This window comes from Streptomyces sp. NPDC097619 (assembly GCF_040302735.1).
Classification (GTDB): Bacteria; Actinomycetota; Actinomycetes; order Streptomycetales; family Streptomycetaceae; genus Streptomyces.
The window spans coordinates 1-54763 of record NZ_JBEOSD010000008.1; the positions used below are offsets into that span (position 1 = coordinate 1).

The following is a 54763-nucleotide window of genomic DNA, read 5'->3' on the forward strand; positions in this document are numbered from 1 at the left end:
GGTACGGGGAAGGCCCCCGGCGCGTGCGCGCCGGGGGCCTTCCTCAGGCACTCGGATCCGGGGCGACCCCGGACCGGGTCAGTGGCTGTGGCCGTGACCGTGGCCGTGACCGCCGTTGTCCTCCTCCTCGGCCGGCTTCTCGACGACCAGGGTCTCGGTCGTGAGCAGCAGCGAGGCGATGGAGGCGGCGTTCTCCAGGGCGGAGCGGGTGACCTTGACCGGGTCGATGACGCCGGCCTTGACCAGGTCGCCGTACTCGCCGGTGGCGGCGTTGAAGCCCTGGCCCTTGTCGAGCTCGGCGACCTTCGAGGTGATGACGTAACCCTCCAGGCCGGCGTTCTCGGCGATCCAGCGCAGCGGCTCGACCACGGCGCGGCGGACGACCGCGACACCGGTGGCCTCGTCGCCGTCCTTGCCGAGGTTGCCCTCCAGGACCTTGGCGGCGTGGACCAGAGCGGAGCCACCACCGGAGACGATGCCCTCCTCGACCGCGGCGCGGGTCGCGGAGATGGCGTCCTCCAGACGGTGCTTCTTCTCCTTCAGCTCCACCTCGGTGGCGGCGCCGACCTTGATCACGCACACGCCGCCGGCGAGCTTCGCGAGGCGCTCCTGGAGCTTCTCGCGGTCCCAGTCGGAGTCCGTGGCCTCGATCTCGGCCTTGATCTGGTTCACGCGGCCGAGGACGTCCTCGGAGTTGCCCGCGCCGTCCACGATCGTGGTGTCGTCCTTGGAGACGGTCACGCGGCGGGCGGAGCCCAGCACGTCCAGACCGGCCTGGTCGAGCTTGAGGCCGACCTCCTCGGCGATGACGGTGGCACCGGTGAGGGTGGCCATGTCCTGGAGCATCGCCTTGCGGCGGTCACCGAAGCCGGGGGCCTTGACGGCCACGGCGTTGAAGGTGCCACGGATCTTGTTGACCACCAGGGTGGAGAGCGCCTCGCCCTCGACGTCCTCGGCGATGATCAGCAGCGGCTTCGAGCCACCCGCCTGGATGACCTTCTCCAGCAGCGGCAGGAGGTCCTGGATGGAGGAGATCTTGCCCTGGTTGATCAGGATGTACGGGTCGTCGAGGACGGCCTCCATACGCTCCTGGTCCGAGACCATGTACGGCGAGAGGTAGCCCTTGTCGAAGGCCATGCCCTCGGTGAACTCGAGCTCCAGGCCGAAGGTGTTCGACTCCTCGACGGTGATGACGCCGTCCTTGCCGACCTTGTCCATCGCCTCGGCGATGAGCTCGCCGACCTGCTGGTCCTGCGCGGAGAGCGCGGCCACGGCGGCGATGTCGGACTTGTCCTCGATCGGGCGGGCCGTGGCGAGGAGGTCCTCGGAGACGGCCTTGACCGCGGCGTCGATGCCCTTCTTCAGGGAGGCCGGGGAAGCGCCGGCGGCGACGTTGCGCAGGCCCTCGCGGACCAGCGCCTGGGCCAGGACGGTCGCGGTGGTGGTGCCGTCACCCGCGATGTCGTTGGTCTTGGTCGCCACCTCCTTGACGAGCTGGGCGCCCAGGTTCTCGTACGGGTCGTCGAGCTCGACCTCGCGGGCGATCGTGACACCGTCGTTGGTGATGGTGGGGGCGCCGAACTTCTTGTCGATGACGACGTTGCGGCCCTTGGGGCCGATCGTCACCTTGACCGTGTCGGCAAGCTTGTTGACGCCGCGCTCGAGGGCGCGACGGGCGTCCTCGTCGAACTTCAGGATCTTCGCCATGGGAGCGGTTCAGCCCTCTCGAAAAATCTCGGTTTTCAACGAACCGCGCCCCTCGCCGCCCGGCAATCAGCGGGGTGACCAGGGGCGCAGCTCAAAGCAGTCTCTGCTTGGGGTGAATTACTTCTCGACGATCGCGAGCACGTCGCGAGCCGAGAGGACGAGGTACTCCTCGCCGCTGTACTTCACCTCGGTGCCGCCGTACTTGGAGTACAGCACGATGTCGCCGACGTTGACGTCCAGCGGGAGACGCTGGCCGTCCTCGAAGCGACCCGGGCCCACGGCGAGGACGACGCCCTCCTGGGGCTTCTCCTTCGCGGTGTCCGGGATGACCAGGCCGGAGGCCGTGGTCTGCTCGGCGTCGAGCGGCTGGACCACGATGCGGTCCTCAAGCGGCTTGATGGCAACCTTGGAGCTGGCGGTCGTCACGATCCGACCTCCCCCTTCGGAGATCTCACGGGGTTAACTGTCTGAGGTGGCGACCAGGTGGATCCGTCGTCGCGGGTGCCGGACCTGCCCGTCGCTGTGTTGGCACTCACCTGGGGCGAGTGCCAGGCCCGAGACTATTCCGGCGATTAGCACTCGGTCAAGCGGAGTGCCAATCCGGACCGCACGCGCCCCACCGGAACCGCCCCGGAACCCGCCCCCACGACCGCCCCCGCACCCACCACCGGGCCTTTGCCTACCCCCGCCCACGTGCGGATACGCGGGCGGCCCGACCCTCCGGGGGGCCCCGTTCGGGCGATTCAGCCGGTATGTCAGGGTTGGGGCGTGCGGATTCTGGTGGTCGAGGACGAGACGGGTGTGGCCGAGTCGCTGCGGCGCGGTCTCGGTGCCGAGGGGCACTGGGTCGAGACGGCGGCCGACGGGCACCGCGGACTGGAGCTCGCGCTCGGCGGCGGCCCGTACGACCTGGTGGTGCTGGACCTGATGTTGCCCGGCCCGGACGGGCTGGAGATCTGCGCCCGGATGCGGGCCCACGGGGACACCACTCCGGTGCTGATGCTGACCGCCCGGGACGGCGAACGGGACGAGGCCGCGGGCCTGGACCACGGGGCCGACGACTACCTGGCGAAGCCGTTCTCCTTCCTGGTGCTGGCGGCCCGGGTGCGCGCCCTGGGGCGCCGGGCCGGGATCACCGCGCCCGCCCCGCTCCAGGCCGGGGACCTCGTCCTGGACCCGGAGGGCCGGCGCTGCGCCCGCGGCGGCCGGGAGGTGGAGCTGACCGCCCGCGAGGTCGCCGTACTGGCCTGCCTGATGGAGAGCCCGGGGCGGGCCGTCCCCAAGCAGCGGATCCTCGACGAGGTGTGGGACTCCCCCGTCGCCGTGGACCCGAACATCGTCGAGGTCTACGTCTCCTCGCTGCGCAAGAAGATCGACGCGCCCTTCGGCCGCCGCTCCCTGCGCACCGTGCACGGCACCGGCTACCGGATCGCCCCGGACGGCGGCTGAGGGGTGCGCGGGAGGCGGGACCCCGGCCCGGAACCGGAGCGGGGACGGGAACGGGGAGCGGATCGGGGGCGGCAGGGGCGGGATCCGGCCGGCGACGGGCGGGGTTCCCCGCCCCCGTCCGCGCCCCGGTCCGCGCCCCGGCCCGCGTCGCGATCCGCCTCCCGGTCCGCGCCCCGCGCCGGGCGGCGGTCCGCCCGGCGGTCGGTCCGGGCCCGGGCCGCGGTGGCCGCCGCCCTGGCCATGACCGCGGTGCTGACCGCCGGGGGCCTGTGGCTGTACGCCCTGCTGCGGGCCAACATCCTCGACGACACCACGGGCCGCACCGAGCTGGCCGCCCGCAAGACCTCGGCCCAGGTGGACACCGGGGCCCTGCGCGGTCCGGAGCTGCCCGCCCCCGAGGGCGGGGTGGACCTGGTGCTCGTCCTGGGACCGCACGGCCGGGTGCTGGCCTCCGGCGGGAACCTCTCGGCGGCGGCCGGGTTCACGGAGCTGCGTCCCGAGCCGGGGGCGGATTCCGGCCACCGGGTGCTGCCGCCGGTCCGGCCGGGCGGGGAGCGCCGGGCGGTGGTGGTGGTCGCGGCGCGCGCGCCCGGCGGCCCCGCGCCGGCGGAGCGGTACGTGTACGCGATGACGGTGCTCGGGGACGCCGACGGGGCCACGCGCGCGGTGGGGCTGGGGCTGCTCGCCGGGGCCCCGCCGCTGATCGCCTTCGCCGCGGCCCTGGCCTGGGCGGTGACCGGGCACGCCCTGCGGCCCGTCACCGCGATCCGGGCGGGGCTGGCGGCGGTGCCGACGGAGGGGCTGGACCGCCGGGTGCCGGACCCGGGCGGTTCGGACGAGGTGGCGCGGCTGGCCCGGACCGTGAACGCCACCCTGGACCGGTTGGAGGAGGCGGACGCCCGGCAGCGGCAGTTCACCGCGGACGCCTCGCACGAGCTGCGCAGTCCGCTGGCCGCGGTGCGGGCCCGCCTGGAGGTGGCCCTCCGGGACGGGGACCGGGATCCGGACCGGGAGTCGGTGGCGGCGGCGCTCGCCGACACCGAGCGGCTCCAGCGGATCGCGGCGGACCTGCTCCTCCTGGCCCGGTTCGACGCCGGTCCGGCGGCCGGGCCGGGGCCGCGGCGGGAGCCGGTGGACCTGGCGCTGCTGGCGGCGGAGGACGCGGCCCGGCGCCCGGGGCCGCGGGTGCCGGTGCGGGTGGAGGCGGCGGCCCCGGTCCCGGCCCACGGGGACCCGGCCCAGTTGGAGCGGCTCGTGGCGAACCTGGTCGACAACGCACTGCGGCACGCCCGTACCGGGGTGGTGGTGTCGGCCCGGGGCGGGGTCGGGGAGGCCGTACTGGAGGTCTCCGACGACGGGCCGGGCATTCCGGAGGCGGACCGGGAGCGGGTCTTCGAACGGTTCGTGCGGTTGGACGCGGACCGGGGCCGGGCCCGGGGCGGCACCGGGCTGGGCCTGGCCATCGCCCGGGAGACGGCCCGCGCGCACGGGGGCACCCTGACGGCGGAGGGGGCGCCGGGCGGCGGGGCCCGGTTCCTGCTGCGGATCCCCGCGGGCACCGCGGGGCCTGCGGGCCGGGCCGGTCGTTCCTGAGGGCGGTTTCAGGACCTTCAGGGTTCGTTCAGGACCGGGCGCGCAGCATCGGCCCATGAGCGCGCACCGCAGGAGAGACCACCGCCGGCGCCGTCCGCGCCGGGCCGTCCGGGCGCTGGCGCTGACCGCCGCCCTGTCGACCGCGGGTCTCGGGGGCGCGGCCTGGTGGCTGTACCGGGACCTGGCCGGGACGGTGGGCAGCTCGCGGGCGCTGGAAGGGGCCGGGAAGAGCGCGGGCGGGGACACGAACATCCTGCTGATCGGGCTGGACAGCCGGAAGGACCAGCAGGGCCGGGACCTTCCGCCGGAGGTCCTCGACAAGCTGCACGCCGGGAGCTCGGACATCGGCGGGTACAACGCCAACACCCTGATCCTGCTGCACGTGCCCGCGGACGGCGGCCGGGCCCGGGCCTTCTCGATCCCGCGGGACGACTTCGTGGCGATCCCCGGCCACGGCAAGGACAAGATCAAGAAGGCGTACGGGCTGGCGAAGGCGGCCAAGGAGGCCGAGCTGTCCGGGACGGGGGTCACGGACCGGGCCCGGTTGGAGCGGGAGGGCCGGGAGGCCGGGCGGCGGGCCCAGATCGAGACGGTGCGCGCCTTCCTCGGGGTGCCGGTGGACCATTTCGCGGAGTTGAACCTGGCCGGCTTCTTCCACCTGGCGGACGCCCTGGGCGGGGTGCCGGTCTGCCTGAAGCACCCGGTGAAGGACCGCTACTCGGGCGCCGACTTCCCGGCGGGCCCGCAGACCCTGGACGGGCGGCAGTCGCTGGCCTTCGTGCGGCAGCGGCACGGGCTGCCGCTGGGGGACCTGGACCGGACCCGTCGGCAGCAGGCCTTCCTGGCGGGGGCCACCCGGAAGCTGGACTCGGCGGGGACCTTCACGGATCCGGTGCGGTTGCTCAAGCTGGTGGACACGGCGAAGCGGGACGTGGTGACCGACGAGGGCTGGGACCTGCTGTCGTTCGTGCGGCAGGCGAAGGCCCTGTCGGGGGGCCGGGTGGAGTTCACCACGCTGCCCGTGGAGCGGTTCGGAAGGAACCACGGCGAGGACATAAACGTCGTAGACGATATGAAGATAAAGCGCCTCATTGCCGAGCAGATCGGTCCCCGGGCCGCTGCGAGCCCGGGTGCGCCGGGCTCCTCCTCCCCCGCCCCGTCGGCCTCACTGCCGCCCTCGTCCGCCCCCACGGGCGGGGTGGGCGGGAGCGGTATCGACGGCGGCGGCGTCCCGTGCGTGGACTGACCCTGACGCCCCGGACCACCGCCGGGGCCCGCCGTCGGACCGAGGCGCTGCTGCTGGCCTTCGTGGTGGCGATCACGGTGGCCGGGCACGCGAGCGTGGGGCTGGCGATGCGGGACGCGCTGCCGCCGGACCTGACCGGGTTCACGATCAGCATGACCCTGCTGGCGCTGGTGGGGCACCTGGGCGTGCGCCGCTTCGCGGCCTACGCGGACCCGCTGATCCTGCCGCTGGCGCTGCTGCTGTCGGGGATCGGGCTGGTGCTGCTGGCCCGGCTGGACCAGACGTACACGGCGCTGTTCAAGAGCGCGCAGGCGAACGCCCCCGGCCAGCTGATGTGGACCGTGATCGGCGTGGCGATCTGCCTGGGGGTGGTGGCCCTGTTGCGGGACCACCGGCACCTCCAGCGGTACATCTACCTGACGATGGCGGTGGCCCTGCTGCTGCTGATCGCGCCCGCCTTCTTCGGCGCGGACCAGTACGGCGCGAAGCGGTGGATCATCATCGCGGGGCAGTCCCTCCAGCCCGGCGAGTTCGTGAAGATCATGATCTCGGTGTTCTTCGCGGGCTACCTCGTGGTGCACCGGGACTCGCTGGCCCTGACCGGCCGGAAGGTGCTCGGCGTGCGGCTGCCGCCGGGCCGCCAGCTGGGGCCGATCGTCACGGTCTGGGTGATCTCCCTGCTGGTGCTGGTCTTCGAACGGGACCTGGGCACCTCGCTGATCTTCTTCGGCGTCTTCGTGGTGATGCTCTACGTGGCCACCGAGCGGACCAGCTGGATCGTGACCGGTCTGCTGATGGCCGCGGTCGGAGCCTTCGCCGTCGGTTCGACGGAGCCGCACGTGAAGGGTCGGGTCGCGGCCTGGCTCAACCCGATGGCCATCTTCCTGCCGCCCGAGCAGCGGCCCCCGGGCATCGTCTCGGAGCAGTCGGCGCAGGCGCTGTTCAGCTTCGGCACGGGCGGGATCACCGGCACCGGCCTGGGGCAGGGTCATCCCGAGCTGATCGGCTTCGCGGCCCGCTCGGACTTCATCCTCACCACGGTGGGCGAGGAGCTGGGGCTGGCCGGGGTGATGGCCGTCCTGATGATCTACGCGCTGTTGGTGCAGCGCGGCCTGCGGATGGCGCTGGGCGCCCGGGACCCCTTCGGCAAGCTCCTGGCGGTGGGCCTGGCCTCGGCGCTGGCCCTCCAGGTCTTCGTGGTCGCGGGCGGGGTGACGGGGCTGATCCCGCTCACCGGCAAGGCGCTGCCCTTCCTGGCGAAGGGCGGGTCCTCCCTGGTGGCCAACTGGATCATGATCGCCCTGCTGTTGCGGATCAGCGACAGCGCGGAGCGTCAACGGGAGGCGGACGCCCGGGCCCCGGATCCGGACTCGGAACCGGGCCGCGATCCGGAGCGCGATCCGGCCCCCGCGGCCTGAGGCCCGCGGGGGCGGGGTCGGCGGGGGGGGGCGGGGTCGGCGGCCGGCGGGCTCGCGGCCGGCCCCGGCGCCCGGACTCAGATGTGGTCTTCGAGGCGCCCTATGCGGAAGCCCTGTTCCTGGATGCTGTTGAGCATGTTCGCGGTCATCCGGGTCAGGGTGGCCCCCTTGAGCTCGGCCCGGCCCCGGAAGTGCGCCAGCACGATGTCGCCGGGGCGCAGCCCGTCGCCCTCGGCGTAGCGCATGTCGTTGATCTGCATGGACGCCTTCCACAGGACCACCGAGGAGATCCCGCACTCGGCGGCCGCGCGGAGGGTGTCGTCGTTGTGGTTGCCGTAGGGCGGGCGGAAGAGCCTCGGGCGTTCCCCGAATCGTTTCGCCAGCCGCTCCTGCTGACCGCATATCTCCGCCTTCTGGGCCGCGTGGGAGAGGGTCCGCAGATTCGGGTGGGTCAGCGAGTGGTTCTGCACGGTGCTGCCGTTGCCGAGGTCGCGCAGTTCCCGGAAGTACGGGTAGCCGGGGGCGGCCACGCTGTCCGTGAGGAACATGCTGATCGGCAGTTTCAGGTCGGCCGCCATCCGCAGGAAGTCCGGGTCCCGTTCGGCGCCGTCGTCGAAGGTGAGGAACACGGTCTTCTCGCCGGGCGGCAGGGGTATCCGGTCCACCACCGGGGCCCGGCCCGGGGCCGCCGCGGGCAGCACCGCCCGGTGCGCGGGCCTCGGGGCGAACTCCAGGGGCTTCTTCACCCCCCACCGCACGTGGGCGGCGGGGGCGCCCGCCGCCGGGTGCGCGGAGGCGGAGGCGGCGGGGGGCGCGACGGGGGTCGCCGCACCCCCGGTGACCTCGGCGGTGGCCTTGCGGCCGAGCCGCTCGATGGGGTCCACGCTCTGCGCGCAGCCCGTCAGGCCGAGCGTGAGCGCGAGCGCGCCGGCTGCCAGCGTCCCGGCCGTCAGCCGGCGCGCGCTGTTCACAAGTAGTCCTCCAGGCGGGCCACGGCGTATCCCTTGGCCGTGACGGTCTTCATGACCTGACGGATCATGTCAGGCATGCTGCCCTTCCAGTCCTCACGGCCCCGGAAGTGGCTGAGGATGATGTCCCCGGGGTGCAGGTCGCGGTCCCATTCGCGCCAGTCCATGCGGTCGGGGAAGACCTCGGCGTTCCACAGGGGGACGGACTTCACGCCGCAGGACTTCGCCGCCCGCAGGGTGTCCTCGTTGTAGTTGCCGTACGGGGGCCGGAAGACGGTCGGACGCTTGCCGAACTGCTTCTGGATGGTGTCCTGCATCCCGCAGATCTCCTGGCGCTGCTTCTCGTAGGAGAGGGCGGGCAGGTAGCGGTGGTTCAGGGTGTGGTTGTTCAGGGTGACGCCGGCGTCCTGCATCTTCTTGAAGTACGGGTAGTCGTGCCGTACCAGGTAGTCGCTGAGGAAGGCCGTGTACGGGATCTGCAGCTCCTGCATCATGCGCAGGAACTCCGGGTCCTTCTCGGCTCCGTCGTCGATGGTCAGGAAGACCACCTTGTCCTTGGTGGGGACGGTGGTGAACACCGGGGGCAGCCCCTCGTGGTCGGCTACCTCGAAGCCGTCGCGGGTCTCGATCTCCGGCTTCTCCTTCGGGGCCGCGGGGGCCGCGAGGGGGGTCTGCGCCAGGCCCCAGCGCTTGGCCGCGGCCGCCCGCAGGGCCCGGGTCCTCTCGGCCCGCTCGGCCGCGGTCCCCGCCGCCGGGGCGCCGAGGGCCTGGGCGGCCTTCTCCTTCGCGGCCTTCTCCTGCTCCCGCGCGGTGTCCGCGCCGCCCGAGCCACAGGCCGTACCGAGGGCGGCGACGAGCACCGCGACCAGCGCCACCCCGAACCGGCCGCGGGCCCTGCGCACCGCGCCCATGAGGGTCTTTTGTTCCTTTTGTCCGACTAGCTGCATGGCGCCGCATCCTGTCACCGGAATCGGCCCGGACCCGCGCGACACCCGGGCGGGTCCGCGCGCGGGCGCCGCGCTTCCACCGACTGGCCGACAATGATCCGGTGAACGAGCTCCCCCGCCACCCCGGAACCCCCTCCCCCGCACCCGGCACCCCCGGCCCCGCGGACCCCGACCCGGTGGCCGCCTTCGCCGCCCTGCGCACCGAGGAGGGCCGCGCCCTGCTGGCGGAGCTGCGCGACCACGACCCGGCCCGCGAGCTGGCCACGGCCACCCGGCTGCGACGCTCGCACCCGGCCGAGCTGGTCTCGGCGGCCCTGGGGCAGGCCCGGCTGCGGCAGCGGGCGGCGGCGAAGTTCGGCGCCGAGGACGCCTACCGGATGTACTTCACGCCCAACGGCGTCGAGCAGTCCACCCGGGCCTCCGTGGCCGAGCACCGGGCCCGGCGGCTGGCCGGGCTGGGCGTGCGCTCGCTGGCGGACCTGTGCTGCGGGATCGGCGGGGACGCCCTGGCACTGGCCCGCGCCGGGATCCGCGTCCTCGCCGTGGACCGAGACCCCCTGACGGCCGCCGTGGCCCGCGCGAACGCCGAGGAGCTGGGGCTCGCCGACCTGATCGAGGTCCGCGAGGCGGACGTCACCGAGGTGGACACCGGCGGGTACGACGCCGTGTTCGTGGACCCCGCCCGGCGCGGCGGCCGGGGCCGGATCTTCGACCCCGAGGCGTACTCCCCGCCGCTGTCCTGGGCGGTCGGCGCGGCCGGCGGCGCCCGGTTCGGCGCGGTGAAGGTGGCCCCCGGCATCCCCCACGAGGCGGTGCCCGACGAGGCCGAGGCCGAGTGGATCTCGGACCGGGGGGACGTGAAGGAGGCCGTGCTGTGGTTCGGCACCGCACCCGGCACGGTCCGCGCCACCCTGCTCCCGCGGGGGGACTCCCTCGCCACCGCCGACCCGCTGCCGGACCCGGAGCCCGGACCGGTGGGCCGCTGGCTGTACGAACCGGACGGCGCGGTGATCCGCGCCCACCTGGTCGCCGAGGCCGCCGCGGAGCTGGACGGCCGGCTGATCGACCCGACCATCGCCTACGTGACCGCGGACGAGCTGCGCCCGAGCCGGTACGCCACCGCCTACGAGATCACCGACGTGCTGCCGTTCAACCTCAAGAAGCTGAAGGCGCTGCTGCGGGAGCGTCAGGTGGGGGTGCTGACGGTCAAGAAGCGCGGCTCGGCGATCGAGCCGGAGGAGTTGCGCCGCAAGGTGAAGCCCCAGGGCCCGAACGCGGCCACCGTCATCCTCACCAGGGTCGCCGGAGCCCCTTCGATGCTGCTCGCCCGCCCTGCGCCGGCACCCCGGGACTGATCCCGGCCTCGGGCCCGACCGGGGCGGGGACGAACTCCACCACGGGCACGGCTTCCGGGGCGGGTACGGACTCCACCGCGGCCACGGACGGGGGCGCGGGGAGGGCGCGGCGGACCCAGCGGTGGTGGGCGGCGGCCCGGCCGATGCCCAGCAGTCCGGTGATCCACAGGATGAGCCCGAGGCCCATGGCGTAGACGACCTCGGCGGGCGTGTCCACGCCGGAGCGGGCGGCGGCGGCCACCCCGAAGGTGACCCACAGCCCGAGGGCGGCAAGCAGCGCGGAGGAGCCCAGCCAGCCCAGCAGGGCGCGGGGGGTGCGCAGTCGGGCGTCCGCCTCCGGGTCCCGTCCGGCCTCCGCCCAGGCGCACAGCAGTCGGCGCACGTCCCGGTCCCGGCGGGCCGCGGCCGCCGCCCAGAAGCCCGCGGGGACCAGGATCCCGGAGCCGAGGCCGGTGAACACCACGCCCACCAGGAACTCCCCGCGGTCGCCCTGCTCGAAGGACATCAGGGCGATGCCGAGGAAGGACCAGCCCAGGGCGAAGACCACGGCGAGCAGCCACAGGAGCAGCAGGCGGGTGATCCCGAGCCCGCTGCGGACGAGGTCGCCCAGGGCCGCGGCCCGGGCGGCCCTGAGTCCGACCGGGTCCTCCCAGGCGCGGGCCTCCGCGGACGGCGGAGGCGGCGGCAGGTCACGGCGAGACATGCGCATGACCATAGCGGCCCCCCGCCGGGATCCCGGGGACGCGCCGGGGACGATTGCCCGGATCGACCCGTATTGCCCGGCGTGGGGCGGGTGTTCGGGCCCGTCCCGAGGACCGGCCGGTGGGCGGCGGCCCGTCCGGGACGGCCGCCCGGCCGGGCCGGAACGCGGTCGGCCCCGCGGACCTCGGGCGGCCGGGTCAGCTCACCCCGGCCGACTCGAAGCGCCAGCGGTGCACGGGCCGGGTGATCAGGTCGGCCGCGGGCTCCGGGAGTTCGGGCAGCTCGGCGGTGAGCGCCTCGGCGGTCCACCAGGTCATGACCAGGACGCGGTCCTGGGGGGCGCGGAAGATCTCCCGGCGGTCCGGATCGGCGGCCAGCTCCTGGGCCCGGGCCCATTCGAGGAGTTCGCCGCCGCGGCCGTCCGCGGCCCGGGCCTCCCACATCAACACGACCGTGGTGCTCATGAGTACAGGTTGTCCTTGCTCAGCTCGTGCACGTGGTCGTGGTCGTGCGCGTGGCCGTGTCCGTGGCCGTGCGCATGACCGTGATCGTGGCCGTCGCCGTGCTCGTGGGAGGTGCCGGGGACGTGCGGGTCGGTCACGGGCAGCGAGGAGTCCGCCGACAGGTCCCAGTCCGACGGGGGCCGGTTCCGGGCCACCATCTCCGCGCCGAGGGCGGCGACCATGGCGCCGTTGTCGGTGCAGAGCTTCGGCCGCGGCACCCGCAGGGTGATCCCGGCGGCGTCGCAGCGCTCCTGGGCGAGGGCGCGCAGCCGGGAGTTGGCGGCGACCCCGCCGCCGATCATCAGGTGGTCGACGCCCTCGTCCTTGCAGGCGCGGACGGCCTTGCGGGTCAGCACGTCCACCACGGCCTCCTGGAAGGAGGCGGCGACGTCGCGGACCGGCACCTCCTCGCCCGCCTTCCGCTTGGCCTCGATCCAGCGGGCCACGGCCGTCTTCAGACCGGAGAAGGAGAAGTCGTAGGCGGCGTCGCGGGGCCCGGTCAGGCCGCGCGGGAAGGCGATGGCCTCCGGGTCGCCCTCCTTGGCGAGCCGGTCGATGACCGGTCCGCCGGGGAAGCCCAGGTCGAGGGTCCGGGCGATCTTGTCGAAGGCCTCGCCGGCGGCGTCGTCGATGGTGGCGCCGAGCGGGCGGACGTCACTGGTGATGTCCGGGGCCAGCAGTAGCGAGGAGTGCCCGCCGGAGACGAGCAGGGCCATGGTCGGCTCGGGCAGCGGGCCGTGCTCCAGCTGGTCCACGCAGATGTGCGAGGCGAGGTGGTTCACCCCGTAGAGCGGCTTGCCGAGGGCGTACGCGTACGCCTTGGCCGCCGAGGTGCCCACCAGCAGGGCACCGGCGAGGCCCGGACCGGCCGTGACGGCGATGCCGTCCAGGTCCTTGGCGCTGACCCCGGCTTCCTTCAGGGCCCGCTCGATGGTGGGGACCATCGCCTCCAGGTGGGCGCGGGAGGCCACCTCGGGGACGACCCCGCCGAACCGGGCGTGCTCCTCGACGCTGGAGGCGACCGCGTCCGCCAGCAGGGTGGTGCCGCGGACGACGCCGACACCGGTCTCGTCGCAGGAGGTCTCGATGCCGAGGACGAGGGGTTCGTCAGCCATGGTTCTCACTTCTCACGGGGCTGGTGGCGGACCCGAGGGAGCCCGCCGGATCGGCGAGGCGCATCACGAGCGCGTCGACGTTGCCGGGCTGGTAGTAGCCGCGCCGGAAGCCGATCGGCTCGAAGCCGAACCGCTCGTACAGCTTCTGGGCGCGGGTGTTGTCGACCCGCACCTCCAGCAGCACCTCGGCGCATTCGAAGGCGGTGGCGGCCCGCAGCAGTTCGGTGAGGAGCCGGGCGCCGAGCCCGCTCCCCCACTGGTCGCGGGCCGCGGCGATGGTCTGCACGTCCGCGAGGTCACCGGCGGCGGCCAGCCCGGCGTAGCCGACGAGCCGGCCGTCCGGGGCCTCCGCCACCAGGTAGCGGCGGGTGGCGGCGGGGCCGCGGGAGTGGGCGAGTTCGGACCAGAACATGCCCGCGGACCAGGCGTCCTCGGGGAACAGTTCGTGCTCCAGCTCCAGCACCGGCGGGATGTCCCACCAGCGCATCTCGCGCAGGACCACGTCCGGGGCGGTCACTGGGGGGTGACCACCTTGTAGTTCTTGGGCACCTGGGCGTCGGGGCGGCGCAGGTACAGCGGCAGCGGGGGCAGGAACTCCCCGCCGTCGCGGAGCCGTTCGGCGGCCAGGGCGGCCAGGGCGGCGGCCGACTGGTGCTCGGGACCGCGGGCGTCCGGGAACACCTCGGGGTAGAGCAGCGCGCCGGCGCCGACCGCGGGCAGCCCGGCGACCTCCTCGGCGATCTCGGCGGGACGGTCCACGGCGGGGCCGGAGACCCGGGTGCGCGGGTCCTCGTACCGGGCCCAGTAGACCTCCTTGCGGCGGGCGTCGGTGGCCACGACGAAGGGCCCCTCGATCCCGGCCTCCCCCGCGGCGTGGGCGAGGCCGTCCAGGGTGCACACCCCGTGGACCGGCGCGCCGGTGACGGAGGCGAAGGCGGCGGCGGTGACCAGACCGACCCGCAGGCCCGTGTACGGGCCGGGGCCGACGCCGACCACGATGCCGGTGACGGCGTCGATCTTCACCCCGGCCTCGGAGAGGACCCGGTCGACGGAGGGCAGCAGGAGTTCCCCGTGCCGGCGGGCGTCGACCTGGTCCGCCCGGGCGAGGACCTTCTCCCCGTCGTGGAGGGCGACGGTGACGGCGGGCGTGGCGGTATCTACAGCGAGCAAGAGCACGCGAACAGCCTACGTCTCCGGGGGCGCGGGCACCGGCGGGCCCGTCGGGCCGCACCCCGGCTGCTACCGTCGGCCCCTGGGGCTCCAGGGGCCCCGCGAGGGCGACGCGAGAGGCGGAGGAACAGGTGGCACGCAGCAGCTCGGGAATCGTGGCCGGGCTCACGGCCGCGGCCGTGGCGGTGGTGGGCTTCCTCGCCTACCAGGCTTCGGCGAGCGCCCCCGAACGGCCGGCGAAGTCCCCCGGCCAGGCCGTCCCCAGCGCCCCCGCCGTCCCGCCGGGCAAGAAGCCCTCGCTGGAGATCCCGGCCGTCTCAGGCGCCGGTGTACGGGTCGTCTACTCCGTCGGCGCCAAGCAGGTGTGGCTCGTCGGCGAGGGCGAGAAGAAGCTGCGGACCTTCGCGGTCGTCCCCAGCACCGTCAGCCCCACCCCCGGCACCTACCTGGTGGGCTCCCGCTCCGGGAAGATCACCGGCTCAGACGGGGTCCCCATCGAACACGTGGTCCGGTTCGCGAGCGTCAACGGGGTGACCATCGGATTCAGCGCGCGGGTGGACGGATCGCTGCCGCAGCCGGACCCGCGGAAGAAGACCGGCGGCATCCGGATGACGCGGGCCGACGGCGATGCGCTGTGGACCTTCGCCACCATCAACTCGAAGATCGTCGTGGTCCCCTGACCCCAGCCGCTGCGCGGGGCCGGCCTCGACGATGCGCTCAAACGCCGCGCGGGCTGGGATGGGTTTCTGCCCGTCGCCGGGCGCGGCTCAAGGATGCGCTCAAACGCCGCGCGGGCTGGATGTGGCCTGGGGTCGTGAGCCGGCGCGGCTCAAGGACGCGCTCAAACGCCGCGCGGGCTGGGATGGGCTTCTGCCCGTCGCCAGGCGCGGCTCAAGGATGCGCTCAAACGCCGCGCGGGCTGGGATGGGTCGGGGTGGTCGTTCGGCGTCACGTCGGACGACCACCTCGGCCACCATCCAGCCCCGCCGGCGATTGAGGCGCACCGGGCGCGGAGCGGCCGGGTCACAGGGGAGACGGGCCGCACCCGAACAGCCGACCTCAGCCCAAACCAGCCCCGCCGGCGATTGAGGCGCACCGGGCGCGGAGCGGCCGGGTATGGCCCCGCCCCACCGGGACGTCAGGCCGCTTCGGGGTGCCGCCCCGCCTCCCGGGGTTCCGGTTCGGGGCGGGCGGGCGGGGTGGAGACGGCGGTGGCGGCCGCGCACGAGGCGAGCAGGGCCTGCATCGAGAACCCCCCGGCGCCCCCGCCCCTCCTCGGCCCGGCCGCGCACTCGGTGGTCCGGGGCGGGACCGGGCGCCGTTCCGCCGCGCGCTCAGGTACCGGTACCGACATGGCTGCCTCCTTGGTCCGGGGCGTCGTACGCAGGCAAGTTAGGTAGACCTAACCAGCTCTCGTTACCATGTCACCACGCGCCGCACCACCGGCGCAACAGCTTGCCGACAGTTCGTCGGAACGTCTTCCCCCGTGCGCCGCCCGGCACCCCCGCGGAACCACCCGCCCGGCCCCGGCACGCCGGAGGGGGCCGCTCCGGCATCCGGCCGGCGCGACCCCCTCGTCGCCCCCTCCGGGACGACCTCCGCGATCCGTCGCGGACCCGCTACGCGCGCGGGGCGAACCCCTCCGCCAGCGTCGCGGCGAGTTCCGTTTCCGCCCAACGGGCGCCGGTGCCGCGGACCGTGACCGTACGGACGTCGTCCAGCACCTCCTCGTGGCCGACCGCGCGGGCGATGACCACGTGCAGCCGGTCGTCGGACAGCTCCTCCACCTTGCCGTCGCCCCACTCCACGACGACCACGGACTCGGGCAGCGAGACGTCGAGGTCCAGGTCCTCCATCTCGTCGAGGCCACCGCCCAGCCGGTACGCGTCCACGTGCACCAGCGCCGGGCCGCCCACCAGCGAGGGGTGCACCCGGGAGATCACGAAGGTCGGGGAGGTGACGGCGCCGCGCACGCCCAGGCCCTCGCCGAGGCCACGGGTCAGCGTGGTCTTCCCGGCGCCCAGTTCGCCGGTGAGCAGGACCAGATCGCCCGGCCGCAGCAGCGTCGCGAGCCGGCGGCCCAGCTCCTGCATGTCCTGCGGGGAGCCGATGGTGATCTGCGCGGCGGCCTCGGCTTGTCCGGCGGGCGCTGCCTGTCCGGCGGGCTCGGGCCGCGCGCCCGGGGCGGTGTCCCCGGCGGTCCCGGCGGTGTCCTCAGGGTGCCTGGTGTGCGGTGCTTCCATACGCGCCAACGTTAGCCGCTGCCGGGCCCGCCCCGGCCCGCTCCAACAGGGCCGCCAGCCGCTCCGTGACCTCCTCGGGGCGCTCCAGCATCAGCAGGTGCCCGGTGTCCGGGAGCACCGCCAGGTCCGTGCCGGGCAGCTCGGCTGCGATGGCCTCGCCGTGCGCGGCGGGGGTGATCAGGTCCTTCTCCCCGGCCATGACCAGGCTGGGCAGCCCCGCGAACACGGCGAGTTCGGCGGTCTTGTCGTGCGGCTCGAAGGCCGGGTAGAACTCGGCGACCACGTCGATCGGCGTGGCCTCGATGAGGCGTTCGGCGAAGCGCGCCACGCCCGGGTCCACGTCCTTGGTACCGAAGGAGTACCTCTTCACCGCGCCCGCGAACAGGTCGGCGGTGGCCCGGCGGCCCCGCTCCACGAGGTCCACCTCGGAGCCCAGCGCCCGCAGCACCCCCGGCAGCACCCGCCGGACCAGCCCCATCCCGGCCGCCGGCAGCCCGTACGTCACCTCGCCGAGCCGACCGCTGGAGGTGCCCACGAAGGCCACCCCGACCACCCGGTCCCGGACCAGCTCGGGGAACTGCGCCCCCAGCGCCATGATCGTCATCCCGCCCATCGAGTGCCCCACCAGCACCAGCGGGCCCTCGGGGGCGGCCCGGTCGATGACCGCCTTCAGGTCCCGGCCCAGCTGGTCGATGGTCAGGGACTCCCCCGCCGCCTGCGCGGCCCCGCGGGCCGAGCGGCCGTGGCTGCGCTGGTCCCAGTACACGGCGCGCACCACCCCGCGCAGCGCGGCCCGCTGGAAGTGCCAGGCGTCCTGGCTCAGGCAGTAGCCGTGGCAGAAGACCACGGTGAGCGGGGCCCGTGCCGCGGTCTCCGCGGCCGCCGGACGGCCGCGTCGGAAGCGGCGCTTGCGGGGCGGGCGTCCCGCGGCGGGGTCCACGGCCTCGCCGGACCCCACGGTCCCGGCCCCGGCCCCGGTTCCGACGGCCGCGCTCCCGTCCTCCTCCCCGGCGACCGGTGTCGCGCCCGAGGCCCCGCCCGGGGCGCCCGGCCCCGTCTCCTCGGTCTCGTAGTACAGCTCGGTGCCGTCCTCGGCGAGGACCGTGCCCGGGGTGCCGCGCAGGGAGCCGTAGTCCCCGGCCGCGTCCAGCACCAGCCGGGCCTTCATCCGCACGCCGCGGCCCACCGTCAGCCGCTCCACCGCCACGCCCGCGGCCGCCCCGGCGGCTATCACGCCGATCGCCGCGCCGGCCAGTCCGGCCTTGCGCCAGTTGTCGCTCACGACACCTCACTCCTCGGTTCCGACCGGACCGGACAGCGTCACGTGCAGGGTCAAGCGTCCAGGTTCGGGTGGCGGGCGTCACGCAATCAACGCCGGGTGTTCAAGGTCCGGCATCCGCTCCCGTGCGGAACCGCCCGACCAGCGGTGATGCCCGTCACATGTTCAAGTCGCGGCGAGCCGGTCCCCTCCGGGCCCGGTGCCCCGCCTTCACGTGCTCACGCGCCCGCCCGCCCACGCGTTCGCCCACGGGTGCGCTCACGCGTTGAGGTGGACGCGCGGAACGCGCACCCCGATCCGCGTCACGATCTCGTACGCGATGGTGCCCGCGGCCCGCGCCCAGTCCTCGGCCGTCGGCTCGCCCCCGTCGCCCGGCCCGAACAGCACCGCCTCGTCGCCCTCGCGCGCGGTGTCGCGCCCGAGGTCGACCACGAACTGGTCCATCGCCACCCGGCCCGCGACCGTCCGGACCGCGCCGCCCACCAGCACCGGACCCCGTCCGGAGGCGTGCCGGGGGACGCCGTCCGCGTAGCCCGCCGGAATCAGCGCGAGCCGGGACCGGCCCTCGGTGACGTAGTGGTGCCCGTACGACACCCCGTGCCCGCCCGGCACCTCCTTCACCAGCGCCACCGAAGCCTTCAACGACATCGCGGGGCGCAGCCCCAACTGGGCGGGCGTGCCCAGCTCCGGGGCCGGGGACACCCCGTACACGCCGAGGCCGGTGCGGACCAGGTCGAAGTGGCTCTCGGGGAGCGTGAGCACGGCCGGGGTGTTCGCCAGGTGCCGGACCTCGGGGTCCAGGCCCTCCTTCTCGGCGTACGCGACCATCTCGCGGAACGCGGCGAGCTGCAGCGCGATGGAGGGGTGGCCGGGCTCGTCCGCGCACGCGAAGTGCGACCACAGGCCGGTGACCTTGAGGGTGCCCTCGGCCTCCGCGGCCAGGGCCTCGCCGACCAGCTCGGGCCAGTCCTCGGGCTGACAGCCGTTGCGGCCGAGGCCGGTGTCCGCCTTCAGCTGCACCCGGGCGGGGCGACCGACGGCCCGGGCCGCCTCCCGCACCTCGCGCAGGGCCCACAGCCCGCTCACCCCGACGTCCACGCCCAGCTCCACGGCGCGGCGCCACGGGCCGCCCGGCGTCCACAGCCAGCACAGGACGGGCGCCTCGATACCGGCCTCCCGGAGCGCGAACGCCTCCTCCGGGGTGGCCGTCCCCAACCAGGCGGCCCCCGCCTCCAGGGCGGCCCGGGCGCAGGGCACCGCGCCGTGCCCGTAGGCGTCGGACTTCACCACGGCCATGAGCAGGGAGCGGGGGGCGCGGTCGCGCAGGGCCCGTACGTTGTGGCGTACGGCGGCCAGGTCGATCTCTGCGCGGACGCGGGGCAGTGGTGCGGTCTCGTTCATCGGCCCCAGTCTCTCAGAGCCGCGACCCGGGCCCCGGCACCGAGCGCTGCGCGGCCCCCGGGCATCCGACCGAGCCCGGCTCGACCGGGGCGCGTCCCGCCCCGCCCGAGCCCGGCTCACCGACGCGCTCAAACGCCGCGCGGGCTTGATCGGCTCCTGTCCGCCGTCGAGCGCGGCTCACTGATGCGCTCAATCGCCGCGCGGGCTCGGGTGGGTCCCGTCCACGGTCGAGCGCGGCCCACCGACGCGCTCAAACGCCGCGCAGGCTGGGAGGGGCCGGGCCTGATCGTCGGCTGACGACCGAACCACACGAAACCCAGCCCCGCCGGCGCTTGAGGCGGTCCTGAAGCCGCACCCGCGCACGGACGAGAACCATCACTCGGCCCCGCGGCGCGTGAGCCGGACGCGGGAAACCGCACCCGGCCCCGAACACGAGCCCACTCCAGCCCCGCCGGCGTTTGAGGCGGCTCGTGGCCGCGCCGGACCCCCGCAGGAACCGCACCTCAGCCCCGCCGGCGTTTGAGGCGGTCATGGAGCCGCGCCCGGCCCCGAGCACGAGCAACGCCCAGCCCCGCCGGCGATTGAGGCGGTCCTGGGGCCGCTCGGGCCTCCCCACGGAAGCCGACACCGAGCCCCGCCGGCGCTTGAGGCGCGGCGCGGGGCGGGGCGGAGCCGGGCGGTCGGGCCGCGCGGGCCCGGGGACCTCAGGGGGTGGTCACGTCGTGCCACGCGCCCGGGAGAGACTCCGCGACCTCGCCGGCGGTGACGGGGACCCCGGCCGCGGCCGCCCGTCGTCCGGCCAGGCCGTGCAGGTAGGCGCCCAGCGACCCGGCGTCGAGGGCGTCGAGTCCGGCCGCGAGCAGGGCCCCGGCCAGTCCGGCGAGGACGTCTCCGCTGCCGGCGGTCGCGAGCCACGGCGTGCCGGTCGGATTCACCCGCACCGGAACACCGGCCCCGCTCCCGGACACCCCCGTCCCCGTCCCAGGCCCCGCCACCAACGTCGTGGAGCCCTTCAGGAGCACCGTCGCCCCGTACCGGAGCACCAGCTCCCGCGCGGACGCCAGCCGTGCCGACTCCACCCGGTCCCGGTCCACGCCGAGCAGGGCGGCGGCCTCCCCGGCGTGCGGGGTGAGGAGGAGCGGGGCGCGCCGGCCGGTGGTGACGGCGGGGTCGAGTCCGCGGAGCCCGTCGGCGTCGAGGAGGACGGGGACCTCCGAGGCGAGGACCTCTTCGACGGCCTCCCGCGCGGAGTCCCCGAGTCCGGGGCCCGCGACCCACGCCTGGACGCGTCCGGCCGCCCCGGGGGGACCGGCGTGGACGAGGACCTCGGGGTGCCGGGCCAGGACCTCCGGTCCCGCCGTGCCGACGTAGCGGACCGCCCCGGCCCCGCCCCGTACCGCTCCCGCGACGGCGAGGACGGCCGCGCCGGGGTACCGGGCCGAGCCCGCGACCAGGCCGACCACGCCCCGCCGGTACTTGTCGCTGGCGGCGCCCGGTGCGGGCAGCAGCCGGGCGACGTCGGCGTGTTGGAGGGCGGTCAGTTCGCCGGGGCCGGGCAGGTCGAGGCCGATGTCGACGAGGCGGAGGGCGCCCGCGTGCCCGGCTCCGGGGTCCACCAGGAGGCCGGGCTTGTAGGCGCCGAAGGCCACGGTGGCGTCGGCGCGGACCGCCGGCCCGGAGACCTCGCCGGTGTCGGGGTCGACTCCGCTGGGCAGGTCCACGGCCACCACCAGGGCGCCCGCGGTGCGGGCGGCGGCGGCCGCTTCGGCCAGGGCCGCGGCGGCGGGGCGCAGTCCGCCCCGGCCGCCGATGCCGAGGATCCCGTCGAGGACGAGGTCGGTGCGGCCCTCGGGCAGCCGGTCCACGATCCGGCCGCCCGCGGCGAGCAGGGCCCGCAGGCCGTCGGCGTGCACGCGGTCGGGGTCGGCGGGCAGGGCGCGGACGCGGGCGCCGCGTCGGGCCAGGCGGGCTCCGGCGTAGAGGGCGTCGCCGCCGTTGTCGCCGGGGCCGACGAGGAGGACCACCCGGGAGCCGTAGACCCGGCCGAGCATCCCGGCGCAGGCGGCGGCCAGTCCGGCGGCGGCCCGTTGCATGAGGGTTCCTTCGGGCAGTCGGGCCATCAGGTCCCGTTCGGCGGCCCGTACCGTCTCGACTGCGTAAGCGGTGCGCATGGGGTCAGCCTTCCGCGATGACCACGGCGGAGGCCACCCCGGCGTCGTGACTGAGGGAGATGTGCCAGGTGCGCACGCCGAGGGCGGCGGCACGGGCGGCGACGGTGCCGGTGACCCGCAGCCGCGGCTGCCCGCTGTCCTCGACGTACACCTCGGCGTCGGTCCACAGCAGCCCGGCGGGCGCGCCGAGCGCCTTGGCCAGGGCTTCCTTGGCGGCGAAGCGGGCGGCGAGCGAGGCGGGGCCGCGCCGCTCGCCGCCGGACAGGTACAGCTCGGAGTCGAGGAACAGGCGCGCGGCCATGCCGGGCGTGCGTGCCAGCGCGGCCTCGAACCGGTCGATCTCGGCGACGTCGATGCCCACCCCGATGATCACTGCACTGCCCTCTTCCTTCGTGATTCCCCGGCGCCGCCGTTCCGGCGCTATTCCACGGTCACGGACTTGGCGAGGTTACGCGGCTGGTCGACCTCGTTGCCGCGGGCGGTGGCCAGTTCGCAGGCGAAGACCTGGAGCGGGACGGTGGCCACCAGGGGTTGGAGCAGGGTGGGCGTGGCCGGGATCCGGATCAGGTGGTCGGCGTAGGGGACGACGGCCTCGTCCCCGATCTCGGCGATCACGATGGTGCGGGCGCCGCGGGCCCGGATCTCCTGGATGTTGGAGACGATCTTGTCGTGCAGCACGGAGCGGCCGCGCGGGGAGGGCACGACCACGACCACCGGCAGGTCCTCCTCGATCAGGGCGATCGGCCCGTGCTTGAGCTCGCCCGCCGCGAAGCCCTCGGCGTGCATGTAGGCCAGTTCCTTCAGCTTGAGGGCGCCCTCCAGGGCCACCGGGTAGCCCACGTGCCGGCCGAGGAAGAGCACGGTGTTCTTGTCGGCGAGGGAACGGGCCAGTTCGCGGACCGGTTCCATGGTCTCCAGGACGGCGTCCACGGCGTCGGCGATGTCGGAGAGTTCGCGGATGACGGCCCGGATCTCGTCCCCCCACTTGGTGCCGCGGACCTGGCCCAGGTACAGGGCGACCAGGTAGCAGGCCACCAGCTGGGTGAGGAAGGCCTTGGTGGAGGCGACCGCGACCTCCGGTCCGGCGTGCGTGTACAGCACGGCGTCGGATTCGCGGGGGATGGTGGAGCCGTTGGTGTTGCAGACGGCGAGCACCTTGGCGCCCTGCTCCCGGGCGTGCCGCAGGGCCATCAGGGTGTCCATGGTCTCGCCGGACTGGGAGATGGCGATGACGAGGGTGCGCTGGTCGAGGATCGGGTCCCGGTAGCGGAACTCGCTGGCGAGTTCCGTCTCGCAGGGGATCCGGGTCCAGTGTTCGATGGCCAATTTGGCGATCATGCCCGCGTGGTAGGCGGTGCCGCAGGCCACGATGACGACCTTGTCCACCTCGCGCAGCACGGAGTCGGGGATCCGTACCTCGTCCAGGGTGAGCAGGCCGCTCGCGTCGATGCGTCCCAGCAGGGTGTCGGCGACGGCCTTCGGCTGCTCGGCGATCTCCTTGAGCATGAAGTAGTCGTAGCCGCCCTTCTCGGCGGCGGAGGCGTCCCAGTCCACGTGGTAGGCGCGGACCTCGGCGGGCGCCCCGTCGAATCCGGTGACGGTGACCCCGTCGCGACGCAGTTCCACCACCTGGTCCTGGCCGAGTTCGATGGCGGAGCGGGTGTGCGCGATGAACGCGGCCACGTCGGAGGCGAGGAAGGACTCGCCCTCGCCGATGCCCACCACCAGCGGGGAGTTGCGGCGGGCGCCGACCACGAGCCCGGGTTCGTCGGCGTGGACGGCGACGAGGGTGAAGGCCCCTTCGAGGCGGCGGCAGACCTGTCGCATGGCCTCGGCGAGGTCTCCGGTGGAGGACCAGCACTCGGCGAGGAGGTGCGAGACCACCTCGGTGTCGGTCTCGGAGGCCAGCTTGTGGCCGCGCTCCGCCAACTCCTCGCGGAGGGCGGCGAAGTTCTCGATGATGCCGTTGTGCACCACGGCCACCCGGCCCGAATGGTCCAGGTGGGGGTGGGCGTTGACGTCGGTGGGCCCCCCGTGGGTGGCCCAGCGGGTGTGCCCGATCCCGGTGGAACCGGCGGGCAGCGGCCTGCCGACCAGCTCCTTCTCCAGGTTGACGAGCTTTCCGGCCTTCTTGGCGGCGGCCAGTCCGCCGTCCGCCAGCACGGCGACCCCGGCCGAGTCGTAGCCCCGGTATTCGAGCCGCTTGAGTCCTGCGATGACGACATCGAGCGCGGACTGCGCTCCCACGTATCCCACGATTCCGCACATAGGCGGCAGGGTACGCCCGCCGTCCCCGCCTGTCGGCCACCGTGACACGACTCGTCCCCGCGCCGGCGGGTGGGCCGGGGCGAGGACGTGGGCCGTACGGGTGAAGGGGTTCACCGGCGCCGGTCGCGGGGGACCGGCGCGGGCTCAGCCGAGCTTCTTGAGCTGGGTCTCGATGACGGTGGTGGGGGCCTGGCTCTTGCCGGAGAGGCTGAGCGAGGAGAAGGTCGCGACGGTGTTGCCGGTGCGGACCAGGTTCAGCAGCATCGGGGTGGGCGTGCCCTCCACGTCCATGGTGAGCACCAGGCCGAGGGTCTCGTCGCCGCCCGCGGGGGCCGGGGCGGGCTTCACCGAGCTGATCTTGGTCTTCTCGCCGTCGGAGGTGACGGTGAAGCCGGCCGCGCAGTCCGTGCCCGCCTTCTTGACGGCCGCGGCGAACTCCTCGGCGCCCTTGCCGTCGTAGGAGTTGAGGCCGATCGCGGTGACGGTGCCGCCGAGGGCGTCCATGGCGGCCTTCAGCTTGTCCTCGGGGCTGGCGTCCGCGGCGGGCTGCTTGGGCACGGGCACGACCGAGGTGCGGGCGACGCCGGTCGGCGCACCGTACTTCTCGCCGCCGTGAACCTGGGCGAGGATCGTGCACTCGGTCTTGTCGGCGGTGGAGGTGCTCGCGCCGAGGGCGGCAGCGGACTCGGAGTCCACCTTGTGGTCCTTCAGGTCCGCCTGGGTCACCAGCAGCGGGGTCAGCTCGGCGTCCGTCTTGCCCTTGGCCGCCGGGGCGGAGCTCGCGGACTTCTCCGCCGGCTTGTCCGCTCCCTTCGCGTCCTCCTTGCCGCCGTCCGAGCCGCAGGCCGTGGCCAGCAGCGCCAGCGAGAGGGCCGACGCGGTCATGACAGAACGGCGGACGAGGGTGCTGCGCATGTGTGGATCTCCCCTGTGAGTGAAGCGGACGGCCGGGCCGATCACGGGCCGCCCTGGCAGGGGACGGACCCCGGCGGGCGCGTAGATCACCAACCTACGGGCCGGAATCCCAGCCTCCGCCCCTGTCGACGCCCCGTACCGGGATCGTGACGGCCGTGAGACCTGCCCTCGCCCCAATCGCAACCGCCTCCCGTACAACCCCCGGCCCACCCCACCACGACACGCCGGGCGGCGCCCCCGCGCCGGCCCGGGGCGCACCCCGGAGGCCCCTGCCCCACCGCGCGCCGCGCACCCACGTGACCTTCCCCACGGCCCACGCACCCCACCGAACGCCGACAATGAACCTGTGATCACTTCGCCGCCACGAAGCGGAACCGACCGGCGCCGGCCCGAGGCGTCGCCGTACGTAGACCTCACCCGCGAGGAGTGGAGCGCCCTGCGCGAGCGCACCCCGCTCCCCCTCACCGCGGAGGAGGTCGAGAAGCTCCGCGGCCTGGGCGACGTCATCGACCTCGACGAGGTCCGGGACGTCTACCTCCCGCTGTCCCGCCTCCTCAACCTCTACGTCGGCGCCACCAGCAACCTCCGCGGCGCCCTCAACACCTTCCTCGGCGACGCCGGCAACGGCCACGGCGCCCAGCGCGGCACCCCCTTCGTCATAGGGGTCGCCGGGAGCGTCGCCGTCGGCAAGTCCACGGTGGCCCGCCTCCTCCAGGCCCTGCTGGCCCGCTGGCCCGAGCACCCCCGGGTGGAACTCGTCACCACCGACGGCTTCCTCTACCCGATGCGCGAGCTCCAGGAGCGCGGACTCACCTCCCGCAAGGGCTTCCCCGAGTCCTACGACCGGCGCGCCCTGACCCGCTTCGTCGCCGACATCAAGGCGGGCAAGGACGAGGTCACCGCACCCGTCTACTCCCACCTGATCTACGACATCGTGCCCGACGAACGGCTCGTGGTCCGCCGCCCCGACATCCTGATCGTCGAGGGCCTGAACGTCCTCCAGCCCGCCCTGCCCGGCAAGGACGGCCGCACCCGGGTCGGCCTCGCCGACTACTTCGACTTCAGCGTGTACGTGGACGCCCGCCCCGAGGACATCGAGCTCTGGTACCTCAACCGGTTCCGCAAGCTCCGCGAGACCGCCTTCCAGAACCCCTTCTCGTACTTCCGCAAGTACACCCAGGTCTCCGAGGAGGAGGCCATGGACTACGCCCGCACCATGTGGCGCACCATCAACCGGCCCAACCTGCTGGAGAACGTGGCCCCCACCCGCGGCCGCGCCAACCTCATCATCCGCAAGGGCCCCGACCACAAGGTGCGCCGCCTGAGCCTGCGCAAGCTCTGATCCGTCACCCGGCCCCCGTAGGGTGCGGCCCATGCTGCACCTGAGGATGATCACTCCGACCGACCGCACGGAGGCCGTGGTCCGGCTCCTGGAGAGCACGGTCGGCACCACCCACCTGGCCGTGATCCCCGGCGCGGCCCGCGACCCCGCCGGAGACCTCGTCCTGTGCGACGCGGCCCGCGAGTCCGGGGACACCCTCCTGCACGGCCTGCGGGAGCTCGGCATCGACCGGGACGGCTCCATCGCCGTGGAGAACATCGACATCTCGCTGTCGGTGCGGGCGGACCGCGCCGAGAAGGAAGCCCCCGGCGAGGGCGCCGACGCCGTGCTCTGGGAACAGCTGACCGAGGCCACCCACGAGGAGTCCACGCTCAGCTTCACCTACACGGCGTTCATGGTCCTGGCCACGATGATCGCCGCCTGCGGTGTGGTCCTGGACAACGCGGTGCTGATCGTGGGCGCCATGGCCGTGGGCCCCGAGTTCGGCCCCATCGCGGGCGTCTGCACCGGACTGGTGCGCCGGGCCCCCCGTCTGGCCGTCCGCTCCCTGACCGCCCTGCTCATCGGCTTCGCCCTGGCCATGGCCGCCACCACCCTGTTCACCCTGGTGATGGACGCCCTGGGGTTGTTCCAGGAGGAGATGCTGGCCGACGACCGGCCCAACACCAGCTTCATCTGGCAGCCGGACCCCTTCTCCTTCGTGGTCGCGCTGCTCGCCGGGGCCGCCGGAGTGCTCTCCCTGACCTCGGCGAAATCGGGGGCCCTGGTCGGCGTGGCCATCTCGGTGACGACCGTCCCGGCCGCCGCCAACGCCGCCGTGGCCCTCGGCTACGGGGACGTGGCCCAGATGTGGGGCTCCACCGAGCAGCTGCTGATCAACCTCGGCGGCCTCGTCCTCGCGGGCCTGCTGACCCTGTACGCGCAGCGGCTGCTGTGGCGCACCCAGCGCGGCCGGTGGCGGCGCCCGGCCCGCGCCCGACGGGGCCCGTCCGCGCCGTGACACGGGCCGGGGCCCGGACCCCCGAAAGGGTCCGGGCCCCGGCCACGGAACGGTGTGGGCGGACGGCTCAGCCCAGGGCGGTCTTCACCGCGTCGGCCAGCCGGCCCGCCACGGACCGGGCCTGCTCGATGTCCGCGGCCTCCACCATGACCCGCACCAGCGGCTCGGTGCCCGAGGGCCGCAGCAGCACCCGGCCGGTGGAACCCAGCTCGCGCTCGGCGTCGGCCACGGCCGCCGCCAGCTCGCCGGAGGTGCCCACCCGGGACTTGTCCACGTCGGGCACGTTGATCAGGATCTGCGGCAGCCGGTTCATGACGGCGGCCAGCTCGGCCAGCGGCCGGCCGGTGGCGGCCACGCGGGCGGCCAGCAGCAGACCGGTGAGGGTGCCGTCGCCGGTGGTCGCGTGGTCCAGGATGATGACGTGCCCGGACTGCTCGCCGCCGAGGGCGTAGCCGTTCTCCTTCATCGACTCCAGCACGTACCGGTCGCCGACCGCGGTCTGCACCAGCTCGATGCCCGCGGCCTCCATGGCCAGCTTGAAGCCGAGGTTGGACATGACGGTGGCGACCACCGTGTCCTGCCGCAGCTGACCGGCCTCGCGCAGCGCCAGGGCCAGCACCGACAGGATCTGGTCCCCGTCGATCTCGTTGCCCCAGTGGTCCACGGCCAGGCAGCGGTCGGCGTCACCGTCGTGGGCGATGCCCAGGTCGGCGCCGTGCTCGACGACGGCCTGCTTCAGCAGGTCCAGGTGGGTGGAGCCGCAGCCCTCGTTGATGTTGAGGCCGTCGGGCTGCGCGCCGATGGTGACGATCTCGGCGCCGGCCCGCGCGAACGCCTCCGGGGAGACCCGCGCGGCCGCGCCGTGCGCCTCGTCCAGGACCACCTTCAGGCCGTCCAGCCGGTTCGGGAGCGCGCCCATCAGGTGCGCGACGTACTTCTCGGCGCCCTCGGTGTAGTCGCTGACCCGACCCACGCCGCCACCGGTGGGGCGGTCCCAGGGAGCGCCGGTGCGGTGCTCCTCGTAGACCGACTCGATCCGGTCCTCCAGCTCGTCGGCCAGCTTGTGGCCGCCGCGGGCGAAGAACTTGATGCCGTTGTCGGGCATGGCGTTGTGGCTGGCGGAGAGCATCACGCCGAGGTCGGCGCCCAGCGCACCGGTGAGATACGCCACCGCCGGGGTGGGCAGCACACCGACGCGCAGGACGTCCACGCCCGCGCTCGCGAGACCGGCGACGACCGCGGCCTCCAGGAACTCGCCCGAGGCCCGCGGGTCGCGACCGACCACCGCGGTGGGGCGGTGCCCCTCGAAGGTGCCCGCTTCCGCGAGCACGTGGGCGGCCGCCACGGAGAGGCCGAGGGCGAGCTCAGCCGTCAGATCCGCATTGGCGACACCGCGTACACCGTCCGTACCGAAGAGTCGTCCCACTGGTGTCCTCCGAGTTACCGAGAATCGAGTGCTTTGAGACAGATATACGTCGCTTTTGGCGATAAACGAACCGCCCCGGCAGCACAGTGCGTGCCGCCGGGGCGGATTCGTGCAGACAAGCAGGCGGAGATTAGCGCTTGCTGTACTGCGGGGCCTTGCGAGCCTTCTTGAGACCGGCCTTCTTGCGCTCGACCGCACGGTCGTCGCGGGAGAGGAAGCCGGCCTTCTTCAGCGGGGCGCGGTTGTTGTCCACGTCGGCCTCGTTGAGGGCGCGGGCCACGCCGAGGCGCAGGGCACCGGCCTGCCCGGAGACGCCGCCACCCGCGATGCGGGCGATGACGTCGTAACGGCCGTCGAGCTCGAGCACCTTGAAGGGCTCGTTGACTTCCTGCTGGTGCACCTTGTTGGGGAAGTAGTCCTCAAGGGTGCGACCGTTGATCTTCCACTTGCCGGTGCCCGGGACGATCCGGACGCGGGCGATGGCGTTCTTGCGACGGCCCAGGCCGGCGGCCGGCTGCGGGTCGCCGAAGCGGGACGCCAGGGACTCGGAGGTGTACTCGCCCTCGACGGGCACCTCGGACTCGAAGGTGGTGACCTCGGCGTAGGTCTCTTCGCCCTCGAGGGGGGTCTCAACAGTGGTCTCGGCCACGATGCTCCTCAGATTCTTTTTCGTCTTAGGGGGTGGCCGGAACTACTGCGCGACCTGGGTGATCTCGAACGGCACCGGCTGCTGGGCAGCGTGGGGGTGCTGGTCGCCCGAGTAGACCTTCAGCTTCGAGAGCATCTGACGGCCCAGGGTGTTCTTGGGGAGCATGCCCTTGACGGCCTTCTCCACGGCCTTCTCCGGGTTGTCACGGAGCAGGTCGTCGTAGCGGACCGAACGCAGACCACCCGGGTAGCCGGAGTGGCGGTACGCCATCTTCTGCGCCGCCTTGTTGCCGGACAGGTGGACCTTGTCGGCGTTGACGATGATGACGAAGTCGCCCATGTCCATGTGGGGGGCGTAGGTCGGCTTGTGCTTGCCCCGCAGGAGGGCAGCGGCCTGGGTCGCCAGACGGCCGAGGACAACGTCCTGGGCGTCGATGACGAGCCACTGGCGCGAGATGTCGCCGGGCTTGGGGCTGAACGTACGCACGCGTATGCCTTCGCTTCTTCAGTGGTGGTTCGCTCCCAAGGGCGCGAGCCCACGGGAACGGGTCCTGACAGGGTCACCACGGACGATCACGACAGCCCTGGTGCACGCCGGGGACGCAACCCGTGTACACCGCTGGTCATCGGCCCGGTGGACCGGCGTAAGGCCCTTTCACGTGAGAATGAGCAAGCCAATACGCATAACGAACCAGCAGGATACCCGCGGTGCCCCGGACGGGTCAAAACGCCGTTCGAGTCCCCGCGTCTGCGGGCCCGACGGCGCTCGCGGCTCCTGCCGTTCGTCTGTACACCAGACTAACCCGGCCGCGACCCGCGCACTCCCGCATCACCACCACGGCCAGCACCACCAGGGTGGCGCAGTCCCGGAACGCCCGCCGGTGCGCGGTGTCCACCACCGGCCACGGCACCCCCGCCGCCTGCGGCAGCAGCCCCGCCCAGAACCACCCCGACCGCGGCACCGACCCCGCCCGCACCCCCGAGGCCAGCAGCAGCGGCAACACCACCAGCAGGTAGTGGTCGAAGGACGGCCGGGAGACCAGGAAGGCGCTCAGCATCACCGCCGCGGCCGTCTCCGCCAACCGCAGCTCCTCGGACTCCCCCGGCCCCGCCGGACGCCGCCACCGCCGCCGCGCGCACCACAACCCCGCCCCCGCCAGGGCCCCCGCCACGGACACCGCCACCGGGACGGGCACCCCCAGCCGCGGCAGCACCGCCACCGGCGAGGCGTCCCACACCAGCGCGAAGGCGTCCTGCCCCCGCAACAGGAACGGCAGCGTCCGGGTCAGGAACAGCTCCGGCTCCGGCATCAGCAGCGCCCCCAGCAGCGAGGCCCCCGCGGGCACCGCCACCAGCAGCGCCAGCCCCCGCCGGGCCCGTGCCAACAGGAACAGCACCGCCAGCGGCACCAGCATCGGCTTGCAGGCCACCGCCAGCCCCGCCACCGCCCCGGCCGCCGCCCACCGCCCCCGTCGGGCCAGCAGCAGCACCACCGGCAGCGCCGCCACCGCCACGCACGTCCAGTTCCCCAGCTGCACGAGGTTCGCGTACGGCCGGAACACCAGCGCCCCCAGCCCCGCCCCGGCCACCGCGAACCGCGAACCCGGCGGCACCCCGAACAGCCGCAGCGCCCCCCACCAGCCCGCCAGCACCAGCCCCGAGGACACCAGCGGCACCGCCCACCGCAGCACCGGCCACGGCAGCAGCGCCTCCGGCACCGCCGCCAGCACCGCGCTCGGCAGGTACAGGAACCGCTCGTCCGCGTACGGGGACTCCCCCGCCAGCACCGCCCGGGCCGCCTTCACCACGAAGGCGTTGTCCATCCCCCCGTCGGAGCGCCGCGCCCCCGCCGCCAGGGCCGTCCCCAGCAGCGCGACCGCACACCCGATCCACCAGGACCGGGGGGCCGGGCGCAGCAGCCCCGCCCGCAGCCGGCGGCCCGCCGCGGCCCGTCCGTCCCGGTGGCCGGCCACCGCCCGGCGGGCCCGACCGAGGCCCCGGGGCAGGCGCCCGGACGCGTTCCGGAACACGGTCCGGCTCCCGGAGCGCACCGCCACTGCCGATCCTCCCGATCCGGACCGGCGGGGGCCGTCCCCCGCCGCACGGCGCCGGCGGACGGCCCGCGGGCTCAGCGCTCGCGCACGACCCGCCGCTCGTCCCAGACCGGCTCCGTGGTCTCTCGTACCACGCCGTCGGAACCGAACACGAGGTAGCGGTCGAAGGACCGGGCGAACCAGCGGTCGTGGGTGACGCACAGGACGGTGCCCTCGTACGCCTCCAGCCCGTCCTGCAGGGCCTCCGCGGACTCCAGGTCCAGGTTGTCGGTGGGCTCGTCCAGGAGCAGGGCCGTCGTACCCGCCAGCTCCAGCAGCAGGATCTGGAAACGGGCCTGCTGCCCGCCGGAGAGCCGGTCGAAGGGCTGGTCTCCCTGCCGCTCCAGCTCGTACCGGCGCAGCACCGACATGGCCCCGCCCCGGTCCTTGGAGTGCTCCGTCCACAGGATGTCCACGAGGGTGCGGCCGAAGAGCTCCGGGTGCGCGTGGGTCTGCGCGAAGTGCCCCGGGACCACCCGGGCACCCAGCTTCCACTCACCCTCATGAGCGACCTGCTCGCCCGCGAGCAGCCGAAGGAAGTGCGACTTGCCGGAGCCGTTGGAGCCGAGCACGGCCACCCGCTCCCCGTAGAACACCTCCAGGTCGAAGGGCTTCATCAGGCCCTTCAGCTCCAGGCCCTTCGCGGTCACCGCGCGCACTCCGGTGCGCCCGCCGCGCAGCCGCATCGTGATCTCCTGCTCCCGCGGCGGCTCCGGCGGCGGACCGGCCTCCTCGAACTTCCGGAGCCGGGTCTGCGCGGCCGCGTACCGGGAGGCCATCTCGTGGCTGACCGCGGCGGCCTGTCGGAGCGTCACCACCAGCTTCTTCAGCTGGGCGTGCTTCTCCTCCCAACGCCGCTTCAGCTCCTCGAAGCGGGCGAAGCGCTCCTTGCGGGCCTCGTGGAAGGTGTCGAACCCGGCACCGTGCACCCACACGTCCGAACCGTCCACCCCCGGCTCCACGCTGACGATCTTCTGTGCGGCCCGGGACAGCAGCTCACGGTCGTGGGAGATGAACAGCACGGTCTTGCGGGTGGCGCGGAGCTGGTCCTCCAGCCACCGCTTGCCCGGCACGTCGAGGTAGTTGTCCGGCTCGTCGAGCAGCAGGACCTCGTCCGGACCGCGCAGCAGCGCCTCCAGCACCAGCCGCTTCTGCTCGCCGCCGGAGAGCGTCCGCACCTCGCGGAACTGCGCCTTGTCGTAGGGGATGCCGAGCGCGGCCGTGGTGCACACGTCCCACAGGGTCTCGGCCTCGTAGCCCTGCACGTCGGCCCAGTCGCTGAGGGCCTGCGCGTACCTCATCTGCGCGGCCTCGTCGTCCACCGTCATGATCAGGTGCTCGGCCTCGTCCACGGCCTTCGCGGCCGTCCGGATCCGCGGCTGGGCCACCGACACCAGCAGGTCGCGCACCGTGGTCTCGTCCCGTACGGAGCCCACGAACTGCGACATCACCCCGAGTCCGCCGCTGACGGTCACCGAGCCGCCGTGGGGCTGGAGCTCCCCGGCGATCAGCTTCAGCAGGGTGGTCTTGCCCGCGCCGTTGGCGCCGACCAGCGCCACCACCGAGCCCTCCCCCACCCGGAAGGAGGCGTCGGCCAGCAGCACGCGCCCGTCCGGCAGGTAGTAGTCGAGGTGTCCGGCTTCGAGATGTCCCATGTCCGCATTGTGGCCGCCGCGCCCGCATCCGCCCAAGCGGGTTTCCCCGACCCCGGCCCGCGCCCCCTCACCCGCTGCCTAGGCTGGGCCGCATGAGTCTTGGGGAGGGGCCCACCGGGCCGTACGCGGCCACGCCCGACTGGGAGGCCCTGGCCGAGGAGACGGCCCGTCGGGACCGCCGGCGGAGGCTGCTGCTGCGGGGCGGGGCCGCGGCGGCCGTCGGCGCGGTCGCCGTGCTCGTCGCGGTGCTGCTGCTCGGCGGCGGGGCACCGCGGGACACCGCCCCCGCCGCCGGGCCCGCCGGCTCCTCCCCGGCCGCGGTCCCCGCCTTCCCCTCCGCCCCGCCGGGCGGGCCGCACCCGCTGGAGTTCCTCCGCGACGAGCGGCGCGACCGGGCCCCCTTCACCGCCGCCGCCGTGTTCCCGGACCGCAGCACCGAGATCGACGACCGGACCTACCGGCGGACCGCCGCGGACACCACCACCGGCTGCGCGAAGGCCGCCTCCCCGGCCGTGGCGGCCGTCCTGGCCCGGCACGGCTGCCGGAGCCTGGTCCGCGCCACCTACCAGCGCAAGGGGGTCGCGACCACCGTCGGCGTGCTGGCCTTCCCGGACGCCGGCCGCGCCGCGGGCGCGAAGGCGGACCTGCCGGGCCCGCTCAGCGCCCTCCAGCCCGCGAAGGGGCCCCGGGCCTGTACCGCGGGCACGGTCTGCCGCCGCACCGCCAACAGCTACGGCCGCTTCGTGTACGTCACCCTGTCCGGCTTCCAGGGCGGCAAGGGCGTCACCCGCGAGGACCGGTCCGTGTACGCGGCGGGCGACGACCTCGCCGAGTACGCCTTCCAGCGGATCCTGGCCCGCGGCCGCTCCCTCGCCCCGGCGTCCCCGGCCCCCTGACGCGGGCCCGGCCGGGACCGGCCTCACGCCCACCCCGCCGGCCCGCCCCGCTCAGCAGCAGCCGGCGCCCGTGATCCCGCCCGGCAGGGTGCGCACGTTCCTGGCCTCACGGTTGCGCGCGGCCAGCAGCTCGTCGGCCGGGTAGCCGACCTCCTCCAGGGTCAGCCCGTGCGGCCGCACCACGTGCACCGCGGAGTCCCGGACCCCGGCGGCCAGCACCTTGCCCGGCCAGTCCACCGGCCGGTGCCCGTCGCCCACGTACAGCAGGGCGCCCACCAGGGAGCGGACCATGTTGTGGCAGAAGGCGTCGGCGCGCACCGTCGCGGTGACCACGCCGTCCTCGCCCCGCTCCCAGCTCAGCTGCTGGAGGGTGCGGATGGTCGTGGCGCCCTCGCGCTTCTTGCAGTACGCGGCGAAGTCGTGCTCGCCGAGGAGGTCCCGCGAGGCGGCGTTCATGGCGGCCACGTCCAGCGGCCAGTCGTGCCACAGCACGTGTCCGCGGCGCAGCGGGTCCACGCCGCCCTTGTGGTCCCCGACCCGGTAGGCGTAGCGGCGCCAGATCGCCGAGAAGCGGGCGTTGAAGCCCGCGGGCGCGGCGGCGACCCGCCACACCCGGACGTCGTGCGGGAGCCGGCCGGCGAGCCGCCGCAGCAGCTTGTCCTCGTGCTCGGCCCAGACCGCCTCGGGCAGGTCCAGGTGGGCGACCTGCCCCCGGGCGTGGACCCCGGCGTCGGTGCGCCCGGCCACGGTCAGGTCCACCGGGTCGGCCAGTCGCATCACCGTCCGCAGGGCGGATTCCAGTTCGCCCTGTACGGTCCGCCGCGCGGTCTGCTTCGCCCAGCCGGAGAAGTCCTTGCCGTCGTACGACAGGTCCAGCCGCACCCGGACGAACCCGGGCTCCACCTCGTCACTCACCCGTGAATCCTCTCAGAAGATGCGGAACGGGCCCGCCCCCCGGAGGGGACGGGCCCGTTCAGTGCCTTACGGCGAGACCGGGGGGGCTTCAGCCCTCCTTGGTCTCCTCGACCGGCGCCTCGGTGGTCTCGGCGGCCGCGTCGGCCTCCTTGACGGCACGCTTGGTGGCGGCCTCGGCCTCGTCGACGGTCGCCTTCTTGGCGATCTCGCCCTCGACCAGCTCGATCACGGCCATCGGGGCGTTGTCGCCACGACGGTTGCCGATCTTGGTGATGCGGGTGTAGCCACCCGGACGCTCGGCGTAGCGCGGGGCGATCTCGGTGAAGAGGGCGTGGACGATGCCCTTGTCCGTGATCGACTGCAGCACCTGGCGACGGTTGTGGATGTCGCCCTTCTTGGCCTTGGTGATCAGACGCTCGGCGACCGGACGCAGGCGGCGGGCCTTGGCCTCGGTCGTCGTGATGCGGCCGTGCTCGAAGAGGGACTTCGCGAGGTTCGCGAGGAGCAGCTTCTCGTGCGCGGCGCTGCCGCCCAGACGGGCACCCTTGGCGGGACGCGGCATGGTGTTTCTCCTTGTGTGCTGCACCGGCCGTACCAGGTACCGGTGTCAGTCCCCTTCCGCTTTTGCGGGAGGGGTGTACGGGGGGCCGTGGAGCCCCCCGCAAGCCTTGATCAGTACTGCTCGGTCTCGACGAAGCCGGCGTCGGCGTCGTCGTCCGCGCCGAACGCGTCGGCGGCGGCGGTCGGGTCGAACCCGGGCGGGCTGTCCTTCAGGGCCAGGCCCATGCCGGCGAGCTTCGCCTTGACCTCGTCGATCGACTTCGCACCGAAGTTGCGGATGTCGAGCAGGTCGGCCTCGGAGCGGGCCACGAGCTCACCCACGGAGTGGATGCCCTCGCGCTTGAGGCAGTTGTAGGAGCGGACCGTGAGCTCCAGCTCCTCGATCGGCAGCGCCAGGTCGGCGGCCAGGGCGGCGTCCGTGGGGGACGGGCCCATGTCGATGCCCTCGGCGTCGATGTTGAGCTCGCGCGCCAGGCCGAACAGCTCGACCAGGGTCTTGCCGGCGGACGCCATGGCGTCACGCGGGCGCATGGCCTGCTTGGTCTCGACGTCGACGATGAGCTTGTCGAAGTCGGTGCGCTGCTCGACTCGGGTCGCCTCGACCTTGTAGGTGACCTTGAGGACCGGGCTGTAGATGGAGTCGACCGGGATGCGGCCGATCTCCTGGCCCAGCTGCTTGTTCTGGACGGCGGAGACGTAGCCGCGACCGCGCTCGACGGTCAGCTCCATCTCCAGCTTGCCCTTGCCGTTGAGGGTGGCGAGGACCAGGTCCGGGTTGTGCACCTCGACACCGGCCGGCGGGGCGATGTCCGCGGCGGTGACCAGGCCGGGGCCCTGCTTGCGCAGGTACATCACGACCGGCTCGTCGTGCTCCGAGGAGACGACGAGCTGCTTGATGTTGAGGATCATGTCCGTGACGTCTTCCTTGACGCCCGGCACGGTGGTGAACTCGTGCAGGACGCCGTCCACGCGGATGCTGGTGACAGCGGCACCCGGGATGGAGGACAGGAGGGTACGGCGCAGGGAGTTGCCGAGGGTGTAGCCGAAGCCCGGCTCCAGCGGCTCGATCACGAACCGCGAGCGGTACTCGTCGACGACCTCTTCGGTCAGCGAAGGACGCTGAGCGATAAGCATGTGTGTTCCTTCAGTCGTGGACGCCCACTATTTGACGCCCGACGGGACCGCCGCGGAAGCGGCGGGTCTTGCAAGGGTACGGGCGGCACGCCCCCCGGAGGGGTCGTGCCGCCCGGAACCTCGGCTCAGTGCGTGGAAACGCGCGGGCCCGACCCGAGGGTCAGACGCGGCGGCGCTTCGGCGGACGGCAGCCGTTGTGCGGGGTGGGGGTGACGTCCTGGATCGAACCGACCTCGAGGCCCGTGGCCTGGAGGGAGCGGATCGCGGTCTCACGGCCGGAGCCGGGACCCTTGACGAAGACGTCGACCTTGCGCATGCCGTGCTCCTGCGCGCGACGGGCAGCCGACTCGGCGGCCATCTGCGCGGCGAAGGGGGTGGACTTGCGCGAGCCCTTGAAGCCGACGTGGCCGGCGGAGGCCCAGGAGATCACGTTGCCGGTCGGGTCCGTGATGGACACGATCGTGTTGTTGAACGTGCTCTTGATGTGCGCGTGGCCGTGAGCGACGTTCTTCTTTTCCTTGCGGCGCACCTTCTTGGCAGCGCCCTGACGACCCTTGGGGGGCATCTCTTACTCCTACAGGGAGGTGGTCGGTCCTACAGCGCAAGACCGCTGGAAAGCGAGTCCGCTGAGGACTACTTCTTGCCCGGCTTCTTCTTGCCGGCGATCGCGCGACGCGGGCCCTTGCGGGTACGGGCGTTCGTGCTGGTGCGCTGACCGTGAACCGGGAGGCCGCGACGGTGGCGGATGCCCTGGTAGCACTGGATCTCGATCTTGCGGCGGATGTCGCCCTGGATCTCGCGGCGGAGGTCGCCCTCGGTGCGCAGGTTGGCGTCCACGTACTCGCGGATCTTGACCAGGTCCTCTTCGGCCAGGTCACGAACGCGGGTGCTGGGGTTCACGCCGGTGGCGTCGAGGATCTCCTCGGAACGGGTGCGCCCGATACCGAAGACGTAGGTGAGTGCAACCACCACGCGCTTTTCGCGCGGGATGTCAACACCGGAAACGCGTGCCATTCAATGGCTCCTGTGTGTTCGGGGGTCTTCAGCAAAGCCACTCCCGATCCGCCGTATGAGGTACAGATCGGGTCTCCGGCCCCCGCCGGAGGTGCCGCCGACCCCGGAAGGGGGCTGGGCGGGCTCTGCGTATGTACGAGTGTTGCGTCGCGCGAAGAACTGCGAAATGCAGGTCGGTCGGCGTGCGTCAGCCCTGGCGCTGCTTGTGGCGCAGGTTGTCGCAGATGACCATGACCCGGCCGTGACGGCGGATCACCTTGCACTTGTCGCAGATCTTCTTGACGCTCGGCTTGACCTTCATGTGGGTGAGGTTCTCCGGGTCAGTGCCACCACCCCGCGGAGCGGGGCGCGGGGGCAAGATCTACTTGTATCGGTAGACGATCCGGCCACGCGTCAGGTCGTAGGGAGAGAGCTCCACGACGACCCGGTCATCCGGGAGGATACGGATGTAGTGCATCCGCATCTTTCCGCTGATGTGCGCGAGGACCTTGTGACCGTTCTGGAGCTCCACCTTGAACATCGCGTTCGGGAGGGACTCGATCACGGTGCCCTCGATCTCGATGGCACCTTGCTTCTTGGCCACGCTTCGCCTTTCGAATCGGCTACCTTGATCAGCTCCCCGCAGGCACGAAGACATGCGGATGCAAAGGAGCCGACGAGTCAGTCTACGTCAGGGCACCCAGAAAGACGAATCCGGAAAGTTTGCCCCACAGCGTAGATCATTAACCGAGCGGGCCCGAGCGAGGCCCGGGCCCGCAGCCGGCACCACGCCAACGGGTCCGGGGCCGTCGTGATGCCGTACTCGGCCGGCTTCCCCTTGCCGCAGACCACTCCCCCACGCCACCCTCGCAGCCTCGGCGCCCCGGGGGCGCCTCACCGCTTCGCGCGGCTGCGCCGGACTCCGCCCGGCGGAAACCCGCGACCCGAGGCCTCAGCCCAACGGGTCCGGGGCCGTCGTGATGCCGTACTCGGCCGGCTTCGCCTTGCCGCAGACCACTCCCCCACGCCACCCTCGCAGCCTCGGCGCCCCGGGGGCGCCTCACCGCTTCGCGCGGCTGCGCCGGACTCCGCCCGGCGGGAACCCGCGACCCGAGGTCTCAGCCCAACGGGTCCGGGGCCGTCGTGATGCCGTACTCGGCCAGCTTCGCCTTGCCGCAGTCGGGGGCCGTGAGGACCAGCGGGCCCTCTTCGGTCAGGGCCACCGAGTGCTCCCAGTGCGAGGACCAGGTGCCGTCCGTGGTGACGACCGTCCAGTCGTCCGCCAGGACCTCGGTCTTCGCGGTGCCCAGCGAGACCATCGGCTCGATGGCCAGGCACAGGCCGGGGACCAGCTTCACGCCCTTGCCCCGCTTGCGGGAGACGTAGTTCAGCAGGTGCGGGTCCATGTGCATCTCGGTGCCGATGCCGTGGCCGCCGTAGTCCTCGACGATCCCGTACTTGCCGAGGCTGTGGTCACCGAGCGCCGGCCGCGGCTGCCGCTTGATGGAGGACTCGATGGCCTTGGAGATGTCCACGAGCCGGTTCCCGGCCTTCATGGCGGCGATCCCGGCCCACATGGACTCCTCGGTCACCCGGGAGAGGTCCAGGAGCTCGGGCGCGTGCCCGGTGCCCACGAAGGCCGTGTAGGCGGCGTCCCCGTGCCAGCCGTCCACGATGGCGCCGGCGTCGATGGAGATGACGTCCCCGTCCTTGAGGACGGTCTTGTCGTCGGGGATGCCGTGCACGACGACCTCGTTCACCGAGGTGCAGATCGTGGCGGGGAAGCCGCCGTAGCCGAGGAAGTTCGACTTGGCCCCGTGGTCCGCGATGACCTTGCGGGCGACCATGTCCAGGTCCCGGGTGGTGGCGCCGGGCACGGCGGCCTCACGGGTCGCCGCGTGGATGGCGGCGACGACCAGCCCCGCCTCGCGCATCTTCGCGATCTGCTCCGGGGACTTGATCTGGACCATGCTGCCTCTTGCCTCTCGTACGGACGCCTCGTGCGGAACGCCTCTGCTCAACAGTACGGCCGCGGCGTCCGGAGGACACCGCGGCCGTACGGGGCTACTGCGGTACTACTTCTTGAGGGCTTCCATCGCGCGCTGCGTGACGTCCTGCACCTCGCCGAGGGCCGAGATCGTCACCAGCAGGCCCTGGGCCTTGTAGTAGTCGATGATCGGCTCGGTCTGCGTGTGGTAGACCTCCAGCCGGTTGCGCACCGTGTCCTCGGTGTCGTCACCGCGCTGGTAGAGCTCGCCGCCGCACTGGTCGCAGACGCCGTCCGCCTTCGGCGGGGCGTAGGAGACGTGGAAGACGTGCGAGGAGTCCTTGCGGCAGATCCGGCGGCCCGCGATGCGCTTGACCACCTCGTCCTCCTCGACCTCCAGGTCGAGGACCGCGTCGAGCTTCATGCCCGAGGCGCGCAGCATCTCGTCCAGGGCCTCGGCCTGGGACACGTTCCGCGGGAAGCCGTCCAGCAGGAAGCCGTTGACGGCGTCCGGCTGCTCCATGCGGTCCTTGGCCATGCCGATGGTCACCTCGTCGGGGACGAGGTCACCGGCGTCCATGTACGCCTTGGCCTTCAGACCGAGCTCGGTGCCCTGGCTGATGTTGGCGCGGAAGAGGTCGCCCGTGGAGATGTGCGGGATCGACAGGTTCTTGGCGAGGAACGCGGCCTGCGTTCCCTTGCCAGCCCCGGGAGGCCCGACGAGGACGATTCGCATCAGCGGAGGAACCCTTCGTAATTGCGCTGCTGGAGCTGGCTCTCGATCTGCTTCACGGTCTCCAGACCCACACCCACGATGATCAGGATGCTCGTCCCGCCGAAGGGGAAGTTCTGGTTCGCGCCGAAGCCCGCCAACGCCATCGTCGGCACAAGAGCGATGAGACCCAGGTACAGCGACCCCGGCCAGGTGATCCGGTTGAGCACGTAGCTCAGGTACTCGGCAGTGGGTCGGCCGGCCCGGATGCCCGGGATGAACCCACCATACTTCTTCATGTTGTCCGAGACTTCCTCCGGGTTGAACGAGATCGCCACGTAGAAGAACGCGAAGAACACGATCAGGAAGAAGTAGGCCGCGATGTAGTACGGGTGGTCACCCTTGACGAAGTGCTTCTGGATCCAGACGGCCCAGCCTGCCTGGGAGTTGCTGAACTGGACGATCAGCGCCGGGATGTACAGCAGCGACGAGGCGAAGATGACCGGGATCACACCGGCCTGGTTCACCTTGAGCGGGATGTACGTCGACGTACCCCCGTAGGCCCGACGGCCGATCATGCGCTTGGCGTACTGCACCGGGATCCGGCGCTGCGCCTGCTCGACGAAGACCACCAGGGCCACCATCGCGAGGCCCACGAGGATCACGACGCCGAACTCGACCCAGCCATCGGCGATCTTGCCCTGGAGCTTGATGGCCCACAGGGAGCCGACGAAGCCGGCGGCGATCGAGATGAACATGAGGATCGACATGCCGTTGCCGATGCCGCGGTCGGTGATGAGCTCGCCCATCCACATGACCACGCAGGTACCGGCGGTCATCGTGATGACCATGACGACCGTGGTGAAGATGGACTGGTCCGGGACGATCTGGTTCGCCACGGGGCAGCCCGAGCCCTGGAACAGCGCGCCGCTGCGGGCGGTCGCGACGAGGCCGGTGCCCTGGAGGATGGCGAGGGCGACCGTCAGATAACGCGTGTACTGCGTGATCTTCGCGGTGCCGGACTGCCCCTCCTTCTTGAGGTTCTCCAGCCTGGGGATCACCACGGTCAGCAGCTGCAGGATGATGCTCGCCGTGATGTACGGCATGATGCCGAGCGCGAAGATGGTGATCTGAAGCAGCGCACCACCGCTGAACATCTGCATCAGGCCCATGAGGCCCTGCCCGGAACCCGCCTGGTCGAGGCAGATCTGGACGTTCTTGTAGCTGACACCGGGGATCGGGATCTGCGACCCGAGCCGGTACAGCACGATGATGCCGAGTGTGAAGAGCAGCTTCTTGCGCAGGTCGGGCGTCTTGAACGCCCGGGCGAACGCGGTGAGCACGGTGCCTCCTGCGACCCCCGCGTACGCGTGAGGTGACGGTTTGGTCAGTCGGTGGTTACAGACGAGGCAGTCGCACACTGGTCGAGGGTGCAGACTGCCCGGAGATTAGCAACGCCACCTTACCCGCACGCCACCTCAGCGTGAAACATCCAGTCTGGGCCAGGGTCGGCCTTGCCCCGGCCCGTACTGCTTTCTGCGGGTGCGGCCGACCGAAATCACAGCCGAAAGTCGTAAGTCGCGTAACCCCGAAACGGGACAAGCCCGGCCGGTACCCCCCGAAAGGGGGACCGGCCGGGCTTGGCCATTCCGTGTCAGCTCGCGCCGTCCGGAACCTCCGAAGAGATTCAGACCAGCTCGGTGACGGTGCCGCCGGCGGCGGCGATCTTCTCCTTGGCGGAGCCGGAGACGGCGTCGACCGTCACCTGCAGCGCCACGGAGATCTCGCCCTGGCCCAGGACCTTGACGAGGCTGTTCTTGCGCACGGCACCGCGCTCGACGAGACCGGCCACGGTGACCTCTCCACCCTCGGGGTAGAGCTCGGCCAGCTTGGCCAGGTTCACGACCTGGTACTCCGTGCGGAACGGGTTCTTGAAGCCCTTGAGCTTCGGGAGGCGCATGTGGAGGGGCATCTGCCCACCCTCGAAGCGCTCCGGAACCTGGTAACGGGCCTTGGTGCCCTTGGTACCACGACCGGCCGTCTTACCCTTGGACGCCTCACCACGACCCACACGGGTCTTGGCGGTCTTGGCGCCCGGGGCGGGACGGAGGTTGTGGATCTTGAGCGGGTTGTTCTCCGCCATGATCAGTCGACCTCCTCAACCGTCACGAGGTGGCGGACGGTGTGCACCATTCCGCGGAACTCGGGGCGGTCCTCCTTGACGACCACGTCGTTCAGGCGCTTCAGCCCGAGCGAACGAAGGGTGTCGCGGTGGTTCTGCTTGCTACCGATGTACGACTTCGTCTGCGTGATCTTGAGGCGAGCCATTACGCACCCGCTCCCGCACGCGCACGAAGCAGAGCCGCGGGGGCGACGTCCTCGAGGGGCAGACCACGGCGAGCCGCGATCTCCTCGGGACGCTGCAGGCCCTTCAGGGCCTCCACGGTCGCGTGCACGATGTTGATCGCGTTGTCGGAGCCGAGCGACTTCGACAGGATGTCGTGAACACCGGCGCACTCGAGGACGGCGCGCACGGGGCCACCGGCGATCACACCGGTACCGGGGGAAGCAGGCTTCAGCAGGACGACGCCCGCCGCCTTCTCACCCTGGATGGGGTGGGGGATGGTGCCCTGGATACGGGGGACCTTGAAGAAGTGCTTCTTGGCCTCCTCAACACCCTTGGCGATGGCGGCCGGCACCTCCTTGGCCTTGCCGTAACCGACACCCACGGTGCCGTCACCGTCACCCACCACGACCAGCGCGGTGAAGGAGAAACGACGACCACCCTTGACAACCTTGGCGACGCGGTTGATCGCGACTACGCGCTCAACGTACGCGGTCTTCTCGGCGGCAGCAGCGCCACCGTCGCGACCCTTCCGGTCCCGCCGCTCGCCGCCACCGGCACCGCTGCCGCGGCGCTGGGGTCCAGCCATTGGATTACCTCTCTCTGTTACGTCCGTTAGTCCCGGAACCGGGGCTTAGAACTTCAGCCCGGCTTCGCGGGCGGCGTCAGCCAGAGCGGCAATGCGCCCGGCGTACCTGTTGCCACCACGGTCGAACACGACGGCCTCGACACCGGCGGCCTTGGCGCGCTCGGCGACCAGGGCGCCGACCTGCTTGGCCTGCGCGGACTTGTCGCCCTCGCCGCCACGGATCGACGCGTCCAGGTGGGACGCCGACGCCAGGGTGTGACCCTTGATGTCGTCGATCACCTGGGCGGTGATGCCGCGGTTCGAGCGGTTCACGACGAGGCGCGGACGCTCCGCCGTACCCGAGATGCTCTTGCGGATGCGGATGTGGCGGCGCGCCTTCGCAGCGCGCTTGTAAGCGTCGCCCTTGGCGATCTTCACACCGTATGCCATGGCTTTACTTACCAGCCTTTCCGACCTTGCGGCGGATGACTTCGCCCGCGTACTTGACACCCTTGGCCTTGTACGGGTCGGGCTTCCGCAGCTTGCGGATGTTGGCGGCGACCTCGCCGACCTTCTGCTTGTCGATGCCCTCGACCGAGAACTTGGTCGGCGACTCGACCTTGAAGGAGATCCCCTCGGGGGCCTCCACCAGGATCGGGTGGCTGTAGCCGAGCTGGAACTCCAGAGCGGAGCCCTTCGCGGCCACGCGGTAACCGACACCGCTGATCTCGAGCGCCTTGGTGTATCCCGTGGTCACACCGGTGATCATGTTGGCCACCAGCGTGCGGGACAGGCCGTGGAGGGCCTTGTTCTGACGCTCGTCGTTCGGACGGGTGACGTTCAGAACGCCGTCCTCGCCCTTACCGATCTCGATCGGAGCGGCAACGGTGTGCGTCAGGGAACCCTTGGAACCCTTGACGGTGACCGTGCGGCCCTCGATGGTGACGTCCACGCCGGCGGGAACCGGGATGGGGAGCTTGCCAATGCGAGACATAGCTTTTCCTCCGTTCCCGACTACCAGACGTAGGCGAGGACTTCCCCACCCACGCCCTTCTTCTGCGCCTGCTGGCCGGTCAGGAGACCGTGGGACGTGGAGATGATCGCCACGCCCAGGCCGCCGAGGACCTTCGGCAGGTTGGTGGACTTCGCGTACACGCGCAGACCCGGCTTCGAGATGCGCTTGATGCCGGCGATCGAACGCTCGCGGTTCGGCCCGAACTTCAGCTCGAGGACGAGGTTCTTGCCGACCTCGGCGTCCTCGACCTTCCAGCCGGTGATGAAACCCTCCTGCTTGAGGATTTCCGCGATGTGCGACTTGATCTTGCTGTGCGGCATCACGACGGAGTCGTGGTACGCCGAGTTAGCGTTACGCAGACGCGTGAGCATGTCTGCGATGGGGTCAGTCATGGTCATGAATCGGCCTTCGGCCTCTCTCGCCGGGGTTTCCTGTATGTGCCATCCCTCTCCCCACACAGGGGCGGGACGGGTGCGGCACGGGGACCTACGGCGTAGTAAGTCGGTAGGGCGGCGGACGCCCAACCCCACAAGCCTACGGCATGCGGGCGGGGCGGTCCGCCGTCCTGATGCTTACCGAGAGACTCCGGGAACCTCTACACCCAAGGGGTGAAGGGGTTACCAGGAGCTCTTGGTCACGCCCGGCAGCTCGCCACGGTGAGCCATCTCACGGAGGCAGACGCGGCACAGGCCGAACTTGCGGTACACAGAGTGCGGACGACCGCACCGCTGGCAACGGGTGTACGCACGCACGCCGAACTTGGGCTTGCGGGCAGCCTTCGCGATGAGAGCCTTCTTCGCCATCTCGCTTACGCCTCCTTGAACGGGAAGCCGAGGTGACGCAGAAGGGCACGGCCCTCGTCGTCGTTGGTCGCCGTGGTCACCACGGTGATGTCCATACCCCGGACACGGTCGATCTTGTCCTGGTCGATCTCGTGGAACATGACCTGCTCCGTGAGACCGAAGGTGTAGTTGCCACGGCCGTCGAACTGCTTCGGGGACAGACCGCGGAAGTCGCGGATGCGCGGCAGCGCGAGCGACAGGGTGCGGTCCAGGAACTCCCACATGCGGTCGCCACGAAGCGTGACGTGAGCACCGATCGGCTGACCCTCACGCAGCTTGAACTGCGCGATGGACTTGCGGGCCTTGGTGACGGCCGGCTTCTGACCGGTGATCGTGGTGAGGTCCTTGATGGCACCCTCGATCAGCTTGGAGTCGCGGGCGGCGTCGCCCACACCCATGTTGACCACGATCTTCACGAGGCCGGGGATCTGCATGACGTTCTCGTAGGAGAACTCCTCACGCAGCTTGCCCGCGATCTCCTCGCGGTACTTCGTCTTCAGACGCGGAGTGGTAGCCATCAGATGTCCTCACCCGTGCGCTTGGCAACGCGGATCTTGTTGCCCTCGTCGTCGAAGCGGAAACCGACGCGGGTGACGACCTTCTTGCCGTCCTTCTCCACGACCAGCTGGACGTTCGAAACGTGCACGGGGGCCTCGGTGATCACGATGCCGCCGGCCTGGTTCGGACCAGCCTTGGTGTGCTTCTTGACCCGGTTGACACCCTCGACCAGGACGCGGTTCTCAGCGGGCATGGCCTGGATGACCTTGCCCTGCTTGCCCTTGTCCTTACCGGTGATGACCTGGACCAGGTCGCCCTTCTTGATCTTCATGCTTACAGCACCTCCGGCGCGAGCGAGATGATCTTCATGAACTTCTTCTCGCGCAGCTCTCGGCCGACCGGGCCGAAGATGCGGGTGCCGCGAGGGTCGCCGTCGTTCTTCAGAATGACGGCGGCGTTCTCGTCGAAGCGGATGTACGAGCCGTCCTGGCGGCGGCGCTCCTTGACGGTGCGAACGATGACCGCCTTGACGACGTCACCCTTCTTCACGTTGCCACCGGGGATCGCGTCCTTGACGGTGGCGACGATGACGTCACCGATGCCCGCGTAGCGGCGGCCGGAGCCACCGAGAACACGGATGCAAAGGATTTCCTTGGCACCAGTGTTGTCGGCGACACGAAGCCGCGACTCCTGCTGGATCACGTCTATCTCCTGTTTGTCTGCCGGTTCCCGGCCGGGGCTTCAGCGAAGCCCCGACCGAGCCTGGCGGAACGAATCCGGGGGAAGCCCCCCGGACTGATTACTTGGCCTTCTCGAGGATCTCGACGACGCGCCACCGCTTGGTCGCGGACAGCGGACGCGTCTCCATGAGGAGAACGCGGTCGCCGATACCCGCGGCGTTGGCCTCGTCGTGCGCCTTGAGCTTGTTCGTACGGCGGATGACCTTGCCGTACAGCGCGTGCTTCACACGGTCCTCGACGGCGACGACGACGGTCTTGTCCATCTTGTCGCTGACGACCAGACCCTCACGGGTCTTGCGGAAACCGCGGTCGGCCTTCTCAGTCACGTTGTTCTCGCTCATCAGGCGCTCTCCACCGTCTCGATACCGAGCTCACGCTCGTGCATCAGGGTGTAGATGCGAGCGATGTCCTTACGGACGGACTTGAGCCGACCGTTGTTCTCCAGCTGACCCGTGGCCGCCTGGAAACGGAGCTTGAAGAGCTCCTCCTTGGCCTCACGCAGCTTGCCAACGAGTTCCTCGTTGCCCAGCTCACGCAGCTCCGACGCCTTGGTACCGGCCGCCATCACGACTCACCTGCCTCGCGCTTGACGATCCGGCACTTCATCGGCAGCTTGTGGGCCGCACGAGTCAGAGCCTCACGCGCAATCTTCTCGTTCGGGTAGGACAGCTCGAACATGACCCGGCCCGGGTGCACGTTCGCGATCCACCACTCCGGGGAACCCTTACCGGAACCCATGCGGGTCTCGGCAGGCTTCTTCGTGAGCGGGCGGTCCGGGTAGATGTTGATCCAGACCTTGCCGCCACGCTTGATGTGGCGGGTCATGGCGATACGAGCGGACTCGATCTGGCGGTTGGTCACGTACGCCGGGGTCAGCGCCTGGATGCCGTACTCGCCGAATGCCACCTCAGTGCCACCCTTGGCCATGCCGCGGCGCTTGGGGTGGTGCTGCTTGCGGTGCTTGACCCTACGAGGGATCAGCATGTCGGTCAGGCCTCCGTTCCGGTGCTCTCGGCCGGAGCGGCGGCAGCGGCCTCGGCCTTGGGGGCCTCGGCGGCAGCAGCCTGCTGCGGCTTGCGGCCACCACGGCCGCCACGCTCGCCACCGCGGCCACCACGGCCGGCGGGGCGGTCAGCGCCACCACGGGCCGGGCGGTTGCCCGCACGGGCCGCGGCGTTCTCGGCGCGGACCTCGGCGATGTTCTTGACGTCGCCCTTGTAGATCCAGACCTTCACGCCGATGCGGCCGAAGGTGGTCTTGGCCTCGAAGAAGCCGTACTCGACGTTCGCGCGCAGCGTGTGCAGCGGCACACGACCCTCGCGGTAGAACTCCGAGCGGGACATCTCGGCGCCGCCGAGACGACCGCCACACTGGATCTTGATGCCCTTGGCGCCGGCCTTCATGGCGGACTGCATGCTCTTGCGCATGGCCCGACGGAAGGAGACGCGGGAGGACAGCTGCTCGGCAACGGCCTGCGCGACGAGCTGAGCGTCGACCTCGGGGTTCTTGACCTCGAGGATGTTCAGCTGCACCTGCTTGCCGGTGAGCTTCTCGAGGTCACCGCGGATGCGGTCGGCCTCGGCGCCACGGCGGCCGATGACGATGCCCGGGCGGGCGGTGTGGATGTCCACGCGGACACGGTCACGGGTGCGCTCGATCTCAACCTTCGAGATGCCGGCGCGCTCCATGCCGGACGTCATCATCCGACGGATGGCGACGTCTTCCTTGACGTAGTCCTTGTACAGCTTGTCGGCGTACCAACGGGACTTGAAGTCCGTGGTGATACCGAGCCGGAACCCGTGCGGGTTTACCTTCTGGCCCATTACCGGGTTCCTTCCTTGCTGCTGACGACCACGGTGATGTGGGAGGTCCGCTTGCGGATCCGGTAGGCACGGCCCTGAGCACGCGGACGGAACCGCTTCAGGGTCGGGCCCTCGTCAACAAACGCCTCGCTGATGACCAGCGAGGAGGCGTCCGTGTGGTTGTAGTTGTGCGCGGCGTTGGCAATGGCGCTGTCAAGCACCTTGCCGACCGGCACAGACGCGGCCTGCGGGGCGAAACGCAGGACCGCCTGGGCCTCCGTGGCGTCCATGCCACGGATGAGGTCCACCACACGGCGGGCCTTCATGGGCGTGACGCGGATGTACCGCGCCTGGGCCCTGGCTTCCATGGTTGTCCCTTCGATGTAAGTCATTAGTCGTTCCACCCCGCGATTAGCGGCGCTTCGACTTCCGGTCGTCCTTGACGTGGCCGCGGAAGGTGCGAGTCGGCGAGAACTCGCCGAGCTTGTGGCCGACCATGGACTCGGTGACGAACACCGGGACATGGGTCTTGCCGTTGTGCACCGCGATGGTGTGACCCAGCATGCTGGGGATGATCATCGAGCGACGGGACCAGGTCTTGATGACGTTCTTGGTGCCGGCTTCGTTCTGGGCGTCCACCTTCTTTACGAGGTGGTCGTCGACGAAGGGCCCCTTCTTGAGACTGCGCGGCATCTAAACCCGCTCCTAGCGCTTCTTGTTCGTCTTGCGGCGGCGGACGATGTACTTGCTCGAAGCCTTCTTCGGCGAGCGAGTACGACCCTCCTTCTGACCCCACGGGGAGACCGGGTGGCGACCACCGGAGGTCTTGCCCTCACCACCACCGTGCGGGTGGTCAACCGGGTTCATCGCGACACCGCGGACGGTCGGGCGGACGCCCTTCCAGCGCATGCGGCCGGCCTTGCCCCAGTTGATGTTCGACTGCTCGGCGTTGCCGACCTCGCCGATCGTGGCGCGGCAGCGCACGTCGACCAGACGGATCTCACCGGACGGCATACGGAGGTGCGCCATGGCACCTTCCTTCGCCAGCAGCTGCACGGAGGCACCCGCGGAACGGGCGAACTTGGCACCGCCACCGGGACGGAGCTCGATCGCGTGGATCGTGGTACCGACCGGGATGTTGCGGAGCGCCAGGTTGTTACCGGGCTTGATGTCGGCCGTCGGGCCGTTCTCGATCCGGTCGCCCTGGTTCAGGCCGCGCGGAGCGATGATGTAGCGCTTCTCACCGTCTGCGTAGTGCAGGAGGGCGATGCGCGCGGTGCGGTTGGGGTCGTACTCGATGTGCGCGACCTTGGCCGGCACGCCGTCCTTGTCGTGACGACGGAAGTCGATCACTCGGTAGGCGCGCTTGTGTCCGCCACCCTGGTGGCGAACGGTCACACGACCGGCGTTGTTACGGCCGCCCTTGCTGTGCAGGGGACGGACCAGCGACTTCTCCGGCGTGGACCGCGTGATCTCGACAAAGTCGGCGACGCTGGAGCCACGACGGCCCGGAGTCGTCGGCTTGTACTTGCGGATACCCATTTCTCAGTCCTCGTCCGATATTCGGACCAGGGCGCTCCGTTAGGAGGCCTGGCCGAAGATGTCGATACGGTCGCCCTCGGCAAGGGTCACGATGGCGCGCTTGGTGTTGGCGCGCTTACCGAAACCGGTGCGGGTGCGCTTGCGCTTGCCCTGGCGGTTGATCGTGTTCACCCCGGCGACCTTGACCGAGAAGACCGCCTCGACGGCCTGCTTGATCTGGGTCTTGTTGGCACGGGGGTCGACGATGAACGTGTACTTGTTCTCGTCCAGCAGCGCGTAGCTCTTCTCGGAGACCACCGGGCGGACAAGGATGTCGCGCGGGTCCGTGAAGGTCTTGCTGGTGATCGTTGCCTCGGACATCAGGCCTCGTTCCCTTCGGTCTCATCGGCCTTGGGGCCAGACACGAAGGACTCGAGAGCGGCCTGGGTGAAGACCACGTCGTCGGAGACGAGCACGTCGTACGTGTTCAGCTGGCCCGGCTCCAGGATGTGCACCTGGGGCAGGTTGCGGGCGGACAGCCACGCGGCCTCGTCGGCACGCTCGACGACCAGGAGCAGGTTCTTGCGCTCCGAGATCTTGCCGAACAGCGTCTTGGCGGCCTTGGTGGAGGCGGCACCCTCGACCACGCCGGAGACGACGTGGATGCGGGAGTGACGGGCCCGGTCGGTGAGGGCACCGCGGAGGGCGGCGGCCTTCATCTTCTTCGGGGTCCGCTGCGAGTAGTCACGCGGCACGGGGCCGTGCACGACGCCACCGCCGGCGAACTGCGGCGCACGGGTCGAACCCTGACGGGCGCGGCCGGTGCCCTTCTGGCGGTACGGCTTCTTACCACCACCGCGGACCTCGCCACGACGCTTGACCTTGTGCGTACCCTGACGGGCGGCGGCCAGCTGCGCGACGACGACCTGGTGGATCAGCGGAACGCTGACCTTGGCGTCGAAGATCTCGGCCGGGAGCTCGACGGTCCCGGTCTTGTCGCCCGCGGGCGACAGAATGTCAATGGTGCTCATAGTCCTCAGGCCCCCTTGGCCGCAGTGCGGACCAGGACGAGGCCGCCGTTCGGACCAGGAACCGCGCCCTTGATGAGCAGCAGGCCCTTCTCCGCGTCAACGGCGTGAACGGTCAGGTTCTGGGTGGTGACCCGGTCGTTACCCATGCGGCCGGCCATCTTCATGCCCTTGAAGACACGACCCGGGGTGGCGCAGCCACCGATCGAGCCGGGCTTCCGGTGCACGCGGTGGGCACCGTGGGAAGCCTTGCCACCACGGAAGTTGTGGCGCTTCATGGCACCGGCGAAGCCCTTGCCCTTGCTCGTGCCCGTGACGTCAACCTTGACGCCGGACTCGAACACCTCGGCAGTGACCTCCTGGCCCAGCGTGTACTCGCTGGCGTCGGAGGTGCGGATCTCCACCAGGTGGCGGCGGGGGGTCACGTCGGCCTTGGCGAAGTGGCCCTTGAGGGGCTTGTTCACCTTGCGAGGGTCGATCTCGCCGAAGGCGATCTGGACCGACTCGTAGCCGTCGATGTCGTTGGAACGGACCTGGGTGACGACACAGGGCCCGGCCTTGACGACGGTCACCGGGACGACACGGTTGTTCTCGTCCCAGACCTGGGTCATGCCGAGCTTCTCGCCCAGGACGCCCTTGATCTGCTTAGCCATCTTCTCCGTGCCTCTCAGAGCTTGATCTCGATGTCAACGCCGGCCGGAAGGTCCAGGCGCATCAGCGAGTCAACGGTCTTGGGCGTCGGGTCGAGGATGTCGATCAGGCGCTTGTGCGTGCGCATCTCGAAGTGCTCGCGCGAGTCCTTGTACTTGTGCGGCGACTTGATGACGCAGTACACGTTCTTCTCAGTGGGCAGCGGCACCGGGCCCGCGACCGACGCACCAGTGCGGGTCACCGTCTCGACGATCTTCTTCGCCGAGGAGTCGATGACCTCGTGGTCGTAGGCCTTGAGCCGGATGCGGATCTTCTGTCCCGCCATGGCTACTAGTAGTCCTTTGTCTAGTGAAAACGCTCTGGTACTCGGTGCGCTGCGCTTCCGCGCCGCTTCTCTCCGACCCACGCGGTCGGGCGTGTCGCGCTCCCTCTGCAAAAAATCCCCATGCGGAAATTCCCTGCTTCGAGGGTTTGCGGCCCGTCCGGGTCCACGATTCGGGGGAGAAACACCCACCGAGTGCCTGGTGCGCACCCCGCCCACGCTTCCCGAAAGATTCCCGTACGTCCGCCTCTAGTGCTGCCCCAGGGGGCAGATGGAGGCGACGAGTACTGTGGGACTCGCTTCCGGTCCTCCCGGCGGGAGGCGCGCAGCATCGGTACTCAACCGAGCAACTAGAACAGTTTGCCATACCGGACACCGCGCGCGCCAATCGCGGCGGGCGAGCGTACCCCATCTCACACGAAGGAAGGGCCCCGCCCCGCCGCGGCTGCGGTGGGACGGGGCCCTTCCCTCGTGCATGGTGCTCCGAAGAGCTACCAGGTCAGAACACGAATTACTTCGTGATCTTGGTGACCTGGCCGGCGCCGACGGTCCGGCCACCCTCACGGATGGCGAACTTCAGGCCCTCCTCCATGGCGACCGGCTGGATCAGCGCGACGGTCATCTCGGTGTTGTCACCGGGCATGACCATCTCGGTGCCCTCGGGCAGGGTCACAACACCGGTCACGTCAGTCGTACGGAAGTAGAACTGCGGACGGTAGTTGTTGAAGAACGGCGTGTGGCGGCCACCCTCGTCCTTGGACAGGATGTAGGCCTGGGCCTCGAACTCGGTGTGCGGGGTGACCGAGCCGGGCTTGATGATGACCTGGCCGCGCTCGACGTCCTCGCGCTTGATGCCGCGGAGCAGCAGACCGACGTTCTCACCGGCCTGGCCCTCGTCGAGCAGCTTGCGGAACATCTCGATGCCGGTGACCGTGGTGGTGGTCTTGGCTTCCTTGATGCCGATGATGTCGACGGTCTCGTTGACCTTCAGGACACCACGCTCGATGCGACCGGTGACGACGGTGCCACGACCGGTGATCGTGAAGACGTCCTCGACGGGCATCAGGAACGGCTTGTCGGTGTCGCGCGGCGGGGTCGGGATCGACTCGTCCACGGCCTTCATGAGGCCGAGGAGCTTCTCGCCCCACTCCTTGTCGCCCTCGAGGGCCTTGAGCGCGGAGACCTGGACGACGGGAACGTCGTCGCCCGGGAACTCGTACTCGGAGAGGAGCTCGCGCACCTCGAGCTCGACGAGCTCCAGGATCTCCTCGTCGTCCACCATGTCGGCCTTGTTCAGGGCGACGACGATGTACGGAACGCCGACCTGGCGGGCCAGGAGCACGTGCTCCTTGGTCTGCGGCATCGGGCCGTCGGTGGCGGCGACCACGAGGATGGCGCCGTCCATCTGCGCGGCACCGGTGATCATGTTCTTGATGTAGTCCGCGTGACCCGGGCAGTCGACGTGGGCGTAGTGACGCGCCTCGGTCTGGTACTCGACGTGCGCGATGGAGATGGTGATACCGCGCTGGCGCTCCTCAGGAGCCTTGTCGATCTGGTCGAAGGCCGAGGCCTCGTTCAGGTCCGGGTACGCGTCGTGCAGCACCTTGGTAATGGCGGCCGTGAGGGTCGTCTTACCGTGGTCAATGTGACCGATGGTGCCGATGTTGACGTGCGGCTTAGTCCGCTCGAACTTCGCCTTCGCCACTGGGGTCCTCCTGGGAAGTGGTTCTGTACGCCTTACTCATCGGCGCCAGGTGATCTTTGCTGGGATGCCGGTCCCCCTGGGGCAACGTGGCGGTTGCCTGTTGCCCCAGGGATTCCGGTGACAAGCCTAAAGCGTGAAACGAGTGAGTTACTCGCCCTTGGCCTTCGCGATGATCTCCTCGGCGACGTTCCGGGGAACCTCGGCGTAGGAGTCGAACTGCATCGAGTAGCTTGCGCGACCCGAGGTCTTGCTGCGGAGGTCGCCGACGTAGCCGAACATCTCCGAAAGCGGCACGAGGCCCTTGACGATCTTGGCTCCGTGACGGTCCTCCATGGCCTGGATCTGGCCACGGCGGGAGTTGATGTCACCGATGACGTCGCCCATGGACTCCTCGGGCGTGGTGACCTCGACGGCCATCATCGGCTCGAGCAGCACGGGGCTGGCCTTGCGCGCACCCTCCTTGAACGCCTGCGAACCGGCGATCTTGAAGGCGAGCTCGGAGGAGTCGACCTCGTGGTAGCCACCGTCGAGAAGAATGACGCGGACGCCCGTCATCTCGTAGCCGGCCAGGATGCCGAACTGCATGGCCTCCTGCGCACCCGCGTCGACCGAAGGGATGTACTCCTTCGGGATGCGGCCACCGGTGACCTTGTTCACGAACTCGTAGGCGGGGCCCTCGGGGTCCGTGATCGGCTCGATCGCGATCTGCACCTTGGCGAACTGACCGGTACCACCGGTCTGCTTCTTGTGGGTGAAGTCGATGCGCTCGACGGCCTTGCGGATCGTCTCGCGGTACGCGACCTGCGGCTTGCCGACGTTGGCCTCGACCTTGAACTCGCGCTTCATGCGGTCGACCAGCACCTCGAGGTGCAGCTCGCCCATGCCGCCGAGGATGGTCTGGCCCGTCTCCTCGTCCGAGTGGACGTGGAAGGAGGGGTCCTCCTCCGCGAGACGCTGGATGGCGACACCCAGCTTCTCCTGGTCACCCTTGGACTTGGGCTCGATGGCGACCTGGATGACCGGCGCCGGGAAGTCCATGGACTCCAGGATGACCGGCTGCTTGTCGTCGCACAGCGTCTCACCGGTGGTGGTCTGCTTCAGGCCCATGACGGCGACGATGTCGCCGGCGCCCACCGCGTCGATCTCCTCACGCTTGTTCGCGTGCATGCGGTAGATCTTGCCGATGCGCTCCTTCTTGCCCTTGACGGAGTTCAGCACCGAGGTGCCGGCCTCCAGGCGGCCCGAGTAGACCCGGACGAAGGTGAGCTTGCCGAGGTGCGGGTCGCTCATGATCTTGAACGCGAGCGCGGCGAGGGGCTCCTCGTCCGACGGCTTGCGCTTCACGACGACCTCGGCGTCCTTGACGTCGTGGCCCTCGATGGCCTCGATGTCCAGGGGGGACGGGAGGTAGCGGACGACCGCGTCGAGCAGGGGCTGGACGCCCTTGTTCTTGAACGCCGTGCCACAGAACACCGCGGTGATCGTGGGCTCGCCCTTGCCCTTGCCGGAGCCGAGGATGATGCGGCGCACGGCCGCGTGCAGCTGCTCCTCGGACGGCTCGTCGCCGTTGAGGAAGAGCTCCATCATCTCTTCGTCGTTCTCGGCAACGGTCTCGACGAGCTTGCCGCGCCATTCCTCGGCCAGCTCGGTGTGCGAGGCCGGGATGTCGACGACGTCGTACATCTCGCCCTTGGTCGCCTCGGCGGACCAGACGAGCGCCTTCATGCGCACGAGGTCGACGACGCCCTGGAAGTCGGCCTCGGCACCGATCGGCAGCTGCATCACGATCGGAACCGCGCCCAGGCGGTCCTTGATCATGTCGACGCAGCGCATGAACTCGGCGCCGGTACGGTCCAGCTTGTTGACGAAGCAGATGCGCGGGACGCCGTAACGGTCGGCCTGGCGCCACACCGTC

Annotated in this window: 64 protein-coding genes (1 of these 64 cut by a window edge); 9 read left to right on the forward strand and 55 right to left on the reverse strand. The window is 71.3% G+C overall.

Annotation, left to right across the window (positions count from 1 at the left end; genetic code table 11):
- Positions 1-78: 78 nt before the first annotated feature.
- The gene (gene groL / locus ABTZ17_RS03710) at positions 79-1707 is read right to left on the reverse strand and encodes a chaperonin GroEL (RefSeq protein ID WP_352193857.1); all 1629 of its coding nucleotides are present in this window, start codon (positions 1705-1707) and stop codon (positions 79-81) included.
- Positions 1708-1824: 117 nt separating this feature from the next.
- Complete coding sequence (groES, locus tag ABTZ17_RS03715; RefSeq protein ID WP_007265952.1) at positions 1825-2133, reverse strand: co-chaperone GroES; 309 nt, start codon at positions 2131-2133, stop codon at positions 1825-1827.
- A 342-nt stretch (positions 2134-2475) separates the two neighbouring features.
- On the opposite strand from groES, the gene ABTZ17_RS03720 reads away from it, so the two are divergent.
- From ABTZ17_RS03720 to ABTZ17_RS03735, 4 genes are all read left to right on the forward strand, one after another.
- On the forward strand, positions 2476-3156 hold the full coding sequence (locus ABTZ17_RS03720) for a response regulator transcription factor (RefSeq protein WP_352193858.1): 681 nt from the start codon (positions 2476-2478) through the stop codon (positions 3154-3156).
- 222 nt (positions 3157-3378) lie between these two features.
- Positions 3379-4749: a sensor histidine kinase gene (locus ABTZ17_RS03725; RefSeq protein ID WP_352193859.1), complete on the forward strand. Its 1371-nt coding sequence runs from the start codon at positions 3379-3381 to the stop codon at positions 4747-4749.
- A 55-nt stretch (positions 4750-4804) separates the two neighbouring features.
- Entirely contained in the window at positions 4805-5995 is a 1191-nt protein-coding gene (locus tag ABTZ17_RS03730) for an LCP family protein (protein ID WP_352193860.1), read from the forward strand.
- Complete coding sequence (locus tag ABTZ17_RS03735; RefSeq protein WP_352193861.1) at positions 5983-7413, forward strand: FtsW/RodA/SpoVE family cell cycle protein; 1431 nt, start codon at positions 5983-5985, stop codon at positions 7411-7413. Before ABTZ17_RS03730 ends, ABTZ17_RS03735 begins: the two co-directional genes overlap by 13 nt.
- Before the next feature lie 77 nt (positions 7414-7490).
- Here ABTZ17_RS03735 and ABTZ17_RS03740 read toward each other — a convergent pair whose 3' ends face one another.
- Both ABTZ17_RS03740 and ABTZ17_RS03745 read right to left on the reverse strand, forming a co-directional pair.
- Positions 7491-8384, reverse strand: coding sequence for a polysaccharide deacetylase family protein (locus ABTZ17_RS03740; protein ID WP_352193862.1), 894 nt, complete (start codon positions 8382-8384; stop codon positions 7491-7493).
- Entirely contained in the window at positions 8381-9328 is a 948-nt protein-coding gene (locus tag ABTZ17_RS03745; RefSeq protein WP_502994586.1) for a polysaccharide deacetylase family protein, read from the reverse strand. Before ABTZ17_RS03745 ends, ABTZ17_RS03740 begins: the two co-directional genes overlap by 4 nt.
- Before the next feature lie 101 nt (positions 9329-9429).
- Between ABTZ17_RS03745 and ABTZ17_RS03750 the strand changes: the two genes are divergently transcribed.
- Positions 9430-10683: a THUMP-like domain-containing protein gene (locus ABTZ17_RS03750; RefSeq protein ID WP_502994587.1), complete on the forward strand. Its 1254-nt coding sequence runs from the start codon at positions 9430-9432 to the stop codon at positions 10681-10683.
- Here the strand turns inward: ABTZ17_RS03750 and ABTZ17_RS03755 are convergent.
- The 5 genes from ABTZ17_RS03755 to tsaB form a co-directional block, all read right to left on the reverse strand.
- A complete protein-coding gene (locus tag ABTZ17_RS03755) occupies positions 10619-11386 on the reverse strand; it encodes a hypothetical protein (protein WP_352193863.1) in 768 nt (255 codons plus the stop codon). The two genes, ABTZ17_RS03750 and ABTZ17_RS03755, sit on opposite strands and share 65 nt — an antisense overlap.
- Positions 11387-11582: 196 nt before the next feature.
- On the reverse strand, positions 11583-11849 hold the full coding sequence (locus ABTZ17_RS03760; protein ID WP_352193864.1) for a hypothetical protein: 267 nt from the start codon (positions 11847-11849) through the stop codon (positions 11583-11585).
- A complete protein-coding gene (gene tsaD, locus ABTZ17_RS03765; RefSeq protein WP_352193865.1) occupies positions 11846-13003 on the reverse strand; it encodes a tRNA (adenosine(37)-N6)-threonylcarbamoyltransferase complex transferase subunit TsaD in 1158 nt (385 codons plus the stop codon). Before tsaD ends, ABTZ17_RS03760 begins: the two co-directional genes overlap by 4 nt.
- Entirely contained in the window at positions 12996-13490 is a 495-nt protein-coding gene (gene rimI / locus ABTZ17_RS03770) for a ribosomal protein S18-alanine N-acetyltransferase (protein WP_352193939.1), read from the reverse strand. Before rimI ends, tsaD begins: the two co-directional genes overlap by 8 nt.
- A 26-nt stretch (positions 13491-13516) precedes the next feature.
- Entirely contained in the window at positions 13517-14179 is a 663-nt protein-coding gene (tsaB, locus tag ABTZ17_RS03775; RefSeq protein WP_352193866.1) for a tRNA (adenosine(37)-N6)-threonylcarbamoyltransferase complex dimerization subunit type 1 TsaB, read from the reverse strand.
- A 125-nt stretch (positions 14180-14304) separates the two neighbouring features.
- Between tsaB and ABTZ17_RS03780 the strand changes: the two genes are divergently transcribed.
- Positions 14305-14853, forward strand: coding sequence for a hypothetical protein (locus tag ABTZ17_RS03780; RefSeq protein ID WP_352193867.1), 549 nt, complete (start codon positions 14305-14307; stop codon positions 14851-14853).
- 458 nt (positions 14854-15311) lie between these two features.
- Here the strand turns inward: ABTZ17_RS03780 and ABTZ17_RS03785 are convergent, their stop codons facing one another.
- From ABTZ17_RS03785 to ABTZ17_RS03820, 8 genes are all read right to left on the reverse strand, one after another.
- Positions 15312-15527, reverse strand: coding sequence for a hypothetical protein (locus ABTZ17_RS03785; RefSeq protein WP_352193868.1), 216 nt, complete (start codon positions 15525-15527; stop codon positions 15312-15314).
- 265 nt (positions 15528-15792) lie between these two features.
- Positions 15793-16416: a tRNA (adenosine(37)-N6)-threonylcarbamoyltransferase complex ATPase subunit type 1 TsaE gene (gene tsaE, locus ABTZ17_RS03790; protein WP_502994588.1), complete on the reverse strand. Its 624-nt coding sequence runs from the start codon at positions 16414-16416 to the stop codon at positions 15793-15795.
- Entirely contained in the window at positions 16388-17698 is a 1311-nt protein-coding gene (locus ABTZ17_RS03795) for an alpha/beta fold hydrolase (RefSeq protein WP_352193869.1), read from the reverse strand. The genes tsaE and ABTZ17_RS03795 overlap by 29 nt, the downstream gene beginning before the upstream one ends.
- A 255-nt stretch (positions 17699-17953) precedes the next feature.
- Positions 17954-19096 carry an alanine racemase gene (gene alr, locus ABTZ17_RS03800; protein WP_352193870.1) on the reverse strand — a complete coding sequence of 381 codons (1143 nt, stop codon included), beginning with the start codon at positions 19094-19096 and terminating at the stop codon, positions 17954-17956.
- A 704-nt stretch (positions 19097-19800) separates the two neighbouring features.
- On the reverse strand, positions 19801-21267 hold the full coding sequence (locus tag ABTZ17_RS03805) for an NAD(P)H-hydrate dehydratase (protein ID WP_352193871.1): 1467 nt from the start codon (positions 21265-21267) through the stop codon (positions 19801-19803).
- Positions 21268-21271: 4 nt separating this feature from the next.
- Positions 21272-21640, reverse strand: a complete 369-nt coding sequence (locus ABTZ17_RS03810) for a holo-ACP synthase (RefSeq protein ID WP_352193872.1) — start codon at positions 21638-21640, stop codon at positions 21272-21274.
- 47 nt (positions 21641-21687) lie between these two features.
- Complete coding sequence (glmS, locus tag ABTZ17_RS03815; protein WP_352193873.1) at positions 21688-23535, reverse strand: glutamine--fructose-6-phosphate transaminase (isomerizing); 1848 nt, start codon at positions 23533-23535, stop codon at positions 21688-21690.
- Positions 23536-23679: 144 nt separating this feature from the next.
- Positions 23680-24450 (reverse strand): hypothetical protein, encoded by a 771-nt coding sequence (locus ABTZ17_RS03820; RefSeq protein WP_352193874.1) that lies wholly within the window; start codon positions 24448-24450, stop codon positions 23680-23682.
- Positions 24451-24796: 346 nt separating this feature from the next.
- On the opposite strand from ABTZ17_RS03820, the gene coaA reads away from it, so the two are divergent.
- Together coaA and ABTZ17_RS03830 are read left to right on the forward strand one after the other, a co-directional pair.
- The gene (gene coaA, locus ABTZ17_RS03825; protein WP_352193875.1) at positions 24797-25792 is read left to right on the forward strand and encodes a type I pantothenate kinase; all 996 of its coding nucleotides are present in this window, start codon (positions 24797-24799) and stop codon (positions 25790-25792) included.
- A gap of 31 nt (positions 25793-25823) precedes the next feature.
- On the forward strand, positions 25824-26792 hold the full coding sequence (locus ABTZ17_RS03830) for a DUF389 domain-containing protein (RefSeq protein WP_352193876.1): 969 nt from the start codon (positions 25824-25826) through the stop codon (positions 26790-26792).
- 67 nt (positions 26793-26859) lie between these two features.
- Here ABTZ17_RS03830 and glmM read toward each other — a convergent pair whose 3' ends face one another.
- The 5 genes from glmM to ABTZ17_RS03855 form a co-directional block, all read right to left on the reverse strand.
- On the reverse strand, positions 26860-28218 hold the full coding sequence (gene glmM, locus ABTZ17_RS03835; RefSeq protein ID WP_352193877.1) for a phosphoglucosamine mutase: 1359 nt from the start codon (positions 28216-28218) through the stop codon (positions 26860-26862).
- A gap of 130 nt (positions 28219-28348) precedes the next feature.
- Positions 28349-28867 (reverse strand): 30S ribosomal protein S9, encoded by a 519-nt coding sequence (rpsI, locus tag ABTZ17_RS03840; RefSeq protein ID WP_352193878.1) that lies wholly within the window; start codon positions 28865-28867, stop codon positions 28349-28351.
- A gap of 42 nt (positions 28868-28909) precedes the next feature.
- A complete protein-coding gene (gene rplM, locus ABTZ17_RS03845; protein ID WP_352193879.1) occupies positions 28910-29353 on the reverse strand; it encodes a 50S ribosomal protein L13 in 444 nt (147 codons plus the stop codon).
- Between the two features lie 235 nt (positions 29354-29588).
- Entirely contained in the window at positions 29589-30896 is a 1308-nt protein-coding gene (locus ABTZ17_RS03850; protein ID WP_502994589.1) for a glycosyltransferase family 87 protein, read from the reverse strand.
- A 98-nt stretch (positions 30897-30994) separates the two neighbouring features.
- Entirely contained in the window at positions 30995-32614 is a 1620-nt protein-coding gene (locus tag ABTZ17_RS03855; RefSeq protein ID WP_352193880.1) for an ABC-F family ATP-binding cassette domain-containing protein, read from the reverse strand.
- A gap of 92 nt (positions 32615-32706) precedes the next feature.
- On the opposite strand from ABTZ17_RS03855, the gene ABTZ17_RS03860 reads away from it, so the two are divergent.
- A complete protein-coding gene (locus tag ABTZ17_RS03860) occupies positions 32707-33510 on the forward strand; it encodes a hypothetical protein (protein ID WP_352193881.1) in 804 nt (267 codons plus the stop codon).
- Between the two features lie 51 nt (positions 33511-33561).
- Here the strand turns inward: ABTZ17_RS03860 and truA are convergent, their stop codons facing one another.
- From truA to fusA, 33 genes are all read right to left on the reverse strand, one after another.
- Positions 33562-34425: a tRNA pseudouridine(38-40) synthase TruA gene (gene truA / locus ABTZ17_RS03865; protein ID WP_352193882.1), complete on the reverse strand. Its 864-nt coding sequence runs from the start codon at positions 34423-34425 to the stop codon at positions 33562-33564.
- Between the two features lie 88 nt (positions 34426-34513).
- Complete coding sequence (gene rplQ / locus ABTZ17_RS03870; RefSeq protein ID WP_352193883.1) at positions 34514-34987, reverse strand: 50S ribosomal protein L17; 474 nt, start codon at positions 34985-34987, stop codon at positions 34514-34516.
- Between the two features lie 110 nt (positions 34988-35097).
- On the reverse strand, positions 35098-36120 hold the full coding sequence (locus tag ABTZ17_RS03875; RefSeq protein WP_352193884.1) for a DNA-directed RNA polymerase subunit alpha: 1023 nt from the start codon (positions 36118-36120) through the stop codon (positions 35098-35100).
- 160 nt (positions 36121-36280) lie between these two features.
- Positions 36281-36685 carry a 30S ribosomal protein S11 gene (gene rpsK / locus ABTZ17_RS03880; RefSeq protein WP_003948617.1) on the reverse strand — a complete coding sequence of 135 codons (405 nt, stop codon included), beginning with the start codon at positions 36683-36685 and terminating at the stop codon, positions 36281-36283.
- 68 nt (positions 36686-36753) lie between these two features.
- Positions 36754-37134, reverse strand: a complete 381-nt coding sequence (gene rpsM, locus ABTZ17_RS03885; RefSeq protein ID WP_352193885.1) for a 30S ribosomal protein S13 — start codon at positions 37132-37134, stop codon at positions 36754-36756.
- A gap of 187 nt (positions 37135-37321) precedes the next feature.
- A complete protein-coding gene (gene rpmJ, locus ABTZ17_RS03890) occupies positions 37322-37435 on the reverse strand; it encodes a 50S ribosomal protein L36 (protein ID WP_003956441.1) in 114 nt (37 codons plus the stop codon).
- Between the two features lie 60 nt (positions 37436-37495).
- Complete coding sequence (gene infA, locus ABTZ17_RS03895; protein WP_003956442.1) at positions 37496-37717, reverse strand: translation initiation factor IF-1; 222 nt, start codon at positions 37715-37717, stop codon at positions 37496-37498.
- Between the two features lie 514 nt (positions 37718-38231).
- Positions 38232-39083: a type I methionyl aminopeptidase gene (gene map / locus ABTZ17_RS03900; RefSeq protein ID WP_352193886.1), complete on the reverse strand. Its 852-nt coding sequence runs from the start codon at positions 39081-39083 to the stop codon at positions 38232-38234.
- 105 nt (positions 39084-39188) lie between these two features.
- Positions 39189-39836, reverse strand: a complete 648-nt coding sequence (locus tag ABTZ17_RS03905; RefSeq protein WP_352193887.1) for an adenylate kinase — start codon at positions 39834-39836, stop codon at positions 39189-39191.
- Entirely contained in the window at positions 39836-41155 is a 1320-nt protein-coding gene (gene secY / locus ABTZ17_RS03910) for a preprotein translocase subunit SecY (RefSeq protein WP_352193888.1), read from the reverse strand. Before secY ends, ABTZ17_RS03905 begins: the two co-directional genes overlap by 1 nt.
- A 344-nt stretch (positions 41156-41499) precedes the next feature.
- The gene (gene rplO / locus ABTZ17_RS03915) at positions 41500-41955 is read right to left on the reverse strand and encodes a 50S ribosomal protein L15 (RefSeq protein WP_352193889.1); all 456 of its coding nucleotides are present in this window, start codon (positions 41953-41955) and stop codon (positions 41500-41502) included.
- A 2-nt stretch (positions 41956-41957) separates the two neighbouring features.
- Positions 41958-42140 (reverse strand): 50S ribosomal protein L30, encoded by a 183-nt coding sequence (gene rpmD, locus ABTZ17_RS03920; protein WP_005313525.1) that lies wholly within the window; start codon positions 42138-42140, stop codon positions 41958-41960.
- Positions 42140-42745 carry a 30S ribosomal protein S5 gene (gene rpsE, locus ABTZ17_RS03925; protein ID WP_030201551.1) on the reverse strand — a complete coding sequence of 202 codons (606 nt, stop codon included), beginning with the start codon at positions 42743-42745 and terminating at the stop codon, positions 42140-42142. The genes rpmD and rpsE overlap by 1 nt, the downstream gene beginning before the upstream one ends.
- 45 nt (positions 42746-42790) lie before the next feature.
- Positions 42791-43174: a 50S ribosomal protein L18 gene (rplR, locus tag ABTZ17_RS03930; RefSeq protein WP_352193890.1), complete on the reverse strand. Its 384-nt coding sequence runs from the start codon at positions 43172-43174 to the stop codon at positions 42791-42793.
- A gap of 4 nt (positions 43175-43178) precedes the next feature.
- Positions 43179-43718 carry a 50S ribosomal protein L6 gene (gene rplF, locus ABTZ17_RS03935; protein ID WP_352193891.1) on the reverse strand — a complete coding sequence of 180 codons (540 nt, stop codon included), beginning with the start codon at positions 43716-43718 and terminating at the stop codon, positions 43179-43181.
- A 20-nt stretch (positions 43719-43738) separates the two neighbouring features.
- A complete protein-coding gene (gene rpsH, locus ABTZ17_RS03940) occupies positions 43739-44137 on the reverse strand; it encodes a 30S ribosomal protein S8 (RefSeq protein WP_042812335.1) in 399 nt (132 codons plus the stop codon).
- Between the two features lie 219 nt (positions 44138-44356).
- Positions 44357-44542, reverse strand: coding sequence for a type Z 30S ribosomal protein S14 (locus tag ABTZ17_RS03945; RefSeq protein WP_003956452.1), 186 nt, complete (start codon positions 44540-44542; stop codon positions 44357-44359).
- Positions 44543-44547: 5 nt separating this feature from the next.
- Entirely contained in the window at positions 44548-45099 is a 552-nt protein-coding gene (rplE, locus tag ABTZ17_RS03950) for a 50S ribosomal protein L5 (RefSeq protein ID WP_352193892.1), read from the reverse strand.
- Positions 45099-45410, reverse strand: a complete 312-nt coding sequence (rplX, locus tag ABTZ17_RS03955; protein WP_352193893.1) for a 50S ribosomal protein L24 — start codon at positions 45408-45410, stop codon at positions 45099-45101. Before rplX ends, rplE begins: the two co-directional genes overlap by 1 nt.
- A 2-nt stretch (positions 45411-45412) precedes the next feature.
- Complete coding sequence (rplN, locus tag ABTZ17_RS03960) at positions 45413-45781, reverse strand: 50S ribosomal protein L14 (protein ID WP_003956455.1); 369 nt, start codon at positions 45779-45781, stop codon at positions 45413-45415.
- Positions 45782-45878: 97 nt separating this feature from the next.
- Positions 45879-46160 (reverse strand): 30S ribosomal protein S17, encoded by a 282-nt coding sequence (rpsQ, locus tag ABTZ17_RS03965; protein WP_352193894.1) that lies wholly within the window; start codon positions 46158-46160, stop codon positions 45879-45881.
- Entirely contained in the window at positions 46160-46384 is a 225-nt protein-coding gene (rpmC, locus tag ABTZ17_RS03970) for a 50S ribosomal protein L29 (RefSeq protein ID WP_150258781.1), read from the reverse strand. The genes rpsQ and rpmC overlap by 1 nt, the downstream gene beginning before the upstream one ends.
- Entirely contained in the window at positions 46384-46803 is a 420-nt protein-coding gene (gene rplP, locus ABTZ17_RS03975; RefSeq protein ID WP_352193895.1) for a 50S ribosomal protein L16, read from the reverse strand. Before rplP ends, rpmC begins: the two co-directional genes overlap by 1 nt.
- A 5-nt stretch (positions 46804-46808) precedes the next feature.
- The gene (rpsC, locus tag ABTZ17_RS03980) at positions 46809-47642 is read right to left on the reverse strand and encodes a 30S ribosomal protein S3 (RefSeq protein WP_352193896.1); all 834 of its coding nucleotides are present in this window, start codon (positions 47640-47642) and stop codon (positions 46809-46811) included.
- The gene (rplV, locus tag ABTZ17_RS03985) at positions 47642-47989 is read right to left on the reverse strand and encodes a 50S ribosomal protein L22 (protein WP_226734108.1); all 348 of its coding nucleotides are present in this window, start codon (positions 47987-47989) and stop codon (positions 47642-47644) included. The genes rpsC and rplV overlap by 1 nt, the downstream gene beginning before the upstream one ends.
- A gap of 43 nt (positions 47990-48032) precedes the next feature.
- A complete protein-coding gene (rpsS, locus tag ABTZ17_RS03990) occupies positions 48033-48314 on the reverse strand; it encodes a 30S ribosomal protein S19 (protein WP_007265903.1) in 282 nt (93 codons plus the stop codon).
- A gap of 12 nt (positions 48315-48326) precedes the next feature.
- A complete protein-coding gene (gene rplB / locus ABTZ17_RS03995) occupies positions 48327-49163 on the reverse strand; it encodes a 50S ribosomal protein L2 (protein ID WP_352193897.1) in 837 nt (278 codons plus the stop codon).
- Positions 49164-49202: 39 nt separating this feature from the next.
- Positions 49203-49523 carry a 50S ribosomal protein L23 gene (gene rplW, locus ABTZ17_RS04000; RefSeq protein WP_125642234.1) on the reverse strand — a complete coding sequence of 107 codons (321 nt, stop codon included), beginning with the start codon at positions 49521-49523 and terminating at the stop codon, positions 49203-49205.
- Positions 49523-50173 (reverse strand): 50S ribosomal protein L4, encoded by a 651-nt coding sequence (gene rplD, locus ABTZ17_RS04005; RefSeq protein ID WP_352193898.1) that lies wholly within the window; start codon positions 50171-50173, stop codon positions 49523-49525. Before rplD ends, rplW begins: the two co-directional genes overlap by 1 nt.
- Positions 50174-50178: 5 nt before the next feature.
- Positions 50179-50823, reverse strand: coding sequence for a 50S ribosomal protein L3 (gene rplC / locus ABTZ17_RS04010; protein ID WP_352193899.1), 645 nt, complete (start codon positions 50821-50823; stop codon positions 50179-50181).
- A gap of 14 nt (positions 50824-50837) precedes the next feature.
- Complete coding sequence (gene rpsJ / locus ABTZ17_RS04015) at positions 50838-51146, reverse strand: 30S ribosomal protein S10 (RefSeq protein WP_003948644.1); 309 nt, start codon at positions 51144-51146, stop codon at positions 50838-50840.
- 508 nt (positions 51147-51654) lie between these two features.
- On the reverse strand, positions 51655-52848 hold the full coding sequence (gene tuf, locus ABTZ17_RS04020; protein ID WP_352193900.1) for an elongation factor Tu: 1194 nt from the start codon (positions 52846-52848) through the stop codon (positions 51655-51657).
- Positions 52849-52995: 147 nt separating this feature from the next.
- A protein-coding gene (gene fusA, locus ABTZ17_RS04025) for an elongation factor G (RefSeq protein WP_352193901.1) crosses the window boundary here: on the reverse strand, positions 52996-54763 show its 3' portion. 365 nt of this gene lie beyond the right edge of the window; 1768 of the gene's 2133 nt are visible here — the last part of the coding sequence; its start codon lies beyond the right edge, outside the window; its stop codon occupies positions 52996-52998.

Bases quoted from the DNA above. Each gene is read 5' to 3' on its own strand.
- groL (WP_352193857.1), bottom strand. From the start codon at position 1,707: ATGGCGAAGATCCTGAAGTTCGACGAGGACGCCCGTCGCGCCCTCGAG.
- ABTZ17_RS03730 (WP_352193860.1), top strand. From the start codon at position 4,805: ATGAGCGCGCACCGCAGGAGAGACCACCGCCGGCGCCGTCCGCGCCGG.
- ABTZ17_RS03745 (WP_502994586.1), bottom strand. From the start codon at position 9,328: ATGCAGCTAGTCGGACAAAAGGAACAAAAGACCCTCATGGGCGCGGTG.
- ABTZ17_RS03755 (WP_352193863.1), bottom strand. From the start codon at position 11,386: ATGTCTCGCCGTGACCTGCCGCCGCCTCCGCCGTCCGCGGAGGCCCGC.
- ABTZ17_RS03760 (WP_352193864.1), bottom strand. From the start codon at position 11,849: ATGAGCACCACGGTCGTGTTGATGTGGGAGGCCCGGGCCGCGGACGGC.
- tsaD (WP_352193865.1), bottom strand. From the start codon at position 13,003: ATGGCTGACGAACCCCTCGTCCTCGGCATCGAGACCTCCTGCGACGAG.
- rimI (WP_352193939.1), bottom strand. From the start codon at position 13,490: ATGCGCTGGTGGGACATCCCGCCGGTGCTGGAGCTGGAGCACGAACTG.
- ABTZ17_RS03785 (WP_352193868.1), bottom strand. From the start codon at position 15,527: ATGTCGGTACCGGTACCTGAGCGCGCGGCGGAACGGCGCCCGGTCCCG.
- tsaE (WP_502994588.1), bottom strand. From the start codon at position 16,416: ATGGAAGCACCGCACACCAGGCACCCTGAGGACACCGCCGGGACCGCC.
- alr (WP_352193870.1), bottom strand. From the start codon at position 19,096: ATGAACGAGACCGCACCACTGCCCCGCGTCCGCGCAGAGATCGACCTG.
- ABTZ17_RS03805 (WP_352193871.1), bottom strand. From the start codon at position 21,267: ATGCGCACCGCTTACGCAGTCGAGACGGTACGGGCCGCCGAACGGGAC.
- glmS (WP_352193873.1), bottom strand. From the start codon at position 23,535: ATGTGCGGAATCGTGGGATACGTGGGAGCGCAGTCCGCGCTCGATGTC.
- ABTZ17_RS03820 (WP_352193874.1), bottom strand. From the start codon at position 24,450: ATGCGCAGCACCCTCGTCCGCCGTTCTGTCATGACCGCGTCGGCCCTC.
- ABTZ17_RS03830 (WP_352193876.1), top strand. From the start codon at position 25,824: ATGCTGCACCTGAGGATGATCACTCCGACCGACCGCACGGAGGCCGTG.
- ABTZ17_RS03855 (WP_352193880.1), bottom strand. From the start codon at position 32,614: ATGGGACATCTCGAAGCCGGACACCTCGACTACTACCTGCCGGACGGG.
- ABTZ17_RS03860 (WP_352193881.1), top strand. From the start codon at position 32,707: ATGAGTCTTGGGGAGGGGCCCACCGGGCCGTACGCGGCCACGCCCGAC.
- rplQ (WP_352193883.1), bottom strand. From the start codon at position 34,987: ATGCCGCGTCCCGCCAAGGGTGCCCGTCTGGGCGGCAGCGCCGCGCAC.
- ABTZ17_RS03875 (WP_352193884.1), bottom strand. From the start codon at position 36,120: ATGCTTATCGCTCAGCGTCCTTCGCTGACCGAAGAGGTCGTCGACGAG.
- rpsK (WP_003948617.1), bottom strand. From the start codon at position 36,685: ATGCCCCCCAAGGGTCGTCAGGGCGCTGCCAAGAAGGTGCGCCGCAAG.
- rpsM (WP_352193885.1), bottom strand. From the start codon at position 37,134: ATGGCACGCGTTTCCGGTGTTGACATCCCGCGCGAAAAGCGCGTGGTG.
- rpmJ (WP_003956441.1), bottom strand. From the start codon at position 37,435: ATGAAGGTCAAGCCGAGCGTCAAGAAGATCTGCGACAAGTGCAAGGTG.
- map (WP_352193886.1), bottom strand. From the start codon at position 39,083: ATGGTCCAGATCAAGTCCCCGGAGCAGATCGCGAAGATGCGCGAGGCG.
- ABTZ17_RS03905 (WP_352193887.1), bottom strand. From the start codon at position 39,836: ATGCGAATCGTCCTCGTCGGGCCTCCCGGGGCTGGCAAGGGAACGCAG.
- rplO (WP_352193889.1), bottom strand. From the start codon at position 41,955: ATGGCGGAGAACAACCCGCTCAAGATCCACAACCTCCGTCCCGCCCCG.
- rpmD (WP_005313525.1), bottom strand. From the start codon at position 42,140: ATGGCTCGCCTCAAGATCACGCAGACGAAGTCGTACATCGGTAGCAAG.
- rpsE (WP_030201551.1), bottom strand. From the start codon at position 42,745: ATGGCTGGACCCCAGCGCCGCGGCAGCGGTGCCGGTGGCGGCGAGCGG.
- rplR (WP_352193890.1), bottom strand. From the start codon at position 43,174: ATGGCATACGGTGTGAAGATCGCCAAGGGCGACGCTTACAAGCGCGCT.
- rplF (WP_352193891.1), bottom strand. From the start codon at position 43,718: ATGTCTCGCATTGGCAAGCTCCCCATCCCGGTTCCCGCCGGCGTGGAC.
- rpsH (WP_042812335.1), bottom strand. From the start codon at position 44,137: ATGACCATGACTGACCCCATCGCAGACATGCTCACGCGTCTGCGTAAC.
- ABTZ17_RS03945 (WP_003956452.1), bottom strand. From the start codon at position 44,542: ATGGCGAAGAAGGCTCTCATCGCGAAGGCTGCCCGCAAGCCCAAGTTC.
- rplE (WP_352193892.1), bottom strand. From the start codon at position 45,099: ATGGCTACCACTCCGCGTCTGAAGACGAAGTACCGCGAGGAGATCGCG.
- rplX (WP_352193893.1), bottom strand. From the start codon at position 45,410: ATGAAGATCAAGAAGGGCGACCTGGTCCAGGTCATCACCGGTAAGGAC.
- rpsQ (WP_352193894.1), bottom strand. From the start codon at position 46,160: ATGAGCGAGAACAACGTGACTGAGAAGGCCGACCGCGGTTTCCGCAAG.
- rpmC (WP_150258781.1), bottom strand. From the start codon at position 46,384: ATGGCGGCCGGTACCAAGGCGTCGGAGCTGCGTGAGCTGGGCAACGAG.
- rplP (WP_352193895.1), bottom strand. From the start codon at position 46,803: ATGCTGATCCCTCGTAGGGTCAAGCACCGCAAGCAGCACCACCCCAAG.
- rpsC (WP_352193896.1), bottom strand. From the start codon at position 47,642: ATGGGCCAGAAGGTAAACCCGCACGGGTTCCGGCTCGGTATCACCACG.
- rplV (WP_226734108.1), bottom strand. From the start codon at position 47,989: ATGGAAGCCAGGGCCCAGGCGCGGTACATCCGCGTCACGCCCATGAAG.
- rpsS (WP_007265903.1), bottom strand. From the start codon at position 48,314: ATGCCGCGCAGTCTCAAGAAGGGGCCCTTCGTCGACGACCACCTCGTA.
- rplB (WP_352193897.1), bottom strand. From the start codon at position 49,163: ATGGGTATCCGCAAGTACAAGCCGACGACTCCGGGCCGTCGTGGCTCC.
- rplW (WP_125642234.1), bottom strand. From the start codon at position 49,523: ATGTCCGAGGCAACGATCACCAGCAAGACCTTCACGGACCCGCGCGAC.
- rplD (WP_352193898.1), bottom strand. From the start codon at position 50,173: ATGAGCACCATTGACATTCTGTCGCCCGCGGGCGACAAGACCGGGACC.
- rplC (WP_352193899.1), bottom strand. From the start codon at position 50,823: ATGGCTAAGCAGATCAAGGGCGTCCTGGGCGAGAAGCTCGGCATGACC.
- rpsJ (WP_003948644.1), bottom strand. From the start codon at position 51,146: ATGGCGGGACAGAAGATCCGCATCCGGCTCAAGGCCTACGACCACGAG.